Genomic DNA, 57,671 nt, shown 5'->3' on the forward strand with positions numbered 1-57,671 from the left:
ATGGTGACGCATGATCGTTACTTCCTGGAGCGTGTGGCTAGTGTCATGCTAGAGCTGGATGGTGGCCAGCTTTATCGTTATGAAGCTAACTATTCACGGTTTCTAGAGCTTAAAGCCGATCGAGAAGAACGAGAAGCCTCTGCTGAACAGAAGCGTAAGAATCTGTTGCGTACAGAGCTGGCTTGGATTCGTCGCGGTGCCAAAGCCCGTTCAACAAAACAGAAGGCAAGAATCGACCGCTTCGAGAAGCTGAAAGAGAGTACGGGAAGCAGCTCGAACGGTTCATTGGATATCTCTGTGGCTTCTACACGTTTAGGTCGCAAGATCATTGAAATTAATGACTTGTCGAAAGCGTTGGATGGTCGTCAGCTAATCAAAGATCTCAGCTATATCGCTGTACCCCAGGATAGAGTGGGCATCGTCGGCCCGAACGGCAGCGGCAAATCAACACTCTTAAATATGATTGCAGGTCAGCTGCAACCCGATAAAGGTGAAGTTCAGCTTGGCGCTACGGTTAAGCTTGGTTACTTTACACAAGAGCATCAGGATATGGATGACAGTATGCGTGCCATTGAATACGTGAAGGAAGAAGCAGAAGTGATACGGACAGCAGACGGCAGTGTGATTACGGCTGGTCAAATGCTGGAACGCTTCTTGTTCCCTCCTGCGATGCAATGGACACCGATCTCCAAGCTGTCCGGGGGCGAAAAAAGACGCTTGTATCTGCTTCGTGTATTGATGGGAGCTCCTAACGTATTGCTTTTGGATGAACCTACGAACGATTTGGATATCGGCACATTGGCTGTTTTGGAAGATTATCTGGATGAATTTCCGGGTGTCGTCTTTACCGTATCCCATGACCGTTATTTCTTGGACCGTACGATAGATAAGCTGATTGCTTTTGAAAATGGCGATATCCGGATTCACGTTGGCGATTATACGGAATATGAAGAATGGCTGGCCAAAAATGTACCGTCACGCATTGGAGAACCGAACAAAGAAGGAAGCTCAAAGCAAAAAGAGGCCGCGGACACTGCCAGCAACCCTGCAGCTTCAACGGCTCCCAAAACAAAACTCAAATTCAGCTTCAAGGAACAGCGTGAATATGAGGGCATTGATGAGCAAATTGAGCTTGCAGAGCAACGTTTGACGGATATTAGTGTACAGATGGAGGCGGCTTTTGCTGACTCTGGAAGGCTGCAGGAGCTAGTAGAGGAGCAACGCCTAGCCGAAGCAGAGCTGGAGCGTCTTATGGAACGCTGGACCTATCTGAACGAGCTTGCGGAGAAAATCGCTGGTAAGGCTTAAACCCGTTGGATGGCTTTGAATGAAAATAGGGGAGGGCTCTGTGTGGAAGATAAACTTAAAGCTGCTGTAGCCCTACGCAACGCTGATAAAGCGGAAGAAGCCAAAATGATGCTGTTTGAGCTATATGAGCAGAATGCTGGGGACGCTGAACTTTTATATCAATTGGCCTGGACGCATGATGTGCTGGGTTTGGAGCGGGTGGCAGTACCCTTTTATGAGAAAAGCTTGGCGTTAGGATTACCTTCTGAGCAGAGAGTTGGCGCTCTATTGGGACTGGGCAGCACCTACCGGACACTCGGAGAATACGAGAAGTCAAAAGGTCTTCTGATGCAGGCTGTTCAGGAGTACCCGGAGAATAAGGAATTTCCGGCGTTCCTAGCCATGACCTTGCACAATCTTGGAGAGCATAGTCAAGCGATGGAGCTGCTGCTTAAGCTGTTGGCAGAAACCTCTGCGGATGAAGGGATAAGAAGTTACAGTAAGGCCATTTCTTATTATTCAGATAAGCTGGAGCAAGTCTGGGATTGAGGCCGGCTTTTAATTCACAGTGATTCTTACAAATCACTACCCGGACACAGCTGACCTTAAACGCAGCATTATAACCCATTTGGAATGTTAACGGACACCACAGTCGCTATTGACACTAAAAGCACCCAATACGTTCCTTTTTTGCGTGAATAACGTCGCTTGGGTCCGAAAGAATGCTCCAAAGGCTAATAATTTGCGAATAACGCCATCTGGGTCCGTAAGCACCAGCCGAAAGTGATGACCACCGGAAATTCCGGCAGTGTCTGTTGAAGAACAAGTGAACCACCAATAAACAAAAAAAAGAGTAGGGTCCTCCACTAATTGGAGAATTCTACTCTTTTATTTTTCTACTTATTTATTTCGTTCCGTCCACAGCAATCATTTGTACTACAGACCGAGAATCGCCGGGTACAATGATTTCCTTCGCATTCATCTGGGAAGAGCCATCTCCGTCCAAGAAGATGCCCTCCGGACCCTTAGCAGGAACTGTCTGGAGGATCGCTGAGCGGAACTCTGCCGCTGTTGAGAGCGTTGGGGTAACAATCAGCCAGAGCTTTCCTGTGTTGTCATACACCATGCCTGAGCGCAGGCGTTTCTCATCAGCGTAAGGAAGATGCTCTTCAGCTACTGCCGCTTCCCATAAGTCTTCGTGCCCCAGATTCATACTAATGCCACCTTGCGCAAAATAATGCTGGCGATCAGTAATCTTCAATTCTTCTCCAGAAGAGACAACCTGTACGGAGAAGCTACTTGTGGCACCATCCCAGACAAGGGTTCCACGTGCATATTTAGCATTGAACCAGCCAGACCCATAACCTTTCTGAGCTCCGTTGACTGGAGTATCATTCATGATAGCCATGGATAAAAGCGCATCTTGATAGAAAAAACCACCGTTAATCCCATATGCATTAACTTGCCGTAAAGGGACACCCGCGGCCTTGAGCTTAATATCTTCAGGTGAAAGTGACATCATATAGAGCTGAACGTTATCTGTACTCACTGTTTCCAAAAAGCTATAGGCGTGAGGAAGACCTTTAAAGGGATCTTCCTTGTGATTTCTAAATACTAGAAACAACGATAGCGCTAACCCCACTATCAATAACATCAGAAGTGAGACGATAAGTCCCTGTCTGCGCCTCCAGAGCTGGTTCAGCTTGCCAGAGCTACCCTCAGTTTGTCCCCACATAAGCAGCGAGAAGCTTAGCAGTGTTCACTACAGCTTGCTTATGCGTACGTTCCATGGAGTGGGAGGCATGTACACCTGGGCCAATCAATGCTGCACGGATATTGTTTCCGCCTCTGAGCGCTGCGGAAGCATCGGAGCCGTACATAGGATAAATATCAACGGCATAAGGAATTGCGAGTGCTTCTGCCAGTTCAATCAAACGGCCTGTCATAACATAATCGTAAGGGCCGGAAGAGTCTTTTGCACAGATGGATACATCGGTTTCTTTACAGCTGAGATCATCACCCATGGCGCCCATATCGACGGCAATCATTTCATTGATTTCACCAGGAATCCAAGCTGTACCATGTCCCACTTCCTCGTAGTTAGAGATGAGGAAAGAAAGGTTGTGGAGAGGTTTCCAGCCTTCACGTTTAATACTTTCCAGCAATCCGAGAAGGGCAGCCACGCTTGCTTTGTCATCTAAATGACGGGATTTAATGTAGCCGCTAGGCGTAATCACTGCACGTGCATCGAAAGAAATGAAATCTCCGACGGAAATGCCAAGCTTGAGTACGTCTTCTTTAGAAGATACCAGCTCATCAATACGTACTTCCATGTTCTCCTCTGATCGTTTAAAGTCACGGGCGTCTGGATATACGTGAACAGATGGATGACTGGTTAAGATGGTTCCTGTATAAGTTTTGCCGCTACGGGTATGGATCGTGCAGTATTCATTCTCAATGCTGTGCATGGCGAAGCCACCTACAGAGGTCAGACGCAGTGTACCATTAGCTTTAATCGAGCGGACCATGGCACCAAGTGTATCCACGTGAGCGCTGATGCCAATAGTACGAGAGGGATCTAAGCCAGGGACGTTAAGAATTACGCCGCCTTTTTCATTCCAGCTTAAAGGTACGTTCAGCGCAGCTGCTTCTTCAGCAACTAGTGTCATTACCTGTGCGGTGAAACCGCTTGGGCTGGGGGTGTCGAGTAATTTTTTTAGGATGGAAAGTATGTAGTCTTCATTAGGTTGAATGGTAATCATTAGTTAAGCCCTCCTGTTAAGCCATCATTGTCTGTGTTAAAAGAATCCAGTGAAGTGTCGGCATCACGAAGCTTGGTAAGCTCAGCAGTTAAGCTTTTAATTTGCTTTTGTAGTTTGTATTGACGAAAAATGCCGTAAGAGCCCACGATGATTCCGCCAATTAACGCGCAGCCAAGAATAACGAGTATAAGTGGTATATTAACCACATCAAAACCGAAATTGACTTGAACGGGATCAACGTTAATGACTGCGAATATGGCGGTTAGCAGCGCGAAGATTAGACCCGCAATTAGTGACCATTGAATTCTCATTGAATTCTTCCTCCTCAGGGGGATATAACAATATAAAATCCCCTGCCCAGATAGGGCAAGGGATTAATGTAATACTAAGCTCTCTGCCTTATTTGGTCAACTGTTCCATTTGCTCGATAACACTTTCGAACACACTCATCGCTTCGCGAATCGGCTCAGGAGACGACATGTCAACGCCTGCTTTTGACAAAATATTGATGGAGTAATCACTGCCACCGCTCTTCAGGAAGCCGAGGTAACGATCTACCGCCGGTTTACCTTCTTCAAGGATTTGTTTGGCAAAGCTAGTCGCTGCCGAGAAGCCTGTTGCATATTTGTAAACATAGAAGCTGTTATAGAAATGCGGAATTCGTGCCCATTCCATCTCGATATCCTGATCCACAACCATTTCTTTGCCGTAGTATTTGACATTCAGGTCGTAGTAGATACTTGAAAGATCTTGAGGGGTAAGCGAATCGCCCTCTTCAACACGCTGATGAATGATCTTTTCGAATTCTGCGAACATCGTTTGCCGGAAAATCGTTGTCCGGAACTGATCGGCATAGTAAGTGAGCAGATACATTTTTTCCTTAGGATCTGTAGACTTTTTGAGTAGATAATCCATAAGCAAAGCTTCATTGGTAGTTGAAGCAACCTCTGCAAGGAAAATGGTATACTGTGCATCCCGATAGTTCAGAGCGTTGTCTGAAAAATAAGAGTGTAGAGCATGACCCATCTCATGTGCCAGAGTAAACATACTGTTCAGATTATCGTTATGGTTCAGCAGGACGTATGGGTGTGTGCCATAAGGGCCCCAGCTGTAAGCTCCAGAGCGTTTATTCTCGTTCTCATAGACATCAATCCAGCCATTGTCGTAGCCTTTTTGCAGCACATTCAGATAATCTTCACCCAGCGGTTTGAGGCCTTCTTTGGTAATTTTCTTCGCTTCTTCGTACGTGATATCCAGCTTATATTCATCTACTAGTGGTGCAAATAGGTCATACATATGTAACTCATCCACACCAAGCAGCTTTTGACGCAACTTCATGTAACGGTGCATTAAAGGAAGACTCTCATGAATCGTATCGATCAGGTTGGTGTATACCTCTTTTGGAATGTTATCACCGTAAAGAGACATTTCCATTACAGATGGATACTTGCGGACGTGTGAGAAAAAGACGTTTTTGTTCACATTGGCGCTAAGCGTTGCTGCGATGGTGTTTTTTTGCTTACGATAGGTGTCATAGACTGCTTTAAAAGCATTTCTGCGAACCTCGCGATCGGAGCTTTCCAAGAACTTGATATAGTTGCCATGAGTCAGCTCGACCTCTTTGCCATCTTCATCTTTAATCTTAGGGAATTTCAGATCTGCGTTGTTCAGCATACTAAAAATGTTCTGAGGCGCTTGTGCTAGGTTTCCAACTTGGGCAAGCAGAGCTTCCTCAGCCTTGGACAATACATGCGCTTTCTCACGTTTCATCTCTTTTAAAGTGAAGGTGTAAGCGGACAGTTCAGGATCAGCAATAAATTGATCCAGCTTCTCAATAGGCAGTGCCAAGATTTCTGGGGTTACAAAAGAAAAGGCTTCGCCTGCTTCGATCCCAAGCTTCTTCGCTTTGGAGGACAAAGCTTGATATTCAGGATTAGCAGTGTCTTCATCCTGACGCATATGAGCATAGACAAAGAGTCGCTCAGTGGAGACGGACAGCTTGTCATCCAGCTCAAAACATTGTTTCACAGCTTCTGCGGAATCAAGTTTACCTTGGAAATCAGCAGCTTTTTTGATCAGTGATTTAGCTTCAGCATATTCTGCATCCCAATCCTTCTGAGAGGCAAATATATCTTCAAGCTTCCAACGATTCTCAGCAGGTACTTCACTTCTCTTCAATAATTGTTCCATAGAAACCCTCCTAGAATGATGAGATGTAGTAGGCATAATCTCCCTCGGCAATACTGTGGATGATATTTCACCCGGTAGCAAGCTGAGCACAAGTAGAAGAGGGATGGACTTGAGTGTAATAGGCATGACGTCCTCCTCTTTGAAAAGTAGAGTCAGCTTATTATGTCCTGCTAAGTCCTGATTATTAATATTTAGTCTTCTTTATATGGTAGTTATGCCAACAAGCTATAAATAACAAAGATGAAAGCAAACAGAATCATTACGACCGCAGCCATGGCCATGCCCCGCTTTAGTTTCGGCGGGACACGATCCTTGGTCATAATTAATACTGCGCCTAGACAGAGGACTAGGACAACATAAATCGTGAGATTTTCGTTATTCATTTCCTGTTATACCTGTTTGAAAGCTGCAATGATGTTTTTGTACTCTTCTTCATTGTCTTTATAAGATTCTTTGTTGAAGCGGTTATTCACCCATTGCATCATCGCTGGACGACTCAGGAAGGTATGTGTTTCTTCTCCCCATTGATCGGAAATTTCGCGGAGTACAATGTAGCGGCCTTGAACTTCTACCGTCATCATATTCCATTTGTCTGTTTTGTATATTTCATGTTTTTTGATCATTATCATTACCACCCTGGCGATTTTTGGCTTTTGGCTCAATGATAACGCACTGGAGAAGGGAAAAGCAAATTAAATCATATATTAAGGGTTGGGTTTGATTGATTTGAACAGAAGATTGCAGTATACTATAGTTATACGCCATATATGGCGGTTATTTTTAGGAGGTTGTTCAATTGAAAGGTACAGTAAAATGGTTTAACGCAGAAAAAGGTTATGGTTTTCTTCAAGTAGAAGGCGGCGAAGATGTATTCGTACACTTCTCAGCAATTCAAGGTGAAGGATTCAAGACTTTGGACGAAGGTCAAGAAGTAGAATTCGACATCACTGATGGTAGTCGCGGACCGCAAGCTGAAAACGTAGTAAAATTATAAGAAACAGCAGGACAGCTAAGCTGTCTGCTACAAATATATAATTTACTTGGCAAGCCCTTGCAAGAGTGGTTACCAACTTACAGAACACAGTTCTTTCGGGAACTGTGTTTTTTTACGCCCGCTATAGAAGTTATCCAAAATGAAAAAGGTCGTTGCACTCCAGTGAAGGGGAGTGCAACGACCTTTTTGTATTATGGAATAACAGCAACCCTAATTACAGGGAGGCTTTTTTGTTCTTTTTTCTGAAATAATTGATCGGCTCCAGGTTGGATTTCAATAAATGCTGTCCCAGAAACCCTGCAAAAGCAAGTAAGCTGAAACCCGTAGCCACTATATAAAAAATATAACGCCCCGCCTCTTGATAAATAATGCCGCCAAAGGTACCGCTAAGCAGCCCAGAGGCACTTGACCAAACGACGGTGAAAATGGCAAGACCTGTTGCCCGCAGGCGATCCGGGATAATCCGGGTGATATAACGGACAGATGTTACATAAAAAACACCAAATGATATACTGTGCATGGCTTGAATGGCAATCATTGAGCCTGGATGATCCGCCAGGGACATCAAAAGAAAACGCAGAGCATACATCAGACTCCCCAAGGCCAGCAAGGGCAATTCTTTGAATTTGTCGCCGTATCTGCTGAGGATAAATAATACAGGGATCTCACTAAGAGCTGACGCGAGCAATGCCCAGCCAATGATTTCCTCACCTGCGCCTAGTTGTTTTAGACTGATCGTCAGAAAGGCTTCGTTCATTCTATGGCCCAACGCGAGTACAAACACACAGCCGAAGAACCACAACACCTCTTTTTGCAACAATATATCTTTAAGTCCATTTTTGCTATTATCAGCTTCAGCTGTGTCCTTATCTTGATTCGTTGTTTCTATAACAGCAGGTCTCTTAACATCCTTAAGACCTAGGGTAATTAAAAGTGCAGCAATAATGATGATGATACATAGGGTCAAGCTCCAAGTAGAGCCCAATGCTCTTAATGCATAGCCAACGGTTAGAGCAAAGAAAGAATAGCCTAAGGAGCCAAAAACGCGAATGGTAATGAAGTTCCGTCCGTGTCTTTCGGCAACTTTGATAGCCATTGTATCGGCAAGCGGAAAAACTGGGTAATAGAAGAAGTAGAAGAAGGACAAAATAAGCATGACAGATGAAAATTCGGCCGCTCTGGCTAATAGAAGACCAGTTACTAATTGACCCGCAAGTAGTATGAACATGATCTTTCGAACGGTGCCTAACTTATCGCTTATCATACTCCAGAATAGATTGGATAGGATGGAGATAAGGGGACCGAGGGAATACAAGTAGCCTATCTGAGAACTGCTAAACCCTAAATGTGTGTAGAATAAAGGAAAGTAGGATACTACAAGGACGCTGGTACCATATATGGTAAAGAGAAAGGAACGCAGCCAGTTTTGATCACTGTAAAGGCTGCCGGTCCGTTTTGAAAACATGGATTGCACTCCTCCGAAATTGAAATATGCCTAGTATAGCATAAAGCAATGGGGAGATGTTTTTAAAAACTGCTGTATTTCTGAATCTTTCATGATTTTACGAAAGTGATTTTGTTGTTTGTACAAATACGCCTGATCATATTATAATAAGTGGTGATTTGGATAAGGAGACAACAATGTGGAGGCACTGTCATTGAGTGAATTAGAGCAAGGCCGTTACCTTAGCCCGCGTGGTCCACTGGGACTTATGAACAGGGTCTATAAGTACGTGCTGCCGGAAGTGAGAGAATGTCTCCATTTCTGGCGCCAAGATGCGAACGGGATTCCCGATCCCGAGCTCCGGAAGCAAGCACTTGCCAGCATTGAAACTAAAGAGTTTCATTGCATAGGCGGTGGTATTTATGCCGCCGGCAATTTATCGATGAAACATATACTGATTCCGCTAATTGTTGCTTATCAAACTATCAGTGATTATCTGGACAACTTATGTGATCGCAGTACTTCGCTTGATCCTGCAGATTTCAGGCTGCTGCATCAATCTATGCTGGATGCTATTGATCCAAATGCTGAGCCAGGTAATTATTATGCGCTTCGAAGTGAACAGAATGACGGCGGATATTTGTACAGGCTGGTTCGTAAATGCCAAGAAATGATTTCTTTGTTGCCAGGTTATTCCGCTGCTGCAGCGGAGATTCGAGAACTGGCTGTGCTCTATACAGATTTACAAGTGTATAAGCACATCCGCCCGGAACTCAGGGAAACAGCCCTGAAGGAGTGGTGGGAGGAACAGGGCAGTCGAGCGCCGCATCTGCAATGGAATGAGTTTTCGGCTGCAACGGGATCAACGCTAGGTGTATTTATGTTATTTCTATCCGCATGTGATCCGAAGCTGAACCAAGCTTCTGCGGCTTCGATTCGAGCCGCGTATTTTCCGCATGTATGTGGTCTGCACATTATGCTGGATTATCTGATTGATCAGGAAGAGGACCGAGCAGGCGGTGATCTTAATTTCTGCAATTATTATGATGACACGGATACCATGCTGAGTCGGATCGCTGCAATGGTTGAGTGGGCCCGTAAGGATGTTCGTAATCTTCCAGAGTCTTCGATGCATCGTATGGTGATTGAGGGATTGCTGGCACTTTATTTATCTGATCCGAAAGTTAGCGAACAGCGGGAAGTTCGCTCTGTATCTAAAAGCCTGATGAAAGGCAGTCCGCTTACAAGACTGTTCTTCTTCGCTAACAGCCGTTGGATACGCAAACGCTTTTTGTAACCATGTCGCGAAGTTATTTTTATAAGAAGTATCAGACTTCGCACAATTTTAAGGAGGAACAACAGAATGTCTAAAATTCAAAAAATCGCAGTATTGACTAGTGGTGGAGATTCACAGGGAATGAACGCCGCTGTTCGTGCGGTTGTAAGAAGCGCACTTTATTTCGGTATTGAGGTATTTGGGGTGCAACGTGGTTATCAAGGTCTGCTGAATCGCGATATTTTCCCAATGGATCTTCGCAGTGTAGGGGATATTATTCAACGTGGCGGTACTGTTCTGCAGTCTGCAAGATGTCTGGAGTTCACGAAACCGGAAGGCCAACAAAAAGGCGCGGATATCCTTAATGAACTGGGTATCGATGGTCTAGTAGTTATCGGTGGAGATGGTTCTTATAAAGGAGCTAACAAATTAAGTAAACTCGGTATCAAGACTATGGCTTTGCCAGGTACGATTGATAACGATATCTCCTTCACAGACTACACTATCGGTTTTGATACAGCGGTTGGCGTTGTTGTAGACGCTATTAACAAGTTGCGTGACACTATGTCCTCCCATGAACGTTCTTCCATTGTAGAGGTTATGGGACGCCACTGTGGCGATATCGCGCTGCATGCTGGACTGGCTTCCGGAGCAGAAACAATTCTTGTGCCGGAAATGCCGTATGATTTGAATGAAGTTGCTGACCGGATGCGCGATAACTTTATCAGAGGTAAACGTCACAGTATCGTAATTGTTGCCGAAGGCGTTGGCAAAGGTGAAGATGTGGCTCAAGCTCTGAAAGACCGTCATGCTTCTCTGGACGCACGTGTTACTGTACTCGGACATATCCAACGTGGTGGAACACCAACTCCTGGAGACCGGAATTTGGCTAGCCGTCTTGGCGATTTTGCCGTACGTAAGCTAATCGAAGGTGAATCCGACAAGGCTTGTGGTATCATCAAAGGTGAATTAACCCTTACGGATATTGATCTCGTTGTGAATACGAAAAAGGGCTTTGACCTGGAGCTGTACGAGCTGGCTTCCCGTCTTTCCCAATAATTAGCGACCCTATATATAAAAAGGAACAGCTGCGAGATGCGCACTGTTCCTTTTTTGTGTAATATGGATCGTTAACTCTGTGGTTGTTCCTGTGTGTATTGTGCGGCATAACGCCGTTGAACTTTGATAAGCCGAGACAATAGCAGGGTCGCACCGATGGCAAGACCGGTAATAAGACCAATCCAGTAGCCGAATGCTCCTAGATCTGTATAAGTTGCAAGTACATAACCTGTAGGTAAGCCAATTACCCAATAGGCAATAAAACAAATGATAAAGGCTGGGTTAACATCCTTATATCCGCGAAGCGCCCCTTGAGTAGGTGTAGCAATTGCATCTGAGATTTGAAAAAAGATTGCATAGATCAGGAAATGCTGAATCAACGAGATGACATCGGGTTCATCTGAATATAGACCAGCTACATGATTTCCGGCAAACAAGAGTAATAAAGCTGTGGCCAGCGAAAGGATTGCCGCCAGCCCGATACCCATTATGGCATATTGGCGTGCATCCTTTTGTCTGCCAGACCCGGTCTCGAAGCCGACGAGGATGGTAAGGCTGATGCAAATACTGAGCGGAATCATATAGAGTGTTGTTGCAAAATTGATTGCTGCCTGATGCGCGGCAATTGTTACGGTGTCAAATCGGCTCATTAACAAGGTTACAGCGGAAAAGACAGCCGTTTCGAAAAAAATCGAGAAACCGATGGGTACTCCGATTTTGAGCAAATCTTTAATGCTGTTTAACGATATGAAGTAGAAATTACGGAATAATCTGAGATTTACAAAGGCCTGAGAACGATATATGAACAGTAGAGCAACGGCAAATATAACCCAATAGGTAATGGCTGAAGCTACGCCTGCACCAACACCCCCGAGACGAGGAAATCCGAAGTTCCCGAAGATGAGCAAATAGTTCAAACCTACATTTACAGGCAAAGCTATTAGTGTAATACACATGGATACGCGTGTTTGTCCTAAAGCGTCTATACAGCTACGAAGTACCGTATATCCAAACAGGGGGATAATTCCGAACGAAATAGCACTGAGGAAGCGGAAAGCAACATCTCTTACACCAGGCTCCAAGTTCATAAAATTAAGAATAGGTGACAAGGCAAAGCTGCCAATCAGCAAGACGATGATCGAAACAATCAGTGACAGCCAAATACCTTGTGTGACTTGAAAGGCAACATCCTTATCCTTTTTGCTCCCGATGAGCTGTGAAACAATAGGTGTGATCCCCATAAGAATACCGCTGAGACCGGTTTGGATTGGAATCCAAAGACTAGTTCCTATCGCAACTCCTGCCAGATCGACGGTTCCGAATTTACCGGACATATTAGTATCAAAGAAGGTGATCGCGGATAAAGCAATTTGTGTAACAAGGATTGGGAATAAAATATGAAAAAATTGTCCTGCCTTTTGTTTTAAAGAGGTGGTCTGTATCATAATTCTGTGCCTCATTCTTTATGATTTTTCATGGAATAGGTTACATAGTTCAATAAGTTTCCGTTAAAAGACCCGGCAGACGCCGGGTCTTTAGCATACGTATATCAGATCAGCTATAAATAATAAGGGCTGTATTCATTGTTTTTCGTAATCAACATCGGCTGTATAGCGATTATTGGCGTTCCAGAGAAGGAACTCATCCACATTCTCATCTTTTAAAGCGCGGATTTGATCTTCCACCTGTTTTTTACCATATTTCACATAATGACCACTTCCGAGCCAGCTTGCTGTAAAGTCTTGAATCCAAGGCCGAATAACGGGTTTGTAGCTGCCCAGTGGATCAAGCTTCTTATGTGTATCAACCATGGAACCTTTGATTGTAGCGTAAGGATCTAAGTCGGGCTCTTTCACGCCAAACCATCCCGTTGAATAGTGACTTGGATAAACCATTGGACTGATAACATCCACATTCTTGGATATTTTAACAAAGTCTTGGCCGATACCCTCAGCAGGGGCAGATGCGGCATATCCAAAAATATCTACGGACACACGGACACCAAGTGGAGCTAGCTCTGCTTTGGCATATTTAACAAAATTAGATACAATTTCTACGCGTGAATCACTGGTTTTAGTGTATTTAAGGGTTTCAGCACGTTTTTCGAATCCTTCCGGAAAACGAACATAGTCGAACTGAATTTCTTTGAAGCCGAGCTTGACAGCTTCCTTGGCGATATCCACATTGTATTTCCAAACATCTTCATTATAAGGATTAACAAAGCTGTCGCCGCCTTTATTCTTCCATACAGTGCCATCAGAATTAACAAAAGACATCTGCGGGTTCTTCTTGGCAAGAATGGAATCTTTAAAAACAACAATCCGGGCGATAGGATAAACATCATGTTTCTTCAAACGTTCCATTAACTTGCTGATATCTCCAATAAAAGGCTGAGGGTTACCAAGCTTCTGAAGGTCGGCATTATCGGTCTTATACGTGATATAACCCGCATCGTCCTTAATGTCTATAACCATTGAGTTAAGTTCGGTTTGGTCAAGCAGTGTAAGCAGCTTTTCCATTCGTTCCCCACCAGCACTGTAGGCGGTAACATAAATGCCTTTTACTTTGGGTGCATCTGGCTGTGGATCGGTGTGTAACATACTTTCTGAGTTTGTTGCTTCAGGTGAAGCGCTTGGAGCCGGAGTTGCTACATTCGAATTGTTGTTTTGTTGTGCAATGATGGGGGGATTCATGGCGGACTTCAAAGCGATCGCCACTTCAGCGTCATGTTGGTTCTGTTGTACGCCTACGCTTCCCAAGGCCATCATCAGTAGAGCCCAGGTGATGTTCATTCGTTTTTCTCTCCCTTTATGTACTTTCCCCTAAATTATATAGGAACGGTTGCTCCCAAAAAGAACAGTGTTGTAACAATATTAGCTCAGGTTGGGAATAAAAAACCGCCTTTGTTGTTTATAAACGAGATGTATGGATTCGAAACGGTATGAAAAAAGTAAATGCCGCCTTAAATCGGCAACAGGGCCGAACCCAAGGCGGCAACTATCAAGACTTCTCTTGCGGCTTGCTCATTGAAGATACGCAGAATTCTGATGTTCACAGATGCTGTAATGGATAATATCCATGGCATCTGCAGGTTCCAGAATACTTAGCCCGTCTCGCAGAACGATTACTGAATTTAATTCGTCCTGTTTGAGAAACGGCATCATATCAGGATACCACCTCATGACGATTGCTGACAGTTTTACCGTTTCCATTTCCACAAAAATCACCCTTTCCTTTTTCGATAGTTCTGAATAGATTCAGTGTTCATCGGAAAACGAAGTGCTTTGGAAAAAAGAGGGGTAAATCTCAATCTTTATGAAATTGTTAGGGTTCTGCGTGTGTATAATATATCATAATTCTGAGTTTGGTGCATTTTCCAATACTAGGAATTTTTATTTCCTCATTTTGTCTTTCCGGAAGGAACCCATAACACCCACTGTTTCAACAATATTTACAAAAGCTTGCGGATCTGTCGTGCGGATGATACGTTGCAGCTCTGCAAGTTCGTAGCGGGTTGTTACCGTCATTAGCATGTCCTTTTCAACGTGAGAATAAGCGCCTTCTGTTTTAATCTTTGTGACACCTCGTTGAAGGCCTATTAGATGTTGCAGTAATTCATCTGTACGGTTTGTTACAATATATACGGTTACCTTTAAGTGGCTGATATGAATCATATCCAACACTTTACCTGTTACATATATAGATACCATTGATGAAAGTGCTAAATTCCAGTTCTGGTCAAGATAAGCGGCCGCCAGGATAACTAGTCCATTTAAACTTACCACTACATTGCCGACCGGGAAATCACGGTATTTAGTGATAATTGAACCCAAGATGTCAAAACCTCCGGAAGAACCTCCTGCACGGAAGGAGATACCGCAGCCAATCCCAACGAGAACTCCGCCAAATACAGAGGACAGCAGCATATCTGTAGCCACCAGATGCTCAGGAATTACCGTTAAGAACCAGGTTGTAAACACAACGGATAACATGCTCATAATAATAAATCTCCGGCCTAACTGGAACCAGCCTGCAGCCAGCAGAGGAATATTAAAGAGCAAGTATAGGAGGCTTATGTTTAATGGAGTGAAATAACCCACTAACATGGAAAGCCCAGATACGCCACCACTTAGTAAACGGTGTGGAATTAAAAATAGATTAAATCCACTGGCGATCAGTGCTGCTCCTAAAAAAACAACCAAACAATTCAAAATCTGTCTTAACAAGTAAATCCACCCTTATATATATATTTAAAAAAATAAAACATGAAAGCAATGAAAAGAAAGGAACCCACTGGTATTCTCACATGTGTTTGTGATATAATGTATAGGATATTCTTGAGTAGAACGTTACAATGGTATTTTTGCATTGCATCGGATGTAAAGCTACAGTTGCTCAGGTACAACAAGGTACCTGATGATTAGGGAGGCTTTTCGTCCCAAAAGCGCTATATCATGCAGAAAATAGAGCATGATTGGACAGCCTATAAATGTGTTTACCGCTACTTAAGAATACAGACAAGCATGTGGAATGTCCACTGTATAGAAGGAGCATGAATAATTTGAAAACATTCGCAGAATTTGGCTTGGAGCCAAAAGTGCTACAAGCAATCACAGAGTTAGGATTTGAGGAGGCAACACCGATACAGGAACAGTCGATCCCATTAGCATTGACTGGGTCGGATCTGATCGGTCAAGCTCAGACTGGTACAGGTAAGACTGCTGCTTTTGGTATCCCCCTCATTTCGAAGATTAACCGTGAAGACGAAAAAATCTTGGCCCTTATTATGGCACCAACTCGTGAGTTGGCCATCCAAGTGTCAGAAGAAATTGGCAAGCTAAGCCGTTTCAAAGGTCTTCGCTCGTTGGCGATTTATGGCGGACAGGATATTGGACGTCAAATCCGTGGATTGAAAAAGAAACCACAAATCATTATTGGTACACCTGGTCGTTTGCTCGATCACATCAACCGTAAAACGATCCGTTTGGATGATGTTCAAACCGTTGTATTGGATGAAGCAGATGAAATGCTGGATATGGGCTTTATGGAAGATATTCAGACTATCTTGAAGCTCGTTCCTGTAGAACGTCAAACCATGTTGTTCTCTGCTACAATGCCACCAAACATTCAACGCCTAGCTCAACAATTTCTTAACAACCCGCAACATGTCTCCGTTATTCCGAAACAAATCAGTGCCCCACTGATTGATCAGGCTTATGTGGAAGTGCCTGAGCGTCAAAAGTTTGAAGCTCTTAGTCGTTTGATTGATATGGAATCACCTGAATTAGCTATCGTATTCGGACGTACTAAGCGCCGGGTTGATGAGCTTGCTGAAGCTTTGCAAAAACGCGGATATTCTGCTGATGGATTGCATGGTGACTTGTCACAGAACCAACGTGATGCTGTAATGCGTAAATTCCGTGATGGCAGCATTGACGTGCTGGTAGCTACTGACGTAGCGGCACGTGGTCTGGACGTATCCGGCGTAACTCACGTAATTAACTTTGACTTGCCACAAGATCCTGAAAGCTATGTACACCGTATTGGTCGTACAGGACGCGCAGGTAAAGAAGGTACGGCTTGGTCATTTGTTACTCCACGCGAAATTGATCACCTGCATTTGATCGAACGTGTTACTCGTCACCGGATTACTCGTAAACCTTTGCCAACAATGGCTGAAGCTATTGAAGGTAAACAACGCGTTACTGCTGAGCGTTTGCTTGAAGTGGTAGAAAGCGGAGAGTTGAACGAGTACAAAGGAATTTCTATTCAATTGCTTGAGCAATATGATTCCGTACAATTGTTGTCCGCAGCTATGAAGCTTCTCACTGGCGACAAGAAGGATTCTGCAATTGAATTGACTCCTGAAGATCCAATTCGTGCTAAACGTCGTGGTGGCAAAAACGATATCCGCAGTGGCCGTAAACCTAATGGTGGTTATGGCGGAAACCGTGGTACTTCCGGTGGCAGCGGTAGCGGTGGCGGATACCGTGGTAACCGTGATAATAACGGTGGCGGTAGTCGTGGTGGCTATAGCAGCGGTGGCAGTAACTACGGTAGCGGCAGTGGCGGCTATGGCGGTGGCTATAAAGGCAACCGTGATGGCGCACCAGCTCGTGACGGTGGTGCAAACCGCAGCGCAGAGCGTAAACCATACACTCGTCCAAGCAGCACGAGCACTCGTCCTGCAAAAGATTTCGATAATTAATACTTCGTCAAGATACCAAAGAAGACGAGATGCCGCATTGCGGTTCTCGTCTTCTTTTTGCTGAAATATAAGGATGTTTGGTGAATAGTTGTGTCCTTAGTAGGGCGCGAATTTGTTTTGTGAGATATTAGTATCCGAATGTACGAGTGATGATAACGAGCAAGATAAACAATACGAGGATCGTGCCTGTAGAAGTCCAACCGCCGAAGCCAACAGGTGTAGACATGAGATAACCTCCTTTAGAATGTGGGGATTTTGGTATTTCTTATGGTTACAATCCTAATATATGGACTATAAAGGCTTTACGTATAGACGATAGTCTATAATTCAGAAAGTTGGGCTATGGAAATGAGGAGGTCAAATGAGGTATAGTTAAGATATGTAGTATGTAAGAGACAGAGGAGGAAGGGAATTGGAGTTTAAAGGAGCAATGGGCGGCTTATACCGCGTCACAGAATGGATTTCACGTATCGCAGGAAGTAATATCTTATGGGCACTATGTTCCGCCCCGTTTTTGTTTTTTGGTGTTTTAAAGATGATTATGTTAGGGACAGGCGCAGGTGGAGCGAACGAGCAAATTACATTGAACTGGGCAATGGGGATTCTAGCGCCCTTTACGGTGTTTCCGGCTTCAGCCGCTTTATTTACTGTAGTACGTAAGTGGGTAATGGGGAATACGGATGTGGGAACTTTTCGTACATTTTTTCAGGGGTATAAAGAGAACTATGTAAAAAGTATGCTCGGAGGAGTTATCTATACATTGATGTTCGTTGTTATGTACGTTGATGTAACAGTTTACATGACACAAATGCCTAACTTCAGAATTGTTGGTATTTTGATGTTGGTGCTGATGATACTTTTGTCGGTATCCATGTTTAACTTCTTTTCCATTGTGGTTCACTACCAAATGGGCTTCAAGCAAGTGATGACCAATTCTATATTGCTGACTATAGCACGCCCAATCCGTGTGTTCTCTACATTGATTGCAGCCGCGGTTCTTGTTTATATCGGTCTTAGATATCCGGCTCTGTATTTCATTTGTATTCCAACGTTGATTGCAATGGCGGCCTTCTTTAACTTCTACGCTACTTATAATAAGCTACAGCTGCAAGTAGAAAAGAAGAAACTGAAAGAGCAGGAAGAAGCAGAAGCAGCAGCATTGAACAATCGGGCGGATGAATATGACGACGATGACGATGATGATGACTACGAGGATGAAATTGATGAAAAGGACACCAAACGCATTTAACAAAATGCTGGATTAAGCGTTGGATATTTCCAGGTAATTAATTCCTGTGTAAAAATAAAGCGCATACAGGTTTACTTTTTCGTTAAAACGCAATATAATAATAACAAATCCTGCGATGTACGTTACGGTTACTCGTTGTTTTGAACCAATGATAATGTCTTGGGAGATCTACACGAAGCGCAGCTGAACCGCCCTGTCTATATGACTTGGGGAATTCAAAAACGTTTTCTGCGATCACCCACCTGCTCTAGCAGGTTCAGAAGACACTGTAGCCGGACGGCATAAGCGGGTTTTCTCTTGTTTAAGCCAAGGCGCCCTGTTTCCCGTGAATAATGGGAGCGGGCGCTTTTTTGTATGTCTGGAATAAAGGGAAAGTGAGTTATACCCTTTTGTTCCTGAGACAAGAGTGTTACACTTATAATAATGAACTTGGGATTTGTAGAGGGGGAAGAATTTTGTCGTTAAAAAGAACCTTGGTTGGCTTATTCCGCAGTCATGATGGAACAAGCGACCGCGCCAAAGATCCGACATTAAAAACGCGTTATTACAATCTAACTAAAGACAAAGCATGGGAAGAAGTTTCATCAACTTTAAAGAAAGTTCCTGGATTTAAGGTGCTTCACGAAGTGGAGTCTGTAGGTGAGATTACTCTTGAGAAAAGAACGGCATTTGGCCGTACGCTGGACATTACGGTATCGGTGCTAAATACGACGCCTGTTCGTTGTGGTGTAGACATGTATTCTGCATCTAGAGGTTCACTTGGTGATCTCGGGGCGAATTACCGTGTGATTCAACGCTTGTATGCATCTTTGGACAAAAAATTAGGAAAATACAAAGCAGACTGATTTTTAGAGGCCCGTCAAACCCTTCTTGCTTAGGGATAGTATGAATGCGTTTACGTAAACGGTGAGCTGCTCAGTGTGTTATCGATAAATCTTTCTATTACAAAAAAAAGCGGGAGAAGGATGGACCTTCTGCCGCTTTTTTAACAGAGATAATTAAGTATTGTTGGAATAACCGCTACTGATTAAAGAATTAGAGCAGCTTCTTCACAGCAGCAATAGCATCTTCATAGTTAGGGTGCTCGGTCATTTCACTCAAATATTCAACATATACGATCTTGTCGTTCTTATCCAGAACAAAGATGGAGCGCATATCTAAGCGGAATTCTTTAATCAGCACACCATAGGCTTGTCCAAATGAGGTTGCTTTGTGGTCGGATAGAGTAATTACTCGATCGATACCGGCAGCACCGCACCAGCGAGCTTGGGCAAACGGCAGGTCCGTGCTTACAGTTAGAATTACCACATCGTCACCAAGCTCTGCGGCTTCACTGTTGAACCGGCGGGTCTGTGCGTCACATACCCCGGTATCAAGAGAAGGGACAACACTGATTAGCTTGATTTTACCGGCATAATCACTTAGAGACACGTCTTCCAGAAGATTCTTGCTCAGAACAAAATCGGGTGCAGGATCACCAGCTGTTAGCTTAGGTCCTACGAGAGTGATGGGGTTGCCTTTAAAAGTAGCTACGCCTGTTTTTTCTTGCGTCATATCCTTGTTTTCCTCCTCGAATTATAATATTGGATTCTTACTGCCACAATAAATTATAATCTTAATAGCAGGAAGATGTCCAACCGGACAAGATATATATGTAAAGGGATGGGTGTTATGATATTTATTCGGTACGAAAATTGGAAAAGTTATGTCCGGTATTATCCGGTAACCTGTCTGCTCATATTGGCCAATGTGATCATGTTTATCCTGACGGTAATTAACGGAGGATCAACAAATATTCAAACACTTATTGATTTTGGTGCTATAGTTGATGTGAGTCCGTACAAAGAGGAACTGTGGCGCTATCTGGCCGCTATTTTTTTACATAATGGGTTTTCCCATCTGTTCTTTAATTGCTTCGCTCTCCTGGTGTTTGCACCGCCTCTGGAGCGATTGCTGGGCTGGTGGCGTTATGCGCTGCTCTATGTGGCGGGAGGCTTTCTGGCAAATCTGCTTACAATTGCGATTAGTGCCCGCTCAGTAGTAGAGGTTGGTACGGTTTCGGTTGGTGCTTCTGGAGCAATCTACGCCATTTATGGTGCATTTTTATACATTGCCGTTATTCAACGGGCGATGATGGATGAGGGCTCGCGTAAGACTTTATACGGATTGCTAATGATCGGGATCATTATGTCGTTTGCTACACCGAATGTAAATTGGGTTGCACATCTCGGAGGTTTGGTTTCTGGCTTTTTCGTATATGGGCTAATTATTCGTATATTCAAAAAAAGCCTAAGACAGGGGCGATGATGGAGTGGAGCTAAGACAGCTGCAATATTTTTTAAAGGTAGCTCAAAAAGAACACGTAACAAGAGCGGCAGAAGAGCTTCATGTAGCGCAGTCTGCGGTAAGCCGTCAGATTCATCAGCTGGAGCAAGAGCTTGGGGTTGATCTATTCATGCAAAAAGGGCGCAATCTGCAGCTTACCCCTGTTGGGCAGCTCTTTTGCAAGAAGGTTGAGAGTATCCTTAAGGAGTTGGAGCATTCGGTAAATGAGGTGCATGAATTTCTGGATCCCGAGCGTGGTGAGATTCGGATTGGATTCCCGCATAGCCTTGGCACACATCTAATCCCGACTATCGTTGCAGATTTTCGTAAGTATTATCCTCATGTCAAATTTCGTTTTAAACAAGGATCTTACCCTTCTTTGATAAAAGACGTATTGTCTGGAGAAGTGGATTTAACCTTCATTTCACCTTTTCCTGAGAATGATGAGCATGTCTCGGGGGATATTGTAATGACTGAAGAGTTGTTTGCGATTCTTCCTCAGAATCACCGGTTGGCAGGAGAATCTGAAATTCGGTTGGAACAGCTGCAAAAAGAGAAGTTTGTTCTATTCAGCCAAGGCTATTCGTTAAGACCTATCGTTTGGCAAGCTTGCTTGCAGGCGGGATTCCAACCGCAGATTGCTTTTGAAGGCGGAGAGACCGATACCATTCGTGGTTTGGTGGCCGCAGGGATGGGTGTGAGCCTGCTTCCGGAGATGGCGTTCTATCAGACGAATCCGCTTCAACCAGCCCAGGTGAAGGTTGTGGAGCCTGCGGTGACGAGAACGGTTGGCTTGATCTACCGTACAGATAGTAAATTACCGCTGGTGGCACGTTCCTTTCGGACTTTTTTAATCTCCTACTTTAAAGCTAGGCAAAATAATACCCCGGTCGGCTCTTAGCCTTCCGGGGTTTTTGTTGTTTAGAGGTATGCGATATTAGTCGCGGTTGCCTAAAAAGACGGTGATCAAGCGAAGCAATTCAAGCAAGGATACTAGAGCGGCAGCGACATAAGTTAATGCAGCGGCGTTGAGAACCTTTGCTACTCCGCGTTCTTCTTCGTTGCGGATGAAACCTTGTTCTACCATGACCTGACGAGCCCGGTTACTGGCGTTGAATTCTACAGGCAGCGTTACGAGCTGGAATGCAACAGCTGCTGAGAAGAAAATGATACCCAAGCCTATAAGATTAAAGTAACCGAAGATGAAACCTGCCATCAGCATGAAAGGCGCGATGCCTGATGCGAAATTAACTACCGGGAACATCCGGTGACGAAGTGTCAACATAGGATAACTTACTTTATGCTGAATCGCGTGGCCTACTTCGTGACAAGCGACAGAAATTGCAGAGATGGAACTTTCATAATATACAGGCTCTGATAAGCGTACAACTCTGTGGATGGGGTCATAATGGTCTGAGAGTGTGCCTCTTACAGGTTCAATCGGAACATCGTGTAAGCCATTAGCATCGAGCATACGTCTCGCGGCTTCATATCCAGTCAGGCCGTTCGAATTAGCTACCTTTGACCACTTGCTAAAGGTTCCTTTGACTCTAAACTGTGCCCACAATGAGAAAAGAAAAGCAATAATTACTAATAGGTACATAAACATAGATGCATTCCTCCACTGTATTGTAAATATGGTATTTACATTGGCGGTCCTTGCGTAAGCAATAGCCGGATCGCTTCCATGCAGGCTAATCCCTGAGGGAGCAGATTTGAAAGTACGCGACTGGCCTGTCCTGGCTTCAAACCACTAATAAGAGGTTCAAGGGCTTTTACTTCCCGTTCTAGCCGCTGCATTTGCTGCTCTAACTCAACTAATTTATCAGAGACGTCAGTTTCTGGTGTTGCCTCGTTCCATTTGCCTAGCATAGATTTGATTTCTTCCAATGAATACTTGTCATGCTTTAATTGAGTAATACGTTCTAAAGCAGCCAAGGTTTCATGGCTGTATAGCCGATAATTTTTGGTGCTTCTAGATTCCGGGGAGATTAATCCCAGTTTCGTGTAATAATCAATAGTTCGTTCACTAATGTGAGCAGCCTTAGCTAATTCTCCAATTCGATACAAAATCATATCCCCATTTAATCTCGCCTCACTAATTGAATACGACTGCCGATAAGTGGCGGTCATCTCCTAAATTGATGGTTTCTTATGCTATCTGTAATGATAACAAACTGGAAACCATACAGTCAAACGTCATACTTTCATAAAGTATATGCAGTAAAGAAGGGTTAATTCATGAACGGTGATCTGTAGTTTCTATACAATACACTCAAACTCATAGGGATATCAAATTTGAAGAATGATTGGGTTGAAAACTATAAGTTACCCCGATACATAACATTAAATGTTATGTATTTTGTGATTTTGATAAAAGAAGCGTTCAATTATCAGGTAATATAAATGAGGTTGTGCGCGTAGTTATTTTAATGAAAATGCAGCTAGAATCAGGTCTTTAGGACCTCTAGTCCATTAGTACTGTGAAAATTTCGTGTGCTCAAATAAAATAAAATAAAAACATTCCCAAAATAGTCTTGTCAATTTACCTGACTTCTGATTATAATGACATTAAGAGTTTCACGCTTTGTTAGAAAATATAACATTGGGGAGTGGGGTAAAAATGAAAAAGAAATGGTTGATGATGTTACTGGCCATGATTACACTGATGATTTATCCGGTAAGTGCTTTTGCAGCGGACGGTCCGACGAACGTAGACTTACAAGTCGGATTGGACACAGCGTTTACCTTCCTGGCATTCATTTTAGTATTCTTTATGCAAGCAGGGTTTGCAATGCTCGAAGCGGGTTCGGTTCGGATGAAGAATGCAGGGCACGTAGCAGGTAAGACAGTACTTACCCTGGCTATCGCAAGTCTTTGCTTCTGGGCTATCGGCTTTGGACTTGGTTTCGGTAACGGCAATGGCTTCTTCGGTACTACAGGCTTCTTGTACGGAGGAGATTCAACCGCAGCTTCTTTTGAATCACTTGCATTTTCTGATGTTACTTTAAATGTTAAATTCTTATTCCAAATGGCCTTTGCAGCAGTTTCCTTGGCTATCGTATCTGGTGGTATGGCAGAACGTGCGAAGCTAAGTGTGTATATCATTTTCGGAATTTTGTTCTCCGTCGTAATTTATCCAGTTGTAGCACACTGGGTATGGGGCGGTGGCTGGTTGGCTGAGCTGGGTATGCAAGATTATGCAGGTTCCACGGTTGTCCATCTTACAGGTGCAACGGCAGCAGTGGTAGCAACCATATTGCTTAAGCCTCGGCTTGGTAAGTTTAATAAAGAAGGTAAACCCGTGATCATTCCAGGTCATAACCAAGTATTTACTGTACTCGGTGTTATTATCCTCTGGTTTGGTTGGTTCGGATTCAATCCAGGTAGTGCTTTGTCCCCAATGGGCGGTTTCTTCGGTCACGTAGCCCTAACAACGAACATCGCAGCAGCAGCAGGTGGTTTGGCAGCATTGATTGCTTCTTGGTTGTACTTTGGTAAATCTGATATTCCAGCAATGCTGAATGGTGTTCTGGCTGCATTAGTTGCAATCACAGGAGCGTGTGCTTTCGTTGATCCATGGGCAGCAATCATTATTGGTTTTGTAGCTGGCGCTTTTACATTCATGACTTCCCAATGGCTGGAACGTGCAGGGCTTGATGATCCAATCTATGCTTTCTCGGTGCATGGTATTGCGGGGATGTGGGGTGCAGTTTCAACGGGACTGTTCGCTGTACCTGAGCTTATCACTAAAGGCGGCTTGGTAGGTGAAGCTGGGTTGTTCTACGGTGGTGGTTTCCATCAACTAGGGGTTCAAGTGCTTGGTGTGGTTGGAACATTTGTTTTCGTAGCCGTTCTTTCTTTCATCATCTTGTATGTAATGAAGGTAACTATCGGACTTCGTGTTACAGAAGAAGAAGAATTGATGGGCCTGGATATCAGTGAACATGGTACTTACGGATACCCTGAGCAAATGAAATTGATCGCAGATTCGGAATCCAAAACCCTTAAACAATAACATTTCAACTCGGACAGGGAGGCGGACCGTGTGGCATCGATGGAGTTAACAGATGAGTATAATGAAGAAAGCTTTAGGACCATCGTATTGGCCGGTTCGTCAGAGGAGCTTAGGGAGAGGCGTGTTGCCTGTCAAAAAGTACTTCTCGAACAGTTGAATGTTATTCCTATAGAGGAATGGATGTTCCGTGTGAATACTATGCATGATCTTATTGCCCAAACCGCAGTACTCATATGTGAGGCGCAGATGAAAGAGGCGGGCTATGGCCCGCCTCCCTGTGCTTATTCCTTTATTGTGTTTGGCAGCAGTGGGAGGCAGGAGGCAACGCTTTGGAGCGATCAGGATAATGGCCTGATAGTCGAAGGAGAGCCTGATGGGGAAAAAAATCGCTATTTCGAATTTTTCGGAACTTTGTTATCCGATATGCTTGAAGAAGTAGGATATGAGAAATGTGCGGGGAAGGTAATGTGCTCCCAAGTCATGTGGCGTAAGACATTATCTGAATGGATAGAGCAGCTTGATAGCTGGAGAAATCAGTTGGAATGGGAGCCGATCCGGTATCTTATTATCTCTTCGGATATGCGTCATGTGGCAGGAAGCGTGGAGTTATCAGCGAAGTGGCAAGAAGCTTTCTATGAAGGCTTTGCGGAAAATGAGTTGCTGTCTAATGCTATTCTTCGCAATACAGTACGCCATAAAGCGACTTTGAATTTACTGGGACAGGTGTTAACAGAACGGTTTGGTGATTATGCAGGCGGATTTGATGTTAAGTATGGGGTCTATATTCCGTTAGTGAACATTGTTAGACGGTTGTCATTACTACACGGCATTAGAGCTGGCTCGACATTAGAGCGGATTGAAGCGCTTGATAGGCTTGGGAAATATCAACATTTAGAGGATATTCGCAGAGCTTTCTTATTAGCAATGCGATTGCGAGTGAACACGCCATATAGTGTTCAGGATGGAATGTTAATCAGCAGTGATTATGTAGCTGAGAGTGAATTGAAGAATAAGCAGCTGCTGTCTGAACTGCGTGAAAGCCTGCTGCTTGTCAGACGCCTTCATCGGGCGCTGCAGCGTCAGCTCCGCTCAGCGGAAAGGTGGCGGTCATGAGGGAGCCGAACAAAAACGGAGGATTCTGGAGTAATCTAAGACAAGGTGGAATGCCCTCGGCAATTGCTTCGATGAGAGGTGGGGAAACTGCGCAACAGACTGCGCAGCAAATGGCCTTTATTCGATCTTTGATGCGAGAGAAGCGACGGCCTGAGGTGCTGCATACCCCATTGTCTGAATTAGAGACAGTGATCTTTGATCTAGAGACTACAGGCTTTTCCCATCAGCATGGGGATGAGATTATGTCTTTCGGAGCCGTCAAGGTTGTTGGAGAGCAGATCAAAGAAGAGGAATGCTTTTATACACTGGTGAATTGTCAGACGGCTATTCCGGAGGATATTACAAGGCTGACTGGGATTACGGAAGAAATGACACAATCCGCTCCCTCCTTAATGGATGGCCTTCATAATTTTATGTCCTTTGTAGGTCAAAATGTGCTGGTGGCACATGCAAGCTCACATGATAAGGCTTTTCTTAATGCTGCTTTATGGAAAACCTCTAAAGTTCAGCTAACACACCGTGTGCTGGACACGATGATGTTAGCGCGATGGCTTGAGCCACAGCGAAGTAATTATTCGCTGGATGAGCTGCTATATGTGCATGAAATTCCGATTCATGGCCGTCATCATGCCTTGGAAGACGCAAAGATGACAGCACAGCTGTGGGTGATCTACCTGCGGGAAATTTCGGAGCGCGGCCAAGTGGATACCTTGGGTGATCTTTATGCTTATTTAAGTAGAACGTGAAGCGGGGCTTGAGATAAACCGCGGAACAAATTACCGCCGCGGTCATCAGGCAAACGCTCAATATAAAATCCGTTCAGAATGGGATTGCCGCTATCTTTGGTGTTGGGAGAACCTATAAGATAAAGCGCAAACTCAGGTCCTAGTGCTGTTAGTCCTTTATAATCGGCAACTGAAGGGATAGGTGCTGAATGTGGGTGGGTATGAAATAGACCGATGATAGTTGGTTCATTGTACAGTACATTAATCCACTCTTCAGGGTGGGGAGTAAAGGTGTGCAGCGGGTCTGGCGCTACGTTGCGCAAGGGTACGTAAGTATCTATGAGCATGCCACCCGCTGCGGCAGCACCCAGCAGGACTCCGCATGCTTCATGCGGATAACAGGACAGCAGGTGCTTCCCCAGTGCTTGCTGTACGGAATATTTCAGTCTAATAGGCTGGACATTTCCCTGGAATGCTGCCATTTGTTCACCCCTCTCTCTTCATTAGGGTTTCGTCGCAGACGAAACCCTCTTTTTTTATTATAAAAGTATATATTATTGTGTAAAAAATGGATGGTTTGAAATTTAACCTATTGAGGGTACAATAATAGAAAACTATTCCAATCGTAAAGGAACAGATGACTATGAAAGCAAGTAATAAATTAAATATAACAGTATTACTCATAGTTGTATGTGTTGCTGTGTTTGCGGTGTGGCATAATCGTGAGCCAAAAGCAGAAGCTGTGCTTGCGCAGCAAAATGAGCTGCCGATGAAGAGCGGACCTAAGGCTGGACTGCGTGCACCTTCGTTTTCACTTCAGGGAACAGATGGGACTACCTATGTTGTTGATGGCCCCAGAGATAAAGCGGTAATCCTTAATTTCTGGGCTTCATGGTGTGATCCCTGCCAGCAGGAAGCTCCTGAACTTAATACCATGGCCACTAAGTATAAGGATGTTCTAGATATTTACGGTATTAATGTGAGCAGTCAGGATTATAAACCCAATGCTGAACGTTTTATCAAGAAATACGGTCTTGTGTTTCCGGTTATGTTTGATGTAAAAGATGAGGTGTACAGCAAATATAATGGAGCTGTTTTTCCCACCAATGTGCTTATTGATAAGAATGGAGTGATCTCTGAGATTATTCTAGGTATTCTTAGCCCTGAAGAGTTGGAGGAGAAAATAATCAAGCTTACCGAATCATGAAGCAGGCTGTCCCATGTGGAGCCAGATCTGTTTTTTCTCCAAACAGCAAAAGACTACAGATCAGCGATTCTTCTTTTTGGAGGATCGCTGATCTGCGTTTTTGGTCAGCCGCGATTTGCTTTAGTTGACCCCAAGCATTAATTTCACTATACAGTGGAGCAGAAATGGCTGGAACCCCGAAGGAAGCCTCGTTAGAACAATTGGGGAATTTCTCCCTATTATTTTGAGATCTCGGGTCATTGATTTGATAATTAGGGAGGAATCCCCTGTTTCTGATCATTTATAGCGAATATTGGCTATTTTCAGGGAGTTTTTCCCTAATTACTCTACCGCACCCGCACCCCGCGCATCCCGCACCGCACACTGCCCATTGCTCACCGCCCACCACCCAAAGTCTATGGGCTAAAGCAATAGTCCGTTACACAGCCTATTTAATAAAAAAGAAGCTGCCCTATAAGTAGAATTCTACTTTTGGGAAGCTTCTTTTTTGTCTTACAAAATTCTATAAGTGATCAATTAATGATTGACCAGGCCTCTAGGTTCATTGCTGGTCGTCTTCTCATTCTCCAAAGAGAGCTCATTTAGAAGCGCGTAGCGCATACTGTCAACAAGTGCCTCCCAGCTGGCTTCAATTACGTTACTGGAGACACCAACCGTACTCCAAGTGTCTGTGAAGTTCTTGGATTCAATCAATACCCTTACCTTCGCTGCAGTCTGATCCTGTTCATCTATTACACGGACTTTATAGTCGGATAGATGCATTTCCTTTAATTGTGGGAAATAGGTCTGTAATGCTTTACGAAGCGCGTTATCGAGTGCGTTGACTGGACCGTTACCTTCAGCAGCGGTATAAAGATTCTCACTGCCAACTTTCAGCTTCACGAACGCTTCAGATACTACTGGATGTTCTGCGGTTTTCTCAACTAACATCTTGAAGGATTCAAAGGTAAAGGTTTCATTCATCTCGCCAGTAGCTTCCCGAAGGAGTAGCTCCAGTGAGGCATCGGCACCTTCAAACTGATAACCTTGATGTTCCATCGTTTTGATCTTCTCGATCACCCGGCGAGCCTGCTCGCTGCTTGGATCCAGATTTAAACCCATATCCTGCGCTTTGGAGAGTACATTGCTCTGTCCAGCCAGTTCGGAGACCAGCACACGCTGCTTGTTCCCGACAAGCTCAGGAGCAATATGCTCATAGGTCCGTGAATCACGCATGATGGCGGAGACATGGATTCCACCTTTGTGTGCGAAAGCTGCATTTCCGACATAAGGCTGATTTACCGGCAGATTAACATTGGCAACTTCACTAATGTAGCGGGCAGTGTTGGTAAGCTGTGACAATGAATCACCTGGAATACAGTGATAACCCATTTTGATCTGTAGTGTAGGAATAATAGAACATAGGTTGGCGTTGCCACACCGTTCACCGTAACCATTAATGGTACCTTGTACTTGCCGTGCTCCAGCTCCGATGGCGCTAAGTGCATTGGCAACCGCTAGCTCACAGTCATTGTGAGTGTGAATTCCGAGATTGGCTCCGGGCAATTGTTGATTTAGAGCGGTAACAATCTCATGAATTTCGTAAGGTAAGGTCCCACCGTTGGTATCGCACATTACAAGCCAATCTGCTCCGGCTTCCCGGGCTTTGGACAGAACAGCTGCTGCATATTCAGGATTATTCTTGTATCCGTCGAAGAAATGCTCGGCATCAAAAATTACTTCAAGGCCTTGGCGTTTCAAGTAGGATATGGAGTCGCCGATCATGGCGAGATTCTCCTCAAGCGTAGTCTGTAATGCAGTGTGTACATGGAAATCCCAAGATTTTCCGACGAGTGTAGCAGCAGGAACCCCTGCGTCAATCATACGTTTTAAATTGTCATCGTTTTCGGCCAAGGAATTCTTCCGCCGAGTGCTGCCGAACGCTGTAATTTTGGCGTTCAGATGAAGCTCCTTGACTCTTTTGAAAAATTCAATGTCTTTATTGTTGCTTCCCGGGATGCCACCTTCAATATAGTGCACACCCAGATCATCGAGTTTCTTGGCAATCTTCAGCTTGTCGTCAGCCGACAGACTGATGCCTTCACCTTGGGTGCCGTCGCGTAATGTAGTATCGAAGATGGAGATGGACTTAGACATGAGAGTCCTCCTTATAGGGAAATGAATTTATATATTATAGCATTTTTACGCGGGAATGTAACAAAGAACTTTACAGCCTCTTAAGTTGACCTAACCGCAGCGGAGAGTTATTCTAAATTGGACAATAGAAAACCTGAGGATAAGAAGGTAGATATTGTGCAGAATGTTGATCAGTATTATCCAACGAGTGGCAGGGTTATCCTGCATGTTGATATGAATGCTTTTTACTGCTCTGTGCATGAGGCAGAGGACCCTGACCAATATAGAGGCAAAGCTACTGCGGTTGCGGGTAGTGTTGAATTGCGGAAAGGGATCATAGTAACTTGTTCCTACGTCGCCCGCAGAATGGGGATTTCGACGGGAATGCAGGTTCAGAAGGCGCTTCGTATTTGTCCATCGCTTATCGTTATTAAACCGGACTTCCATTTATACCGCAAATATTCTAATGCTTTTATGCAGATTGCATATAGCTATACTCCGTTACTGGAAGCAGTGTCCATCGATGAATGTTACCTTGATATAACTGGCTCCAGACAATTCGGTACACCCATGGAAATAGCGGAGACGATTCAGCGCCGTATAATGGAAGAATTGGGCTTGCCATGCTCAGTGGGGATCGCTCCCAATAAGCTGCTTGCGAAGATGGCTTCCGATTTAAAAAAGCCAAACGGCATTTCAGTGCTGCGGCTGCGGGATGTGCCTAAGATTTTATGGGACAAGCCTTGTAACGAAATGTTCGGCATTGGTGGAAAAACAGCAGAAAAGCTCCGCAAACTGGGCATTTACAGTATTGGTCAATTAGCAGCGGCTGATGAAAATATGCTGGTTGAGAATTTCGGAGTTATGGGCTCATGGCTAAAGCGTGCTGGCAACGGTATTGATCATGGGATCGTTAATCCTGAGCGGGAGCAGAGTAAGTCGATTGGACACACCACAACATTGCCGCGGGATGTCATAGGTCTAGCTGAGGTACGACCGATTTTGTTGAATTTAAGTGATCAGGTAGCCCGGCGCTTGCGTAAGCAAGGTCTTGTTGCCTCAGGGGTGCAGCTGACCATTCGGACACCCGATATGAAGACCATAACCCGTTCGCGTCAGCTAGAGGCTCCTTCGGAGAGTGGGGAGGATATCTACAAGTCCGTCTGCGATCTATATGTTCGTCATTGGAATGGGGAGAAGCCTGTGCGGCTGCTGGGTGTGACTCTGCAGGGCTTGATTACTAAAGAGGATTCCGCCATTCAGCTTGATTTGTTCGATTACGAACGTCAGCCTAAGAAAGAATCTCTTAACAAGACTATGGACATGCTACGTAATAAATTCGGTGAAAATGCAGTGTTGACCGCCGGGATGTTAAGCGATTCTCACTCTGCAAGGCTCCGCAATCATAAAGAACGTGGCACTTCGTTGCAAAAGGATAATCTTCTATCTGTCGAGTCTGATAAAGAGTAACAAGAACATTCTACGACATGTCAAAATAGATGCCGTAGAATGCGTCAGAAATGCAAACGTATTGAAAATCAATTGAAATTGTATTCTTTTTATATTAATATGAGAAAATATAAGACGCTGGTACAACAGCGCTGTATTGTTCAACGGGAGGCAGAGATAAAATGGCTAAGTACACTTGGGTCGAAAAAGACACTTGTATCGCTTGCGGTGCATGTGGCGCAACGGCTCCTGATATTTTTGATTACGATGACGAAGGTTTGGCAGAAGTTATTTATGAAAATGACGGAAACCACGGCATCACAGCGATTCCGGATGATTTGTTTGATGATCTCCAGGATTCTTGTGATGGATGCCCAACCGACTCTATTAAAATTGCGGATGAGCCTTTTAACAAAGAGGGCTAATTAGCCGGGATTTTGTAACTTCTAGCACAACATAAAGACATCTCCTGTGAACTTTTGTTCAGCTAGGGATGTCTTTTTTGCGATGTCTGACCGATATTAATGTAGGAAGGAATTATAAAATTTCGGAGGTTCCGATGAAAAATTCTCAGCACCTCAAAGCATATGTACAGATGCATCCAGACAATAAGATGGCATGGTACTTGCTGGGTAAGGAATACTATAAGAACGGTCAACAGGGGAAAGCTAACTATTGCTTCAATCAGGCTGGAGAAGTATATGAAGCTTTCGAGCATAGTAAGGTGCCTGCGGAAACGCTACGGGAATATGAGGAAGGGCTGCTTCAGGCAAGCCGCCAGCGGGACCGAAGGCAGCAAAGATTCCGCTACATTATGCTTGGGCTGATGCTTCTATTACTGGTTATGGTGCCATCGGCTGTGGCTCCGGGTCTAGATATTGCGGAAGATCAGGAAATGGTCCAAGACACGGTTGCTTCTGAAGTTAAAGATCCGCTTGATCAAGAAGATGTTGAGAAGGCACCCGTTCTAGAGGCACAAAAAATGATGTATACAGCGCAAGAGAGTGGAGCTTCGGCTTCGTCAGGGAAACTGATGGCAACTATGCTAATGCGCGAGGAACCGTTTCAAGCTGCTATTTTGGGCATGGAGCGGGAAGGGAAGTGGCTGCTGTGGAAAGAGAAGCTTCCGCTTAATTCCACACTGCAGAAGAATGGGAACGGACGGTTGGTATACCAATCCTATGATCCAGCGGCATGTGCATGCGAACCGCCAGAGCAAGGGGAACTTACGGTGGATGCAGCTAAGTGGCAGGGGGCTCAAGAGGAGCTAGCTACATTATGGAGTGCAATGAGGTCTTATCAGAATCATAAAGGCAAGCTTCCGGCTTCTTTGGCGGAATTGACCAGATCTTTTCCGGAAAATTGGATTGGCGGGATGACACCAGTTATGAAGCGTGAGTTCAAATCTCTTAAGGAAATAGCAACTGCTAAGGCACTGGGTACACCAGAAGTTGCGAGTGAACCTTCAAGCTCAATTGCTGAGGCGGGAATGGGCATACCGACGGCGTTAAGCGAGAGTGGAAGTAGTGGAAAGGGCGTTCCTTTTTTTGACCAGCCGCTTAGAGTGATTGTGGATAAACAAAAACACCGCCTGGCAGTAGTCAGCGGCTCTGTTATTCTACGAAATTATGAGGTAGGGCTTGGGGGAGACAAGACTCCGGAAGGCAACTTCATCATTACAGATAAAGTGGTCAATCCAAACGGTCATGATAATGGGGAGTTCGGAAGCCGCGGACTACAACTTTCAGATAGTAATTATGCTATTCATGGCACCAATGAGCCAGAAAGTGTCGGCAAGGATGAATCCCTTGGCTGTATTCGGATGAGTCGAGAAGATGTGGAAGAACTATTCGCTATGATTCCAAAAGGAACAAAAGTGGTGATTAGTAAAGGGGTTCTGCCTGACAAGCAGCTGCTGCCGGCGAAACGCTTCAACCCTGCTGCTCCGTATGATCAGACCAACCCCCACAAAGTATACCACTGGCTGAATTAGTTCCCGGCAACTATAAACAGAACGATGATGAGAAGAATTAGTAAAGTTAAACTTACGCCGATCCACATTAGCGCTTTACGATTAACTTCTTCTTTCTTTTGCTGCAAAGTTGGTGGTTTACGTTTAGTTGACATCCAGCATACCTTCTTTCTCTCTTAATCGCTGATTACCCCTATATTGTAATGCGTTTACAAGAAAATTACTATACTTTGGGTTAAGCTCTCTGCACACTTACAGGGTAAAATGCTTTTCTTTTGTTCAAGAAAAGGCTAAAATTAAGAAGAAACCTACAGAATCGGGTAGACACGTGGATTAGTGAAGTACCCCTTAAGGAGCGAGAACGGTGTTGTATCGTAATTTTGGTAAACCAATTTTCTTTAAGCTGGACCCTGAGAAGGCTCACCATCTCGTCATAGGTGGATTGGATAAATCATCATCAGTTCCAGGGGGAAGCGCGGCATTGCGTTTAATGTATGGCGTTCCTGAAACGGCAGATTTAGCAGTTGATCTGTTTGGCATACATTTTCCGACTCCAGTTGGACTGGCAGCAGGCTTGGATAAGAATGCCGAGGCCGTTTCTGGATTCTCTTCGATCGGATTCGGATTTATGGAAGTGGGGACGGTTACCCCTAAGGGTCAACCGGGAAATGATAGCCCGCGTTTGTTCCGTCTTCCCTCTGATGAAGCTCTGATCAATCGTATGGGCTTCAATAACGAAGGGGCTGACGCTATGGCAGAGCGTCTAAAAAAAATAAAAAATCGCAGAGTTCCAATAGCAGTAAATATTGGACGGAATAAAATAACTAGTAATGAAGCGGCTCATGAAGATTATCGTCAGTGTATCCGTACGCTTTATCCGTACGGTGATTTTTTTGTGGTCAATATCAGCTCACCAAATACACCGGGGCTGCGCAGTCTCCAGCATGGCAGTGAATTAGCGTTCCTGCTGGCTCAAGTAAAGGAAGAAATGGAGATTCAGCGTAAAGCCACAGGCCTGAATAAGAGCTTGTTGGTTAAGATTGCTCCAGATGTAAGTGACTCTGAGTTGGAGTATATGGTTCAATCACTGACAGAAGCTGGTATGGATGGTATTATTGCTACGAATACTACATTGAACCGGGATGGACTTAGTCATGAAAAGGCTAATGAGACAGGTGGATTAAGCGGTAAGCCACTTCGTGACCGGTCAACGGAAATCATTCGTAGGATTTATCGCCAGACTGAAGGGAAGATGCCGATCATAGGTTCAGGGGGCATATTCACCAGTCAGGATGCGTATGACAAGATAAGAGCAGGCGCAAGTCTGGTCGAAATTTATACAGCACTCATCTACGAAGGACCGGAGGTTAACCGCAGGCTGCATGCCGGATTACGGCAGCTCTTACGGCGGGACGGATTCAGTCATATCTCTGAAGCAGTGGGTGCTGATCATCACTGATTGAAGGAGTCGAAAGGACAGGAGGACGAAGGCGATGGACGGCAGGGACTGGGGAACTTTTTTGCTTCCATATGAACAGACTGTGGAAGAATTGAAAGTTAAATTCAAAACAATGCGTTCGGAGTTGAAGAAAAGAGAGGAATACACGCCGATTGAATTCGTAACTGGTCGTGTAAAGCGGCTGTCAAGCATTTTGGAGAAGGCTAAGCGCCTGAATGTGAAGATGGAGGATCTGGAGACAGGCATTGAAGATATAGCCGGGATCCGGATTATGTGCCAGTTCGTGGAGGATATCCGCAGAGTGGCCGAATATATCCGGGCTCGTAAGGATCTTGAAGTCCTGTATGAGAAGGATTACATCACCAATTATAAAGAGAGCGGGTATCGCAGCTTTCATATGATTATTAAATATCCTGTGCAGACAGCTCTGGGACAAAAAATAGTGCTCGCAGAGATCCAAATTCGTACACTAGCTATGAATTTCTGGGCAACCATAGAGCACTCTCTGAATTATAAATATCGGGAAAGCTTGCCGGATGAAATGCGAGTGCGCCTGAAAACCGCAGCTGAAGCAGCCTCCATCTTGGACAGCGAAATGTCCAGTATTCGTGATGAAATCCTGGAAGCGCAAAAGACCTTCGAGGAAAACTCGAATATGACGACTCAAATTCTCAAATCTATTCATCAATTGTATTTCTATCATTTGGTGAATGAGGCTATAGATACTCAGGCTCGATTTAACGAAATATGGCAGGCTCAGGACATGGAAGCGATGAAGGAGCTTCTGGATCATGTACGGGGACTTCTCTCCGCAGCTAAAAAGGATAGTTTGCCGGATGGCTTATGATCCGTTGTACTTGGCGTATCTAGTGTACTTTAATCGTGACCGGGATTATTTCGAATGTCACGAGGTGCTCGAAGAGCTATGGCTTGCCAAGCAACGCGACCCATTGTACAAAGCACTTCTCCAAGTAGCTGTTGGGTTGTACCATTGCCGCAATAATAATATGCGTGGTGCAACGATTATGCTAAGCGGGGCTGCTGCCAAGCTGGAAGAATATTCAGCAGTGACACTCGGCATTAATTTGGCTAAGCTAGTGGTGGAAGTGAAGGATTATGTTCGCCGCATGGAGTCGTGTGAGCAGCAGCCATTTTCTTATTATGATCTGACTATAGAAATCATTGATCAAGGTCTAGCGGATGAAGTGAACTCTGCGGCTGAGGTGATCACACCGAATAATCCTCAACGACGAGGTCCTCAAAGACCGACCTCTTCTCATCGTAAATAATGATCCTCTATAAATGAGTATTGCCAAAGGAACACCCGTAAGGGTGTTCCTTGAATCTTTAAACACCTAAATTCTAGCAGTACTATCAGGAGGACGGCATCATGGCGGCACAACTGCCCAGTTCTTTCAGCGAGCGTATGATGGACTTGCTGGGAACGGATTATAATCAATTTGCGGATTCGTACAAGGAGACCCCTAACGGAGGCGTTCGTGTTAATACCTTGAAAATTTCAGTGGAGAAATTGCAAGCTCTTTCCATTTTAGAGCTGGAACCCATTCCGTGGTGTCCAACCGGATTCTATACAGAGGATGGGGCCAGACCAGGTAAACATCCACATTATCACGCGGGATTGTATTACATTCAAGAGCCAAGCGCTATGGCACCTGTGGAACTGCTTGATGTACAGCCAGGAGATCGTGTCCTTGATTTATGCGCTGCACCTGGGGGCAAATCCACACAGATTTCTGCCAAGCTCTCAGGAGAAGGCTTGTTGGTTACCAATGATCTTCATCCAGAACGCACGAAAGCCTTAGCCAAAAATCTAGAGCTATATGGGGTGCGCAACGGTATCGTACTAAACGAAAGTCCAGATCATATTGCAGCGGCATTCCCGCTTTATTTTGACAAAATCTTGATTGATGCTCCTTGCTCAGGTGAAGGGATGTTCCGTAAAGATGAAGACATGGTGAAGCAGTGGGATTCAGGTACACCTGCCAAATATGCTGCCATGCAGCGGGATATTTTACGTTCTGCTGCAACAGCGTTGGCACCGGGAGGTACACTTGTCTATTCCACCTGTACATTTGCTACAGAAGAAAATGAAGAAATTATAGCGGAGTTTATTTCTGAACATCCACAGTTTTCGGTGATTACAGTTGGAGGCACTGGCTCATTTGCTCCTGGTTTTGGAGAACTATCAGGGACAGCAAGACTATGGCCGCATAAAGTAAAAGGTGAAGGACATTTCATGGCTGTGCTGCAACATGTGGGGCCAAAGGTATCTGCAGAGGAACGTGATCAAGCCGAAGTTAAGTTGAGTGCAGTTACACGGAATACGAATAAAAAAGGCACTGCTCATATTAAATCCGCAAACAAACCAGAAGCCAGACGAGGGAAAGAAGGTAAGTTCTCTAATAAATCTGCTGCTGGCGCTGAACGTGGCCGTCAAGGTTCAGGAGAAGAGCAAGCCTTGGCTGCATATGGAGATTTTATAAAAGACCAGCTTGGCTGGGAGCCAAAAGGGTATCCGATTTTCTTCGGTGATCATCTGTACATCTCCCCACTACCTAAGGAAAGATTAAATGGATTAAAGGCGATTCGTCCAGGATGGTATGTAGGACATGTCCGTAACGGCAGATTTATCCCAGGACATCCAATGGCTACCGCGTTACACTCTGAAGAGAGCTGCCGAAGTGTCTCACTTTCCAGTACGAGTAATGAAGCTATTTCCTATCTTAAAGGAGAGACATTGTTGATTAGTCAAGAACGTCTCTCTATTAAAATAGGAACTACCCAAAAAGGATACGTACTGGTCTGCATAGATGGTTATAGTGCAGGCTGGGGGAAGTGGCAGGACGGTGTGCTCAAGAATGAATATCCCGCAGGCTGGAGGTGGATGTAAGAATGAGCCTATCAGGGAAAACTGCAAAAAAGCAGCGTTTAGATAAAGTATTGTCCCATATGGGGGTAGGATCACGCAGCGATATTCGTAAACAAGCCAAGCAAGGTTTAATTACCGTGAATGGTGCAGTCGTCAAGGATAGTGGATTTCATGTAGACCCTTATCACGATAAAATTGTGGTTGGCGGCGAGCTTGTTACCTATCGTGAATTTATTTATCTTATGATGAATAAGCCACCGGGAGTTCTGTCGGCAACAGAGGACAAGCGGGATCGGACCGTTCTGGATCTTTTAAAGCAGGAATATGTACAGTTTGAACCTTTTCCTGTAGGAAGGTTAGATAAGGACACAGTAGGGCTGCTTCTGCTCACCAATGATGGAAAGCTTGCTCACGAGCTACTATCGCCACGCAAGCATGTCCCTAAGACGTATGAAGCAACAGTTGAGGGAGACGTAGATGCAGACGATGTAGCGGCTTTTGCGGCAGGTGTCGAGCTGGAAGATGGATATGTTACTTTACCTGCACAGCTAACTATATTGGGAAGAGAACGCGGCAGTAAAGTAATCTCACATATTTCGCTGATCATCACAGAAGGAAAGTTTCACCAGGTGAAGCGAATGTTCCAAGCTGTCGGCAAAAAAGTCACTTTTCTGAAACGAGTATCTATGGGAGAATTGAAGCTGGACGAAAGCCTGCCACTGGGAGCTAGTCGTGAACTTACGCTAGAGGAACTGGCACTCTTAAGTACAGAAGCATTAGAACAATAATATAGAGAAAAAATGGTATGTAAATTGAATTTGGAAACTTGGGATTAGGGAATGGAGTGGCGGAGGGGAAATTTGGAACTGTAAAAGCGATAGCGACCGCCTTTGTTTCCGGATTTCAACCACTAGTAAACGGTATAAATCAAGAAATCTGGAAACAACAGCGGCTGGAAGTCCAAATATTAACCGCAGTTGCGACTGAAACTTAACTCAAATAGCCAGGTTCAATATATATAGAAAAAGAAAGACAAGGATGGTGGGAGTATGAGATACAAACTGATTGCACTAGATGTAGATGGTACACTGTTGAATGATGATCACCACTTGAGCACTGAGAATAAAGAAGCCATTGCTGAAGTTACGCGTCTTGGCGGGCAGATCGTGTTATGTACCGGCCGCAGTCCGCAGAACTCGATTCCTTTTATGGAGGAAATGGGGCTGTCTGGTTATGTGCTGGGTCATAATGGAGCTGCTACGGTTCGTGTGAAAGATCGGGAAGTGCTGCATCAATACGGTATGGATGCTCGTGGTCTTGACCCTTATATTGATTATTGTAGAAAGCATGATATTCATTATGATGTGAATACGGCTTTTGATATGTATGTAGATAATGTAGAAAACCTGACCAAAGAAGCCAATTATATGTATGAACACTTCCGTATCGTGCCGGCTACACTGCCAGCATGGGAAGATTTCCGTGAACCGGTTGTTAAGTTTACTGTATTTACACAATCAGAAATCCTTGACGAAGCTGAACGTGAATGGCGTACTTGGACCCATGAGTACAATATTTTGCGCAGTGGTGAATTTTTCGTTGATTTGATGCATCCGGAAGCCTCCAAGGGCAACGCCTTAAAGAATCTGGCTGTGAAGCTGGGAATTCCGCAAGAGGAAGTTCTTTCGATCGGTAATTATTTTAATGATATTTCTATGCTTACATACGCGGGTATGGGCGTTGCGATGGATAATTCTCCGGTTGAGGTCAAAGCGGCAGCGAATGCTGTCACGGGGTCTAACAACGAGCATGGTGTGCGAGATGCGCTGGTTAAATATTGTTTATCTTAATAATGGAAAGCATAAAGCGGACTTGAGTCCGTTCTATGCTTTTTTTGTTGTGAAGGAAATAAAAGAGATACATAAACAGAAATGATTTTATCCATAAATAACCCGCCCTTAGGATTAACTAGAAAGGGCGGGACATAGATTAACTTCCTTTATTAAAGTTTAATTTCCTCGTTCCGGCTAGGATCGCTATATTTATAGATACCAGGGTTCAGTTCGATTTTTTCGTCGAAAGGGATATCTTTGTAGCTATCAATATTAGTTCCTGTAGATATCATGCCCTTAGGTGTAATTTCAGGCACCACTTCTTTGCCATTAATCCGTAACGTAGTTTGGTTAACGCTTTTGAAGCCAGAAGATTTGGATGTTGATTCGACAATCAAATTTTCGCCCTCAGTATAGTAAGTGAATTCAATTTTTAACCCATCGACATCAAGTGAAGTGAACTGCTTTTCTTCTTTAGGTTTGTTTATAGTGATCCAATTCTTAGTAGTATCACGTTTCTCAATGACAGCATCCTTTAATATAAGTTTCATTGGAACATCGGACCAGTCGTTATACCATTCCGGAGATTCGAATTGAAATAAATGCTGGTAGCCTTCGGAATGATCTCCCTTCAAATTCCAACCCCCAGTGATTGTTTGATCACCTATAACCAACTGAGCGGTATTATAGTGGACAATTCCTTTTTTAAGCGAATCATTTTCATCTATTAGAATTTGGATATCTAAAGGGGTAACCACTAGCTGATCTAAGGTTATGCCGGTCTTTTCTTGAAATTCAGGACTGTTATACAGTTTCTTAGTGTAAATCGCCTCACTTGCTTTTTGTCCATCTGCTTTAAAATCGAACTTCCACGTACCTGAAAATCGTTTCGCTTCTTCAATGTAACTAAAATGAAGACTAGCTTCCTTCCAATCTGATTCAGTTATATTGAAAACCTGTTCAATAAATAAATCCGATCCTTCGTTAGGCATGATGGTTGGAATTGCTTCATTCTTTTGACCACCAGTACTAACTACCAAATGTGGATTACCCCGTCCTAAGTCAGATGGTGATGCAGCGACTTTGTAACGGATAATGGTTTGATTGGAAACATGTCGAACGGATTCGATTTGAATGCTTGGATATTGCTTAACTCCAGTATCGATAGTATCCCCTGCTTGATGATTAGATTGTAAGGGAATATTCTGATCACGGTAAAAAATGAGATTCCGTGCTTCAAACCTGTAGTCCTTTTTATCATCCTTTAATGTATCAGGTGTCTCATATACTCCAATGAGTTTCTGGCTTTCAGGATCGTATTCTAAATAACCGTATACCTTTGCCTTGGCACCGGATTCATTAGTCATGATGTTTTCCTCTGTAGCAAATCCAGTATATTGGGATAGATCAGATTTAGTATCAAGTGATAACAGCATTTTCATTTTTTCTCCATCAGTTACAACACCGTTCAAATTCATTGTTACTCCTGAACTGGAAGTTTGAAGATTATACTGTTGACCGATGCCGTTATTTAATGCATTGCTCACACTTCGACCACCAATTTTATCCCAATTAATCGTCATACTAGCGAATACAGGAATGGCTACAAGTAAGAGGCAAGAGAAGACAATACTGATAGGAATAACCTTTTTATTAGACCTAGGAGTATTCTGGGAGGCATGCAGATTTCTTTGACGTTTATAAGCTTCTTGTTCTATGGCAGTCCACATCAAATCATAATCCGGTCGGGGAATATGTTTATCTTTTTCAATATACAGACTCATTACTATTCAGCTCCTTTAGTTGGGTTCCACCCATTCTATTTAGTATTTCAAGTCCCTTGTTCAGTCTGGATTTTACAGTTCCTTCGGGTATGCTCATAACTTTAGAGATCTCGGGTACAGTCAATTCGTTTATAAAACGAAGGACTACTACCATTCTGATTTTGTCAGGAAGCTGACGGTATAACCCTTGTAATTCTTTTTTAGTTTCCTGTCGATCCAAACGTTTTTCTACAGGGTTTGATTCCTCAGACCTGGATAGTAAATAATTACGTACTTCTTTCATCCACCCCGTCTTACGCCTTTTGATCACACTGTTGCACTCATTCGAAGCAATTCGTAAAATCCAAGCTTTCAAGTTTCTTACCTTCGACTTATCCGCTAAGATAACTTTTACAAATACCTCTTGGGAAATATCCTCCGCATCTGCCTGATTTTTCATTAAGTAGTAACAAAAATAATATACTTGTTCTTTATAGAGCTCGAAAATTTCCCGGTCACTCATTTTGCTGCACCCCCTGTCTTTGCTGTTCTCATTAATAAGACTTATAAGCGTATGTAATCGTTCATTTTTCATTTTGATTGTAGTATTTCTTCTGAGTATCATAGCGAATTCGAATAGAAGATAAGTCGTTTACAGGTAATTATAACCATGATAAAATTAGCGGTGGGACATGCGTCCGTAATCTATTAAAACTAATTGAATGTCCGCGTTAAAGGTAAAATCATCGAAAGATGATGACACAAAGCCATGGGTCTAAAGCCTTTCGACAGAAGGAAATGATCGCCAGGCCGCCATAGGGATGTCTTATGAAGCATAAAGGATAGCTCTAAGAATATGTAGTCTATTTTGAGCTCTTTTATTATTTCGACCTATACGGCGTTACATTATCGCAAGGGGCCGAAAGGGGAAGTACATGAACAGTTTTTTCAAAACAATAGGTACTAGTTTGGCAGTAGGTGCTTTATTGCTGTCCGGAACGATCGGATGGATGTCTAATCCAGGAGTAGTGTCAGCAGCTACCTCAACAGTAGTAACCGCGGATCAGATGATCAGCAAAGTAACGGCAGCCTCCAAAGCAATAAAGAATTTCCATCTGGATGTGACCAAAAAACAGGATATTCAAAGCGGCGGGGTGCGTATCAGCAACACCAACACTCTGAAGCTGGATATCAACCGTCTGCCGAATTTTGCCGCAGCAGGCACTGTCGCTAGTAGTCTTTTAGAAACATCGTACAGTCTATATGCCAATGACAAGGAGTTTTACTATCTTGTAGACGGAAGTGAACTGATCGATGAATCTGAAGATGAAGGTTACGACGATGACGGGGAGCCAATCGATCCTGATGCACAATATTGGCTTGGACTGGAGAAAACGGAATGGGATGCCTTTTACTCTAAAGGCCAATACGATCCTGTTTCCATGCTTGATTCGGTCAAAAGTTATAAAAAATCCATGAAAGTCAGCACTGCTGGCGCACAAACAGTCTTACAATTCACGGTAACCGATCCGACAGCAGCTAAGGGGATAATCAAACTCTATGACCAGGAGAACCTCTGGGATGGAGAGATAGTTCAACCCAAAAGCGTAACGTGGAAATTATTCGTCAATACTAAGACCTGGCAAACGGAAAAGCTGACAGTCGATCTGAGTTATGTGCTGGTAAGTGATGGAGCCAAAGATACATACACCACGAAAATCGAAGCTAAATATTCCAAAAATAATAAAGGTGCAGCCATTGTAAAACCGGCCGAACTAGAATAATAAGGACGATTCATAACGAGCAAAAAGCGCTGTTCAGCGGAACAGCGCTTTTTGTTGTATCCAACAGCAGTTCTTTATTAGTTGACAAGAATAAATCATTGCTGTAATTTATATGTATGCGCATGTATATAATAATTTATCTAAATATAATTTAATGAAAGTTGGGAAAAAGATGATAGCACTAGACACAGCATTAACTTTTCGCAGAGGGCTGACATTAAAAAACCGAGTGGTTATGGCTCCAATGACCACACGAATGAGCTTTTATGACGGTGTAGTAACACAAGATGAATTGAAATACTATTCGCTAAGAACGGGCGAAGTAGGTGCGGTCATCACTGCGGCAGCAAATGTACAAGAGGGTGGAAAAGGATGGGAAGGTGAACTTAGTGTTTCCTCCGATGAATTTATTCCTAGCCTTAGCCGATTAGCATCTACTATTAAACGAAATGGAACAAAAGCTATTTTACAGCTATTCCATGCAGGAAGAATGACAGATTCAAAAATATTGCGTGGCGTACAACCCGTTTCCTCCAGCGCCATTGCTGCCGAACGTCCGAATGCAGAAATTCCAAGAGCATTAACAGAAAATGAAATTTTCGGTGTAATTGAGGATTTTAAAAAAGCGACTCAACGTGCTATTCAAGCTGGATTTGACGGGGTAGAAATTCATGGAGCAAACACATATTTAATCCAACAATTCTTCTCTCCACACTCCAACCGTCGTGAAGATCAATGGGGCGGAAGCTTAGAGAAAAGATTTAATTTCATTAACCAATTAGTGGATGCAGTTATTACTGTCGTTGACAATTCAAAGGTTAAGGATTTTATTGTCGGGTATCGTTTTTCTCCAGAAGAATATGAAGAGCCTGGAATTAAAATCACCGATACCTTTTATCTTATTGATAAATTAGCTGATAAAAAGCTGGATTATCTGCATATTTCATTAGGGGATTTTAAGAAAGTATCTGCATCAGAAGATTTTAAAGAAAAATCAATCCTGCAATATGTACATGAGAAAATCAATGGCCGTGTACCTTTAATTGGGGTAGGAGATATCCGTACCAAACAGGACGCAGAGGACACGTTGACAAATGCTGAATTAGTAGCAGTAGGACGGTCTCTTATCATTGATCCTCATTGGACAAGTAAAGTGCTGGAGGGTAAAGAAGATATCATCAGAAGAGTACTTGCTGATCAAGATAGAGAAGAACTCGTAGTAGAGAATGGTATTCTAGAATTCCTTAAATTAATGATGCCTGATCGTTTACGCTAAACCCAAACACAGTTTTGAGGTCTAAATCTATAACGTTCCGCGGTAAATTCCGCGGAACGTTATTTTTCTGTAACGACTCTATTCCCTCTTTAAGATTGTTGTCGTATGTTTCAACATTCGATTCATGAGATTTCGCCGCTCTGTTTTTATGTCGGTGTCGCTTCTCTTTAATGCGTCGCGGATGGGGATGATCTCTGTAATTTTCCTGCCGCTTTTTATTCTTCGATCTACACAAGTCGGGATGTAACCTACGTTAGTTATACTCGTGTGTCCTTTTTCATCCTTCTTTATTTTAAGCGTAAGAATGATACCGCTTTGTGTATAAGGAATATTCATTAGTTTAGTCGAAACAAAATTCCCCAATGAGTAAATAACGAATTGTTTTTTTCCACGAAGCGCTAACGGTTGAAGAACATGTGGGTGAGACCCCAGTATGATGTCGGCGCCATTTTTAAAGAAGAGATTGACCAGCTCTTTTTGCCTCTTGTTTGGAGTGTAACGATATTCGCTTCCGAAATGCAGATAAAGCAAGACTAGATCGACTTTCTTTTTTAAATCTCGAATCTCCCGAATAATCTTGGGCGTAGATATCCGGTTAACCAGCCATGGCTTACTCACTGGTACAGGAATTCGGTTGGTTCCTGCTGTGTAGGAGAGGATGCCAATCGTAATTCCTTTGACGTTTTTAATAAGCGTTCTCTTGGATTCTTCTAATGATTTAGCTGTTCCCGTGTGGTCGATTCCATTACGGTCCAGAACTCGTAACGTCCGAACCAGACCCGGGGCACCATAATCCATGCAATGATTGTTGGCCGTTATTAATACGTCGAATCCGGCTTTCTTAAGTGCAGGGGCCAGTTCGTCTGGACATTTGAATATCGGACCGCCTGATCGGGGACTTTTCCGGCATTCGGGGCCGCTTCCAGCAAAGGTGGTTTCGAGATTGCCAATCGTCAAATCAGCCTGTTTCAGATAAGGAGCTACTTTTGCAAACAGGGGGCTGAACAAATAGGTTCCGTCAGGCTGTTTAGCATCCGAAATAATATAACGTTTGACCATTAGATCTCCCACAGCAGCTATTTGTATTTCAGTCATGGATATCCACCTTTTTATTATTTTCATTAGGATATGGCATAAAGTTGTTAGGGGTTATTCTTTCTTTAAGGCGAAGTGCAAACATTTGTGTGGCTTTTTATTTAAAATGTGACTCAACGCATAATCACTTTATTTAGATCGTCTAAATTTAAGGTATTCATTTTTTTCAAACTTTTATAATTTGATTCAAATCCTCTTTTTTGTTTGGCAGCCATAATAAAATAAGGTTGTTGATAAACATTGTCAATCAAACATTGGAGGTTAAAGAAATGAGTACACCATTCAAAAAAATCGCCGAGGATACTTACTGGATAGGCAAAATCGATAACCGCCAGGTTCCATTTCACCGCCTGATTCTGGCAAAAGGAACTACCTATAATTCTTATTTATTAAAAACAGGTAAACCAACTGTCATTGATACCGTAGATATGGAATTCGGACGTGAATATGCCGAGTGTCTGGGTGAAATGATTGATCTTCTAGATATCCATTACATTGTAATTAATCATACAGAGCCTGATCACTCTGGTGGACTGGCAGCTCTCGCTGCCAAGGCTGCAAATGCCACGATCGTATGCACCGAGATTGCTGTTCCCGAATTGCAGGAAATGTACAAGCTTCATAGCCGGAACTTCCTGGTGGTTAAAGACGGAGATAAGCTGGATATTGGCGGGAAAACGCTGCTGTTTAAAGAAACACCGTATCTCCATACCGCAGAAACGATGATCACCTATTGTATCGAAGATCAAATCTTATTTCCTTGTGATATTTTCAGCACGCATGTTGCGGTGGAGAATCTATTCAGCGATGAAGCCGGGTTTGATATTACGGAAGATTTCGAGGGCTATTACGCAGCAATTATTCATCCTCACAGAAGATATGTAAGAACCCTGTTAGAGGCTGTTAAGGATCTTGAGATCCGGATGATCGCTCCTTCCCATGGGTTTGTGATCCGGAAGGACATACGTAAATATATCGGGATGTACGCCACATTGAGCCGTGAAACGACGCAAGGAAAAAAGGCAACCATCGTATATACCACCATCAAAAACAGTACCAAGAAGATGGCCAAAATCATACAGGAATGCTTGCAGGAAAATAATATAGAGACAGAGGTCTGGGATGCAGATAAAAGTAGTGCCGCTGATATTCTGAACAGCATAACGTCAGCGGACGCGGTCTTTATTGGCAGCTCCACTAAATACGCGGACATGATTGGGAACCTGGAGAACATTCTGAAAGAATTGCACAATATGAATCTGGAAGGTAAACTTGCTGCAGCCTTTGGCTCCTACGGCTGGAGTGGTGAAGCCATTGAAGTCATTCAGGATTATCTGAATGGAACAAACATGACGGTGCAAAGCACATCTGAGGTTATTAAAACCACGGGGATGACACATGTAGAGTTCCCTGTACGAATCAGATTTTCCCCGAAAGAGCCAGAGAAAGTTCAAAAAATTAAAAATGCGGCTGAATTTGTTTCGGATTTGCTGCTGAGTTCATTTTAGGGAAGAGGAACATAGGATGACAAAACATTACGTTATTGTTGGCGGAGGAGTAGCCGCCGTCCATGCCGCCAAAGCCATCCGTGATCAAGACGCAGAATCGGAAATTTCGATCCTCGGGGAAGAAAGTCAACTGCCCTATAACCGGATTAAGCTGACCAAAGGGCTGTTTACCGACCTGCACAGTGAGAAGGTGCTGATTAAAAAGGAAAAATGGTACCACGATAACCGTATCTCCGTAAAAACCTCGACCCGAATCCGTTCTGTCCACCCGGACCGGCAAATAGTTGTGACAGAAGATGGGCAGAGTGTTTCTTATCATAAGCTTTTATTGTGTATGGGAGCGAAGAATCGTGCACTCTCCCTTGAGGGCTTCGCCCTGAACAATGTTCATACCCTCCGGGATATGAACGACGCGGACAGATTGAAAGAAAACCTGCAGGATGGCAGCCATGTAGCCGTAATCGGTGGGGGAGTGCAGGGAATCGAAACCGCTTGGGCGCTGCATGAAGCTGGATATCAGGTAACGGTGATCGAAGCTTTTCACCGGTTGATGGGCAGACAGCTTGATGAGAAATCCTCACAGCTCCTTAAAGAGAACCTTGAACAAGCAGGTGTGAAGGTTATTCTTCGAGCTGATGTAGCGTCTATAACAGGAACTGAGTATGTTACCGGAATTACGCTGCACGACCAATCTCATTTTTCCTGTGACCATGTAGTCTACTCTATTGGTATTGTACCGAATACGGAACTGGTAAGTGGCTCGAATATTCAAGTCCGGCAGGGCATTATCGTAAATGAACAAATGCAAACAAATGATCCGCATGTGTATGCAGCCGGAGATGTGGCTGAAATTAACGGGCATGTGGAAGGACTGTGGGGCGGAGCGATTGAGCAGGGCCGGATTGCCGGCAGTAATATGGTTGCCAATCTGACTGCGTATCGTAGAGCTGTTCCGGTTACCTTGTTTACCGCCTTTGGTATCTCTTTATTTTCGATAGGCAACGTGGATGAACAGTATTGCGATACGGCGGTAAGCGGAGATGACAATGGGGCGTATACGCGTATCTATGTGAAAGATAACACAATGATCGGTGCGATATCCTGGCAAGGTGCAGCTGCTTCTCTTGGGTATAAAACCGCTGTAGAGTTTGGCATCTCCCTTGAGGGGATCGATGTTAACGGGAGTAGCATCGAGGAGATTATGGCTGAAGTACAAACCAGGTTGAACTAAACTATTAACTTTTTAGGAGATGATAAAGATGAAAAAATACATTTGTCTACCCTGTGGTTATATCTATGATCCGGCATTAGGCGATCCCGATGAGGATGTTGTTGCAGGCACTGCATTTGAAGATTTGCCTGAAGATTGGGTCTGTCCGGTATGCGGTGAAGATACCAGTCATTTTGCGCCGGTTGAAGATAAAAAAACTTCTGTATCCTAAAGGAAAGTAGGAGTTGTACAAAAAAATGAACAACAGGGGGGACAGTTATGAAGGAGTATTCTTGCCAATACGCTGCTGAACCTTGTACCCGCAAGGTGCCTATTTTTGCTGCGTTAAGCGATGACGATCTCTCCCGGATCAGCGCTATGATCAAGCATCGTAAGTTTACTAAAGGTCAACCTTTAATTCTGGAAGGGGCGCCGTCAGATACGCTGTACATTATTCAGCGAGGGCATGTTAAATTATCCAAAACAACTCCTGAGGGCAAGGAACAAATTTTGCACATCTTGACGAATGGAGACTTTTTCGGAGAACTGAGCATTTTTAACAGCGATGAGCTGAGTAACTTCAGTGCTTATGCTCTGAAAGACACTAACATTTGCATGCTGACCCGAACGGATATGGAGCAGCTGATGAGGGATAATCCGGATATTTCGCTCAGACTACTGAAGAGTGTGACCAAAAGACTAGCCCATACGGAAAATCTGGCGCAAAGCCTGGCGACCAAAGATCCCGAAATACGAATTGCTTATATGATCATGGAACTCAGCGACAAATATGGTAAGCAGCGTGGCACTCATATTCATATTGACCTTCCGTTGTCTCGTGAAGAGCTGGCCAGTTATGTTGGGGTCACCCGCGAAACTATTAGCAGAAAATTCTCAAGGTTTGAAGATTCAGGTCTTATTGAGCTAATCGGAAACAAGCAAATGCTCATTATAGATCCAGCCGGTTTGGAGAGTTATATGGGGTATTAAGAGGATTACGGTGTATTGACCGATCTGTATGACACCGTGGGTGCAGAACATACGCTATATGGGGCCAGACTCCGATACTTGTCGTTCCCAAAGGATTTCAGTATGATGAATACTATATAAACTTGTCCCTATGGGCTCGATTAATCGGAAGATGGCGAGGAAACCCAATGCAGAAAAGGAATAGCAGAAAATTTTTCCGTATCAGGCTAGAGGAAATGATTCAAACCTTGCGACATGAAATTCATTCGGGAAGTATAGCGATCGGCAGTTATCTTCCTTCAGAAAGCGACTTAGAGGTGCGCTTCGGACTTAGCAACGCTTCTGTGCGCAACGGGCTTAAGGTGCTGGTGGATGAAGGCTTAATTGAGAAAATTCCGCGTGTTGGCAATCGGGTAATTCCTCCGGTAGAGGAAGGCAGAACGACGATCAAGTTCGGATATGTGAACACCATCCCCAAGCTTGTAGAGATGCAAGAGCTACTGAATGAGTTCGGCAAACGCTATCCGCATATCGACGTTCAGCCGCTCGAGTTGTCTTCAGGAAACTACTCGACATCTTTGAAGGAATATTTGCAGTCGGAAATCATGGATGTCGTACTGATGAATAATAACAATTATCAGGATTTTTTGGAGCAAGGCTGTACGGAGCTGCTGGAGCCGATGGAGGAACAGCCGGACACGTATCGTTTTCTTACCGACCCGTTCCGGTATGGTGACCGTAATCGCGTTCGCCCCTTCATTTATTCTCCAGTCGTGCTTTGTTATAATAAACAGCACTTTAAGGAAGCCGGCGTATCACCACCAGACAGTAGCTGGACCTGGGACGATTTGTTCGCTAATGGTCGAAAGGTAGCTGAAGGTCATGACTGGTATGGTTTTTATTTTTATTTGCCTTCTCGTAACCGGTGGCCGTTGTTCCTGCTTCAGAGCGGTACGACGTTTGCGGCAGAGCAGGATGACGAAGGCAAATTCCGGTTCAGTGGCTCAAAGCTACTCGACAGTTTAGGAACCATTCGTAAGCTGATAGGCATGAAAGATGTATTTCCAGCCGTATTGTCCGAGAGCGATGCGGATGCGGAAGCCTTGTTCTTGCAAGGTAAAGTGTCCATGATTATGACGACCTATTACTTCTTGAATCAATTGCGTCAATCCGATTTGGCATTCGATATTGCTCCATTGCCGCGGCTGCAAAATGCTGATACGCTGCTGATTATAAATGGACTGGCGGTTAACAGCAAATCACAGAACAAGGATGCATCCATGCTGCTCGTTGATTTTCTCACCTCACACGAGGCGCAACTGATCATTAGGCGCAAGACGCTGAATATTGCAGCCAACCGTTTGGTGATGGATTGGGAAGGTGAGGAAGTGGGTTATCGTCCGGCCCGTTTTCAGCTTTATCGTGAGATCTTCCCTACCTATCGTCTGGTTACAGAGCTGGGTTTAAGCAACCTCCAGTTGAAAGAGATTCAACGTGATATCATGATGTTTGTTTCAGGTCTACTGGACAACGACGAGTTATGCCGCAGACTTGAGGAAATATTGAATGCGGTAAATCAGGAGACTCAGCACTCTTGAGGACTGAAAGTTTATGTGAAAATCCCGGCACAGGTTCAATTCTGAATCTGTGCTTTTTGTTATGTTGAAGTATTTGTTTGTTGCACAAGAATTGACTCATATATGACTCATAATAAACATAAAAACTTGTTGACTATGCTTTTGTTGTTATTATATGATGCAATAGAAGTCAGATATGAGTTAACACAAACTCGATTTTATTAAGGTGGTGTAGCTGCAAAGATGGAAAAGGAAGGCGTTTATTTTCACAATGTTTCGGAGCTGGTTCATAAACCCTATCAATCTGGATTGCATCTCCAGCGTTTTCCGCAGCATGTGCGCAATGGCTTGTCAGAGAAAGGAAGAACCAAAGCTATACAATCGAACGGCTGTGAATTGCGGTTTGTCACCGAATCCAAGCATGTTAGGGTCACTGTCGGATCGAATGATAGTAACGGCCGCGTTGTGGTATGCAGAGGGGATTTTTTTCATTCTCAGCATTTTCTGCAGGCGGGTACGGTAACCACTCTGCACTTGGAGGAGCCGGAACGTTTTACAGAGGTATCAAGTAAGCGGCTGAATCAGTCTGGATTTTCCTCTAACGTATGGCGTTTGCACTTTGATCGTTTCGGAGCTGTTTTCTACGATGTGGATGCTTTTGGTTGTGAAGTACGTGCGCCTAGACCGGAAGAGGTACCGAAGCTTACGATGCTCGCCTATGGATCTTCCATCAGCCAGAGCGCGGGATCCACGCATCATTTCAATGGTTACTTACAGCAGACAGGGCGCAGACTTGGTGTGGATGTGCTAAATCTTGCGCTTAGCGGATCTTGTTATTGCGAGGACGTAGTTGCCGATCATCTGGCTGAACGTGAGGATTGGGATTTTCTGTTTCTGGAACTTGGTGTCAATATGCGTGCTGTAGTGTCTCCCGAGGAATTCAAGCGTAGAGTGTCTTACATGCTGGACCGGGTTATCAAAAATCATCCTGACAAACCTGTGTTCGTTACTACGATTTATCCGAATCGTGCAACGTATTTTCTTGATACAGGCCATCTTCTTTATGTCCAAGAGACGGTTTTTAACGAAGTGCTGCTTCGTTACTGTGAGAGCAATAAACATCCACAACTACATCTGCTGGATGGCGCATCAGTCATGCGCGATCTAACCTCGCTGACCTCCGATCTTATTCATCCTTCCGATTATGGACACACGCTAATGAGCGAGCATTTAGCCAAGCTGTTGCGGCCCATGATCGAACCCCTCCGAACTTCTAGTCATTCTACCGAAGTGTCCCCAATTTTATAATAGGGAGTTGATGGAAATGAAGCGTTGGATGCTTACCATGTTGGGAGTTTCATTATTAGCCGTCTCTATGAATGGATGTTCCTCTTCTAATAAGGGGGGAGAAGAGCAAGCGGGGGAGAGTCCAGAAAAAACCACTGCTTTCTCCATATCGTTCCGGAGCGGAAACATTTCGTATGCAGACAATCATCCGAATATCAATGATGACAAATGGGTCAAAAAGCTGGAGGAACTTACAAATACAGATCTTAACATCCGTTTGATGCAGCAGAAAAATTTTGATTCGCAAATGATTCAAATGTTCGCGATCAACGACATTCCGGATGTCGTGCAAGCAAGCTCTGGGCTGACGAACCCTCAGTTGGCAGGTTCCGTGGAGGCCGGAGTATTCATGCCCCTAAATGAATTGCTTGAGCAGTATGGGCAGGATCTTCTCAAGAAAGTCCCGAAGGAGGCATGGGAGAAGGAGACCGATGCGAAAGGTAATATCTATGCGATTCCGGAATGGCTGTCCAATCCGTCACGCCGGGCAACTTGGATTCGTGCGGATCTTTTGGAACAAACAGGGCTGCCAGAGCCTAAAACAGTAGATGACTTCCTGAATGTCATGCGTGCTTTTAAGAAGCTGGGTGTGGAGAATCCTTATATGGGCCGGGAGGACTTTGTATATTCGGATATGTTCTTCGGATCTTACGATACCTTTGCTAATTTCTTTATGAAACAAGGGGATCAAATTGTCCCGAAATTTATGAATATCGAAAATATGCAAAAGACGATCCAAACGTACAAGACAATGTTCGACGAAGGACTGATCAACAAGGAATTCGTCACAATTAATCCCACGAAATTTAAGAACGATATTCTTGCAGGCAAGGCGGGCATCTGGAACATGAATGCGAACCTGTTGATCCAATGGGATCAGCAGCTAAGAGAACAGGTGCCTACTGGTAAAATGAAGCTGATCGCCTCGCCCACAGGGCCAGACGGTAAGGGGGGACTTCGTCTTGTCGGTACGGTGCCGCGAGCGTATTTAATTAACAAGAATGCGAAAGACCCTGCCGGGATCGTCAAGTTTTTCAACTGGATGGTTAGTGACGAAGCGGAGAAGTTTTTTACCTTCGGAATTGAAGGGGAAAACTACACTGTAGAGAACGGAAATATTAACTATAACAGACCGAAAACAGCTGATGAAGTTGATGAAGAAACGTTCCGTCAAATCCTGCTGTGGTTCGTACAGGATACTACCTACAATAAAGGTGCGCTTAGTCTCACACCCGAAGGAAAAGATTTGATGAAGCTCTACGACACAGTACTTGCGAATGAGGGACGCGACGGGATTCAATTTGAACCGCAAGTAAAAGGCTATCAGAAAAACCCGGACATCACCCCAGGTGGAGATAAATTGCCACCAGTTATATTGACGCATGTGATCAATATGGTATACGGAAAAAAGCCGATTTCCGACTATCCGAAGGTGGTGGAGGAATGGCTGCAGAAAGGGGGAAGTGACGTCGTCAAGGAAGCAACAGAACGTTATAACAATAACGACGGTGTGATTTTGTCCCGACATTAATAAGCTGCATCTCACAAGAGGTTTGAACTCCATAATGCTTGTGATTACCTATACCATGTCAGGGAGGAATTTATTTGAGAAACGGACTAAATAGGAAAGCTTTTCGAGTGGGCATTAGAGTACTGTTGTCTTTGGCTTTGTTATATTCGCCTTTGAAAATGCAAGCGCTTACCGAAGTTTATGCAGACGGAATAACGGATGACTATGTTACGCTCTACGAGGAAAACTTCGATGACCCTGACAATTTTGGATCTACCGGTGGTATTGCCATTCCGGGGCCTTGGCTGCAGGAAGGCGAAGGAAACAGTATGGCTAAAACTTCGGTTTCGTCCACGGCCCCGTCCGTACCGAATCTGGTGAAAATCGATGGCAAGGATGCATTGGCGCTGCCAGTGAATTCGACGGGGTACCGCAATCTTCAATTGAGTTATTATACACGGGCATCCTCCTACATCGGAGGAAGCGTCATCGTAGAATGGTCAAGTGACGGAGGGATAAATTGGACAACGTTGGAGGAATTTAAGCTGCCCCCAGGAACGCTGGAACAAAAGAACAGTGAGCCGAACCAACTCAAAGTCCAAAACTTGGGCAGCGGAGCTGACAACAACCCGAACGTCAAAATCCGGGTTCGTGTGGGGGAGCTTATGAGCGCGAATATGTATATCGATAGTGTCGCCCTCAAAGCTCAAACGATTCCCGGAATACCACCCGCAGAGACACCGGTGCCAATCCCTACACCGGCTGAACCTAAGCCGTTTGTGGTTCCTGAAGGCGTTAAGCTGTATGAAGATGTGCTGATTGGGAATGCTGGAACGCGGCCGATTTATACTTCGATTGCCGTACCCAAGATCCTGCCTCAAGCACCCGTGCCAGTGATGGTATACATTCATGGCGGAGGTTGGAATCACGGAGACCGGAAGCAAGCCCTTGCCAGTATCTGCAACTATGTAACCAAGCGAGGATATATCGGAGTATCGCTGGATTACCGCTTAACCCCGGAAGCGCCATTCCCGGCGCAAATTCAGGATGTGAAGCTTGCTATTCGTTACTTGCGCGCGCATGCGGCAGAATACCATCTGGACCCGAGCCGGATCGGTGTATGGGGTTCGTCGTCAGGGGGGCATCTGGCCTCACTGCTTGGTACGACTGGGAACATTAAGTCAGGCGAGACAATCACATTGGATACAGGACATACCGTAAATGTTCCGGATTTGGCTGGGAATGGCGGTTGGCAGCAATATTCTGATCAAGTGCAAGCCGTTGTCGATCTCTACGGTCCAGCGGATTTTACAACAAACTTCGCTAATAGCTATAAATCAGTGAAAGCGCTTTTAGGCGGGAACGACGCGTTCTCTGTGCCAGACCAGGCAAGGTTGGCCATGCCTGGCACTTATGCGTCACCGGACGATCCGCCTTTTTTCATCCGCCATGGGGATGTGGATGCAACGATCCCATACACGGACAGCATTACGTTCTCCAATCAATTGAAGGATGCAGGCGTGAAAGTGGTCGATGTAAAAATTGTACCTAAACAAGGTCACGGTTTTATAGGTGAAGCGGCTGAGCAAGCAAGCGCCGAGGCTTGGGCTTTTATGGATCAATATGTAAAGAATCGAATGGCAACAACACCTGATGATGAGGTTGTATACCGCGATCTAGCCAGTCTGGCACCGAGCGACGATGCAGTTATCGACAGCAGCAAGCCCACTGTAAACTTCAATAGCGCGACGGGCAGCAGCAATGGATTGTTCAGTATTTCTTCTGGCGCCGAGAACAAGAAATATGTGTATTTTAAATTTGATGTCTCTTTATATAGCAATCCTGCAAACAGGTACATTTTTAATGTTGCTGCCAAAAAGGGTTCATCCAATGCGGACCTCGAACTTTCGTTATTCGGCCTAAAGGATACAAATTGGACTGAATCGGAGCTGACTTGGAGCAATGCGCCTGTCACGGATCTGACCATTGCTTCGTTAAGTGGGAAATTTACCGTAACGGCAGACAAATCAGGAGCTCCACAGGTTTACAGCATCGATGTGTCCGAGTTTGTCAGAGAAAGATTGTCCGCATCGGGCGGTAATATCGCTTTTCTGCTTGGTGATGCGGCAAGCACTGGAATTTCCCTCAATGTCTATTCGAAAGAAGCTAATGGCAACAGCAACCCCCGTCCACAGCTTGTTGTTCAAGAAGCGGTTACACCTTCAAGCGACCATGAGAAACCTTCCTGGCCGGATGGAAGTTTTCTGAAAGCAGTCAATATAGGTACAGAGTTCATTCAACTTTCATGGCCGGCCGCCAGCGATAATCAAGGTATCGGCTCCTATCGCGTATACCGGGATAACACCCTGTTATCCAATGTTACCGGTGCAACGTACACAGCCGTTGGGCTTAGCCCTAGCACGGCGTACAGCTTTAAGGTTGAAGCGGTGGATCAGTCGGGCAATACATCCGTACCGCTTTCTTTTACGCGGTCAACGCTTACAGAACCCATCATTCCTTACGCGATTGCAAACGTGACAGCCAGCGACAGCGATGGCAATATCGCAACGAATACCATCGATAATAACTTGTTCACCCGTTGGTCCGCCGCAGGTAACAGCCCGTGGGTCCAATACGATTTAGGCGAACGGAAGCAGATCAGTTATTTAGGTATTGCCGTTTATAAAGGTGACACGCGTACGGCTCAATTGAGTATCGAAACTTCAAATGACGGTTTGGCTTGGACTACCATATGGACTGGTGCAAGCATGTACAGAACCATAGAGATGCAACCTTTTGATCTTCCTGACACAGAAGCCAGATATGTGCGGATCGTGGGTCTTGGAAATTCTGATGGCAGCGCGTTTACAAGTTTATCGGAGGTAAACATCTATGCGCCGTTCGCAAATGGCGATACACCTGTAGCCAGCATCCCGAACTACACGCCTAATCCCCCCCGGGAACCGATCCCATTCACAGCTCCCGGATTAACCGAACCTGAGGGTACGGTGCATCCGGTTCATTCCTCACCTACTACCACTGGGCGCATCTTGAACGTGCTGGACTATAATGCTGATCTCGCCGATAACGACACAGATGACGGTATTGCTATTCAAGCTGCCATAAACAGTGCTGAGCCCGGCGATGAGGTCTATTTGCCGTCTGGGGTTTATAATTTGAACTCAACATTGGATACTCTTATCAATTTGAAGCTCAAGTCAGGAGTAAACCTTCGCGGTGAGGATCAATCAACAACCATCCTCATGACATCTCTCAATAAGGTAAAAAACAGCGCCCTGATGAAAGTATCCGGACAGCATGATCTGTCCATATCTAATCTCACATTGACTTCTACCTGGAACGGTGTCTACACGACGGACCATAAAGTGAACAACCCGGACGCCGGTGGTCCCGACAGCATGATTATCATCGCAAATTTTGGTGAGGTTCCGTCATACAACATCACGGTTGATGGGGTTACTGTAGAGAAGTATTCACGTATGGGTGTGCGTATCGAAAACAGCCGTGATATTGTCGTACGCCGCAGCACGTTCCGAAATGCGACAGATGTAGGTCCGGGCGGTGCTGGCTATGGTGTGTCGATTCAAGGCATGGCCAAACAGGATCGCAACGGGTATGAGAACGACACGGTTTGGAATGTTGTGGAGGACTCCCATTTCGAAGGCCCTTATTTGCGGCATGGGGCGCTGATCCAATTTGTTGCCCATAACAATGTCCTGCGAAACAATCAGTTTATGAATACAAAGCTGGATGCCATCGATCTGCACGGAGAACTCGAATATTTGAACGAGATATACGGCAATGTGATTATTGACATTCCCTACGGCGCGGCGATCGGACTGGGAAACACCGGGGGTACAGCACCCAGCAATCACAGTAAGTCAGGACCGCGTAACTATATCCATGACAATACGATTCGTAATACAAGAGAAGGAATCAATGTAACTATGGGCACCCCGGATACAGTCATTGAGCGAAATGTGATTGAGAATACAACGCATATAGAGAACGCCAAGGGCATTCAGATTTTGAACGGG

The 57,671-nt window shown here is 44.4% G+C and carries 56 protein-coding genes, 1 other RNA gene and 1 riboswitch (2 of these 58 cut by a window edge); of the genes, 35 read left to right on the forward strand and 22 right to left on the reverse strand.

Going from position 1 to position 57,671, the window contains the following annotated elements:
• Both NYE58_RS12425 and NYE58_RS12430 read left to right on the forward strand, forming a co-directional pair.
• Window positions 1-1,308, forward strand: partial view of an ABC-F family ATP-binding cassette domain-containing protein gene (locus tag NYE58_RS12425; RefSeq protein WP_036689259.1) — the 3' portion only. It extends 627 nt beyond the left edge of the window; 1,308 of the gene's 1,935 nt are visible here — the last part of the coding sequence; the start codon falls outside the window, past its left edge; its stop codon occupies window positions 1,306-1,308.
• Between the two features lie 42 nt (window positions 1,309-1,350).
• Complete coding sequence (locus NYE58_RS12430; protein WP_341001987.1) at window positions 1,351-1,836, forward strand: tetratricopeptide repeat protein; 486 nt, start codon at window positions 1,351-1,353, stop codon at window positions 1,834-1,836.
• 355 nt (window positions 1,837-2,191) lie between these two features.
• Here the strand turns inward: NYE58_RS12430 and NYE58_RS12435 are convergent, their stop codons facing one another.
• The 6 genes from NYE58_RS12435 to NYE58_RS12460 form a co-directional block, all read right to left on the reverse strand.
• Window positions 2,192-3,022: a hypothetical protein gene (locus NYE58_RS12435; protein WP_076276350.1), complete on the reverse strand. Its 831-nt coding sequence runs from the start codon at window positions 3,020-3,022 to the stop codon at window positions 2,192-2,194.
• Window positions 3,006-4,046 (reverse strand): M42 family metallopeptidase, encoded by a 1,041-nt coding sequence (locus tag NYE58_RS12440; RefSeq protein ID WP_076184364.1) that lies wholly within the window; start codon window positions 4,044-4,046, stop codon window positions 3,006-3,008. Before NYE58_RS12440 ends, NYE58_RS12435 begins: the two co-directional genes overlap by 17 nt.
• A gap of 2 nt (window positions 4,047-4,048) precedes the next feature.
• Complete coding sequence (locus NYE58_RS12445; protein WP_042126298.1) at window positions 4,049-4,360, reverse strand: LapA family protein; 312 nt, start codon at window positions 4,358-4,360, stop codon at window positions 4,049-4,051.
• Between the two features lie 88 nt (window positions 4,361-4,448).
• Window positions 4,449-6,239 carry an oligoendopeptidase F gene (pepF, locus tag NYE58_RS12450; protein ID WP_076125113.1) on the reverse strand — a complete coding sequence of 597 codons (1,791 nt, stop codon included), beginning with the start codon at window positions 6,237-6,239 and terminating at the stop codon, window positions 4,449-4,451.
• A 212-nt stretch (window positions 6,240-6,451) separates the two neighbouring features.
• Window positions 6,452-6,622 carry a hypothetical protein gene (locus NYE58_RS12455; protein ID WP_036689267.1) on the reverse strand — a complete coding sequence of 57 codons (171 nt, stop codon included), beginning with the start codon at window positions 6,620-6,622 and terminating at the stop codon, window positions 6,452-6,454.
• A gap of 6 nt (window positions 6,623-6,628) precedes the next feature.
• Window positions 6,629-6,862 (reverse strand): hypothetical protein, encoded by a 234-nt coding sequence (locus NYE58_RS12460; protein ID WP_036689271.1) that lies wholly within the window; start codon window positions 6,860-6,862, stop codon window positions 6,629-6,631.
• A gap of 173 nt (window positions 6,863-7,035) precedes the next feature.
• On the opposite strand from NYE58_RS12460, the gene NYE58_RS12465 reads away from it, so the two are divergent.
• Window positions 7,036-7,233 (forward strand): cold shock domain-containing protein, encoded by a 198-nt coding sequence (locus NYE58_RS12465; RefSeq protein WP_036689272.1) that lies wholly within the window; start codon window positions 7,036-7,038, stop codon window positions 7,231-7,233.
• Between the two features lie 214 nt (window positions 7,234-7,447).
• Here NYE58_RS12465 and NYE58_RS12470 read toward each other — a convergent pair whose 3' ends face one another.
• Window positions 7,448-8,698, reverse strand: a complete 1,251-nt coding sequence (locus NYE58_RS12470; RefSeq protein WP_076125115.1) for an MFS transporter — start codon at window positions 8,696-8,698, stop codon at window positions 7,448-7,450.
• A 193-nt stretch (window positions 8,699-8,891) separates the two neighbouring features.
• On the opposite strand from NYE58_RS12470, the gene NYE58_RS12475 reads away from it, so the two are divergent.
• Both NYE58_RS12475 and pfkA read left to right on the forward strand, forming a co-directional pair.
• Window positions 8,892-9,974 carry a tetraprenyl-beta-curcumene synthase family protein gene (locus tag NYE58_RS12475; protein WP_036689648.1) on the forward strand — a complete coding sequence of 361 codons (1,083 nt, stop codon included), beginning with the start codon at window positions 8,892-8,894 and terminating at the stop codon, window positions 9,972-9,974.
• Window positions 9,975-10,040: 66 nt separating this feature from the next.
• Entirely contained in the window at window positions 10,041-11,012 is a 972-nt protein-coding gene (gene pfkA / locus NYE58_RS12480) for a 6-phosphofructokinase (protein WP_036689277.1), read from the forward strand.
• A 71-nt stretch (window positions 11,013-11,083) separates the two neighbouring features.
• On the opposite strand, the gene NYE58_RS12485 is transcribed toward pfkA, so the two are convergent.
• The 4 genes from NYE58_RS12485 to NYE58_RS12500 all read right to left on the reverse strand — a co-directional run bounded on the left by NYE58_RS12485 (window position 11,084) and on the right by NYE58_RS12500 (window position 15,238).
• Window positions 11,084-12,457 carry an MATE family efflux transporter gene (locus NYE58_RS12485; RefSeq protein WP_076125117.1) on the reverse strand — a complete coding sequence of 458 codons (1,374 nt, stop codon included), beginning with the start codon at window positions 12,455-12,457 and terminating at the stop codon, window positions 11,084-11,086.
• Window positions 12,458-12,592: 135 nt separating this feature from the next.
• Window positions 12,593-13,804, reverse strand: a complete 1,212-nt coding sequence (locus NYE58_RS12490; protein ID WP_076125118.1) for a putative glycoside hydrolase — start codon at window positions 13,802-13,804, stop codon at window positions 12,593-12,595.
• A 231-nt stretch (window positions 13,805-14,035) separates the two neighbouring features.
• A complete protein-coding gene (locus NYE58_RS12495; protein ID WP_036689649.1) occupies window positions 14,036-14,224 on the reverse strand; it encodes a hypothetical protein in 189 nt (62 codons plus the stop codon).
• Between the two features lie 180 nt (window positions 14,225-14,404).
• Complete coding sequence (locus tag NYE58_RS12500; protein WP_036689285.1) at window positions 14,405-15,238, reverse strand: YitT family protein; 834 nt, start codon at window positions 15,236-15,238, stop codon at window positions 14,405-14,407.
• Window positions 15,239-15,573: 335 nt separating this feature from the next.
• Here NYE58_RS12500 and NYE58_RS12505 point away from each other — a divergent pair, with 335 nt between their 5' ends.
• A complete protein-coding gene (locus tag NYE58_RS12505; protein ID WP_341001988.1) occupies window positions 15,574-17,220 on the forward strand; it encodes a DEAD/DEAH box helicase in 1,647 nt (548 codons plus the stop codon).
• Window positions 17,221-17,347: 127 nt separating this feature from the next.
• Here the strand turns inward: NYE58_RS12505 and NYE58_RS12510 are convergent, their stop codons facing one another.
• Window positions 17,348-17,446 (reverse strand): hypothetical protein, encoded by a 99-nt coding sequence (locus NYE58_RS12510; RefSeq protein ID WP_036689290.1) that lies wholly within the window; start codon window positions 17,444-17,446, stop codon window positions 17,348-17,350.
• Between the two features lie 186 nt (window positions 17,447-17,632).
• Here NYE58_RS12510 and NYE58_RS12515 point away from each other — a divergent pair, with 186 nt between their 5' ends.
• From NYE58_RS12515 to NYE58_RS12525, 3 genes are all read left to right on the forward strand, one after another.
• Window positions 17,633-18,469, forward strand: a complete 837-nt coding sequence (locus tag NYE58_RS12515) for a YesL family protein (RefSeq protein ID WP_076125120.1) — start codon at window positions 17,633-17,635, stop codon at window positions 18,467-18,469.
• A 104-nt stretch (window positions 18,470-18,573) separates the two neighbouring features.
• A non-coding RNA gene (gene ssrS / locus NYE58_RS12520) (6S RNA) lies at window positions 18,574-18,765 on the forward strand.
• Window positions 18,766-18,924: 159 nt separating this feature from the next.
• The gene (locus tag NYE58_RS12525; protein WP_036689295.1) at window positions 18,925-19,314 is read left to right on the forward strand and encodes a DUF1499 domain-containing protein; all 390 of its coding nucleotides are present in this window, start codon (window positions 18,925-18,927) and stop codon (window positions 19,312-19,314) included.
• A gap of 190 nt (window positions 19,315-19,504) precedes the next feature.
• Here NYE58_RS12525 and tpx read toward each other — a convergent pair whose 3' ends face one another.
• Window positions 19,505-20,023 (reverse strand): thiol peroxidase, encoded by a 519-nt coding sequence (gene tpx, locus NYE58_RS12530; protein WP_076125122.1) that lies wholly within the window; start codon window positions 20,021-20,023, stop codon window positions 19,505-19,507.
• Between the two features lie 117 nt (window positions 20,024-20,140).
• Between tpx and NYE58_RS12535 the strand changes: the two genes are divergently transcribed.
• Window positions 20,141-20,776, forward strand: coding sequence for a rhomboid family intramembrane serine protease (locus tag NYE58_RS12535; protein WP_076125160.1), 636 nt, complete (start codon window positions 20,141-20,143; stop codon window positions 20,774-20,776).
• A 4-nt stretch (window positions 20,777-20,780) separates the two neighbouring features.
• Window positions 20,781-21,695: a LysR family transcriptional regulator gene (locus tag NYE58_RS12540; RefSeq protein ID WP_076125124.1), complete on the forward strand. Its 915-nt coding sequence runs from the start codon at window positions 20,781-20,783 to the stop codon at window positions 21,693-21,695.
• A gap of 36 nt (window positions 21,696-21,731) precedes the next feature.
• On the opposite strand, the gene NYE58_RS12545 is transcribed toward NYE58_RS12540, so the two are convergent.
• Together NYE58_RS12545 and NYE58_RS12550 are read right to left on the reverse strand one after the other, a co-directional pair.
• The gene (locus NYE58_RS12545; protein WP_076125126.1) at window positions 21,732-22,403 is read right to left on the reverse strand and encodes a zinc metallopeptidase; all 672 of its coding nucleotides are present in this window, start codon (window positions 22,401-22,403) and stop codon (window positions 21,732-21,734) included.
• Between the two features lie 35 nt (window positions 22,404-22,438).
• Window positions 22,439-22,870 carry a MerR family transcriptional regulator gene (locus NYE58_RS12550; RefSeq protein WP_036689305.1) on the reverse strand — a complete coding sequence of 144 codons (432 nt, stop codon included), beginning with the start codon at window positions 22,868-22,870 and terminating at the stop codon, window positions 22,439-22,441.
• Between the two features lie 547 nt (window positions 22,871-23,417).
• Between NYE58_RS12550 and NYE58_RS12555 the strand changes: the two genes are divergently transcribed.
• From NYE58_RS12555 to NYE58_RS12565, 3 genes are read left to right on the forward strand one after another with little or no spacing between them, the layout of a single operon-like run.
• On the forward strand, window positions 23,418-24,812 hold the full coding sequence (locus NYE58_RS12555) for an ammonium transporter (RefSeq protein ID WP_036689307.1): 1,395 nt from the start codon (window positions 23,418-23,420) through the stop codon (window positions 24,810-24,812).
• 39 nt (window positions 24,813-24,851) lie between these two features.
• Entirely contained in the window at window positions 24,852-25,925 is a 1,074-nt protein-coding gene (locus NYE58_RS12560; RefSeq protein WP_076276437.1) for a DUF294 nucleotidyltransferase-like domain-containing protein, read from the forward strand.
• On the forward strand, window positions 25,922-26,671 hold the full coding sequence (locus tag NYE58_RS12565) for an exonuclease domain-containing protein (protein ID WP_076276347.1): 750 nt from the start codon (window positions 25,922-25,924) through the stop codon (window positions 26,669-26,671). Before NYE58_RS12560 ends, NYE58_RS12565 begins: the two co-directional genes overlap by 4 nt.
• Here the strand turns inward: NYE58_RS12565 and NYE58_RS12570 are convergent.
• Entirely contained in the window at window positions 26,653-27,132 is a 480-nt protein-coding gene (locus NYE58_RS12570) for a M67 family metallopeptidase (RefSeq protein WP_076276346.1), read from the reverse strand. The genes NYE58_RS12565 and NYE58_RS12570 overlap by 19 nt on opposite strands.
• 155 nt (window positions 27,133-27,287) lie before the next feature.
• Between NYE58_RS12570 and NYE58_RS12575 the strand changes: the two genes are divergently transcribed.
• Window positions 27,288-27,857: a TlpA family protein disulfide reductase gene (locus NYE58_RS12575; RefSeq protein WP_341001989.1), complete on the forward strand. Its 570-nt coding sequence runs from the start codon at window positions 27,288-27,290 to the stop codon at window positions 27,855-27,857.
• On the opposite strand, the gene NYE58_RS12580 is transcribed toward NYE58_RS12575, so the two are convergent.
• Window positions 27,844-28,137, reverse strand: a complete 294-nt coding sequence (locus tag NYE58_RS12580; RefSeq protein WP_341001990.1) for a hypothetical protein — start codon at window positions 28,135-28,137, stop codon at window positions 27,844-27,846. The two genes, NYE58_RS12575 and NYE58_RS12580, sit on opposite strands and share 14 nt — an antisense overlap.
• Window positions 28,138-28,373: 236 nt before the next feature.
• Entirely contained in the window at window positions 28,374-29,993 is a 1,620-nt protein-coding gene (gene cimA, locus NYE58_RS12585; protein WP_036689313.1) for a citramalate synthase, read from the reverse strand.
• Between the two features lie 117 nt (window positions 29,994-30,110).
• On the opposite strand from cimA, the gene NYE58_RS12590 reads away from it, so the two are divergent.
• From NYE58_RS12590 to NYE58_RS12600, 3 genes are all read left to right on the forward strand, one after another.
• Entirely contained in the window at window positions 30,111-31,442 is a 1,332-nt protein-coding gene (locus NYE58_RS12590) for a DNA polymerase IV (RefSeq protein WP_445671758.1), read from the forward strand.
• 161 nt (window positions 31,443-31,603) lie between these two features.
• On the forward strand, window positions 31,604-31,846 hold the full coding sequence (locus NYE58_RS12595) for a ferredoxin (RefSeq protein WP_036689316.1): 243 nt from the start codon (window positions 31,604-31,606) through the stop codon (window positions 31,844-31,846).
• A 134-nt stretch (window positions 31,847-31,980) separates the two neighbouring features.
• Complete coding sequence (locus tag NYE58_RS12600) at window positions 31,981-33,414, forward strand: L,D-transpeptidase (protein WP_341001991.1); 1,434 nt, start codon at window positions 31,981-31,983, stop codon at window positions 33,412-33,414.
• Here NYE58_RS12600 and NYE58_RS12605 read toward each other — a convergent pair.
• Window positions 33,411-33,548 carry a hypothetical protein gene (locus tag NYE58_RS12605; RefSeq protein WP_167348489.1) on the reverse strand — a complete coding sequence of 46 codons (138 nt, stop codon included), beginning with the start codon at window positions 33,546-33,548 and terminating at the stop codon, window positions 33,411-33,413. The two genes, NYE58_RS12600 and NYE58_RS12605, sit on opposite strands and share 4 nt — an antisense overlap.
• A gap of 209 nt (window positions 33,549-33,757) precedes the next feature.
• On the opposite strand from NYE58_RS12605, the gene NYE58_RS12610 reads away from it, so the two are divergent.
• The 7 genes from NYE58_RS12610 (at window position 33,758) to NYE58_RS12640 (ending at window position 39,592) form a co-directional block, all read left to right on the forward strand.
• Window positions 33,758-34,852: a quinone-dependent dihydroorotate dehydrogenase gene (locus NYE58_RS12610; protein WP_076218067.1), complete on the forward strand. Its 1,095-nt coding sequence runs from the start codon at window positions 33,758-33,760 to the stop codon at window positions 34,850-34,852.
• A 34-nt stretch (window positions 34,853-34,886) separates the two neighbouring features.
• On the forward strand, window positions 34,887-35,699 hold the full coding sequence (locus NYE58_RS12615) for a GTP pyrophosphokinase (protein WP_036689325.1): 813 nt from the start codon (window positions 34,887-34,889) through the stop codon (window positions 35,697-35,699).
• Window positions 35,689-36,141, forward strand: a complete 453-nt coding sequence (locus tag NYE58_RS12620) for a DUF309 domain-containing protein (protein ID WP_076130116.1) — start codon at window positions 35,689-35,691, stop codon at window positions 36,139-36,141. Before NYE58_RS12615 ends, NYE58_RS12620 begins: the two co-directional genes overlap by 11 nt.
• A gap of 101 nt (window positions 36,142-36,242) precedes the next feature.
• On the forward strand, window positions 36,243-37,763 hold the full coding sequence (locus NYE58_RS12625) for an RsmB/NOP family class I SAM-dependent RNA methyltransferase (protein ID WP_076277948.1): 1,521 nt from the start codon (window positions 36,243-36,245) through the stop codon (window positions 37,761-37,763).
• Between the two features lie 2 nt (window positions 37,764-37,765).
• Window positions 37,766-38,530: a pseudouridine synthase gene (locus NYE58_RS12630; RefSeq protein WP_076186699.1), complete on the forward strand. Its 765-nt coding sequence runs from the start codon at window positions 37,766-37,768 to the stop codon at window positions 38,528-38,530.
• 38 nt (window positions 38,531-38,568) lie between these two features.
• The gene (locus NYE58_RS12635) at window positions 38,569-38,736 is read left to right on the forward strand and encodes a hypothetical protein (RefSeq protein WP_341001993.1); all 168 of its coding nucleotides are present in this window, start codon (window positions 38,569-38,571) and stop codon (window positions 38,734-38,736) included.
• 55 nt (window positions 38,737-38,791) lie between these two features.
• Complete coding sequence (locus NYE58_RS12640) at window positions 38,792-39,592, forward strand: Cof-type HAD-IIB family hydrolase (protein ID WP_076186697.1); 801 nt, start codon at window positions 38,792-38,794, stop codon at window positions 39,590-39,592.
• Window positions 39,593-39,744: 152 nt separating this feature from the next.
• On the opposite strand, the gene NYE58_RS12645 is transcribed toward NYE58_RS12640, so the two are convergent.
• On the reverse strand, window positions 39,745-41,358 hold the full coding sequence (locus NYE58_RS12645) for a DUF4179 domain-containing protein (protein WP_076218069.1): 1,614 nt from the start codon (window positions 41,356-41,358) through the stop codon (window positions 39,745-39,747).
• A complete protein-coding gene (locus NYE58_RS12650; RefSeq protein WP_076218070.1) occupies window positions 41,342-41,860 on the reverse strand; it encodes an RNA polymerase sigma factor in 519 nt (172 codons plus the stop codon). Before NYE58_RS12650 ends, NYE58_RS12645 begins: the two co-directional genes overlap by 17 nt.
• 203 nt (window positions 41,861-42,063) lie before the next feature.
• Window positions 42,064-42,155, forward strand: a riboswitch (cyclic di-GMP riboswitch).
• Between the two features lie 117 nt (window positions 42,156-42,272).
• Here NYE58_RS12650 and NYE58_RS12655 point away from each other — a divergent pair.
• Both NYE58_RS12655 and NYE58_RS12660 read left to right on the forward strand, forming a co-directional pair.
• Entirely contained in the window at window positions 42,273-43,121 is an 849-nt protein-coding gene (locus tag NYE58_RS12655; protein WP_341001994.1) for a DUF6612 family protein, read from the forward strand.
• 112 nt (window positions 43,122-43,233) lie between these two features.
• Window positions 43,234-44,397, forward strand: coding sequence for an NADH-dependent flavin oxidoreductase (locus NYE58_RS12660; protein WP_341001996.1), 1,164 nt, complete (start codon window positions 43,234-43,236; stop codon window positions 44,395-44,397).
• Window positions 44,398-44,475: 78 nt separating this feature from the next.
• On the opposite strand, the gene NYE58_RS12665 is transcribed toward NYE58_RS12660, so the two are convergent.
• Window positions 44,476-45,492, reverse strand: coding sequence for a CapA family protein (locus tag NYE58_RS12665; RefSeq protein WP_341001997.1), 1,017 nt, complete (start codon window positions 45,490-45,492; stop codon window positions 44,476-44,478).
• Window positions 45,493-45,761: 269 nt separating this feature from the next.
• Here NYE58_RS12665 and NYE58_RS12670 point away from each other — a divergent pair, with 269 nt between their 5' ends.
• The 8 genes from NYE58_RS12670 to NYE58_RS12705 form a co-directional block, all read left to right on the forward strand.
• Window positions 45,762-47,000 carry an FprA family A-type flavoprotein gene (locus tag NYE58_RS12670; protein WP_076277946.1) on the forward strand — a complete coding sequence of 413 codons (1,239 nt, stop codon included), beginning with the start codon at window positions 45,762-45,764 and terminating at the stop codon, window positions 46,998-47,000.
• Window positions 47,001-47,016: 16 nt separating this feature from the next.
• A complete protein-coding gene (locus tag NYE58_RS12675) occupies window positions 47,017-48,231 on the forward strand; it encodes an NAD(P)/FAD-dependent oxidoreductase (RefSeq protein ID WP_076218074.1) in 1,215 nt (404 codons plus the stop codon).
• A 28-nt stretch (window positions 48,232-48,259) separates the two neighbouring features.
• Window positions 48,260-48,442 carry a rubredoxin gene (rd, locus tag NYE58_RS12680; protein WP_076130123.1) on the forward strand — a complete coding sequence of 61 codons (183 nt, stop codon included), beginning with the start codon at window positions 48,260-48,262 and terminating at the stop codon, window positions 48,440-48,442.
• Between the two features lie 47 nt (window positions 48,443-48,489).
• On the forward strand, window positions 48,490-49,200 hold the full coding sequence (locus NYE58_RS12685; RefSeq protein WP_051491610.1) for a Crp/Fnr family transcriptional regulator: 711 nt from the start codon (window positions 48,490-48,492) through the stop codon (window positions 49,198-49,200).
• Window positions 49,201-49,367: 167 nt separating this feature from the next.
• Complete coding sequence (locus NYE58_RS12690; protein WP_076277945.1) at window positions 49,368-50,777, forward strand: extracellular solute-binding protein; 1,410 nt, start codon at window positions 49,368-49,370, stop codon at window positions 50,775-50,777.
• 222 nt (window positions 50,778-50,999) lie between these two features.
• Window positions 51,000-52,064, forward strand: coding sequence for an SGNH/GDSL hydrolase family protein (locus NYE58_RS12695; protein ID WP_341001999.1), 1,065 nt, complete (start codon window positions 51,000-51,002; stop codon window positions 52,062-52,064).
• Window positions 52,065-52,080: 16 nt separating this feature from the next.
• Entirely contained in the window at window positions 52,081-53,634 is a 1,554-nt protein-coding gene (locus NYE58_RS12700) for an extracellular solute-binding protein (RefSeq protein WP_076277943.1), read from the forward strand.
• Between the two features lie 74 nt (window positions 53,635-53,708).
• On the forward strand, window positions 53,709-57,671 hold the 5' portion of the coding sequence (locus NYE58_RS12705; protein WP_341002001.1) for an alpha/beta hydrolase fold domain-containing protein. Its footprint extends 291 nt past the window's final position; only the first 3,963 of its 4,254 coding nucleotides appear in the window; it begins with the start codon at window positions 53,709-53,711; its stop codon lies beyond the right edge, outside the window.

Origin of the sequence: Paenibacillus sp. FSL L8-0708 (assembly GCF_038009325.1) — a bacterium.
GTDB classification, from domain to species: Bacteria; Bacillota; Bacilli; order Paenibacillales; family Paenibacillaceae; genus Paenibacillus_AQ; species Paenibacillus_AQ odorifer.

Excerpts from the sequence above, each read along its gene's own strand:
- NYE58_RS12435 (WP_076276350.1), bottom strand. The coding sequence starts at position 3,022 with ATGTGGGGACAAACTGAGGGTAGCTCTGGCAAGCTGAACCAGCTCTGG.
- NYE58_RS12445 (WP_042126298.1), bottom strand. The coding sequence starts at position 4,360 with ATGAGAATTCAATGGTCACTAATTGCGGGTCTAATCTTCGCGCTGCTA.
- pepF (WP_076125113.1), bottom strand. The coding sequence starts at position 6,239 with ATGGAACAATTATTGAAGAGAAGTGAAGTACCTGCTGAGAATCGTTGG.
- NYE58_RS12455 (WP_036689267.1), bottom strand. The coding sequence starts at position 6,622 with ATGAATAACGAAAATCTCACGATTTATGTTGTCCTAGTCCTCTGTCTA.
- NYE58_RS12460 (WP_036689271.1), bottom strand. The coding sequence starts at position 6,862 with ATGATCAAAAAACATGAAATATACAAAACAGACAAATGGAATATGATG.
- NYE58_RS12470 (WP_076125115.1), bottom strand. The coding sequence starts at position 8,698 with ATGTTTTCAAAACGGACCGGCAGCCTTTACAGTGATCAAAACTGGCTG.
- pfkA (WP_036689277.1), top strand. The coding sequence starts at position 10,041 with ATGTCTAAAATTCAAAAAATCGCAGTATTGACTAGTGGTGGAGATTCA.
- NYE58_RS12485 (WP_076125117.1), bottom strand. The coding sequence starts at position 12,457 with ATGATACAGACCACCTCTTTAAAACAAAAGGCAGGACAATTTTTTCAT.
- NYE58_RS12490 (WP_076125118.1), bottom strand. The coding sequence starts at position 13,804 with ATGAACATCACCTGGGCTCTACTGATGATGGCCTTGGGAAGCGTAGGC.
- NYE58_RS12495 (WP_036689649.1), bottom strand. The coding sequence starts at position 14,224 with ATGGAAACGGTAAAACTGTCAGCAATCGTCATGAGGTGGTATCCTGAT.
- NYE58_RS12510 (WP_036689290.1), bottom strand. The coding sequence starts at position 17,446 with ATGTCTACACCTGTTGGCTTCGGCGGTTGGACTTCTACAGGCACGATC.
- tpx (WP_076125122.1), bottom strand. The coding sequence starts at position 20,023 with ATGACGCAAGAAAAAACAGGCGTAGCTACTTTTAAAGGCAACCCCATC.
- NYE58_RS12535 (WP_076125160.1), top strand. The coding sequence starts at position 20,141 with ATGATATTTATTCGGTACGAAAATTGGAAAAGTTATGTCCGGTATTAT.
- NYE58_RS12545 (WP_076125126.1), bottom strand. The coding sequence starts at position 22,403 with ATGTTTATGTACCTATTAGTAATTATTGCTTTTCTTTTCTCATTGTGG.
- NYE58_RS12550 (WP_036689305.1), bottom strand. The coding sequence starts at position 22,870 with ATGATTTTGTATCGAATTGGAGAATTAGCTAAGGCTGCTCACATTAGT.
- NYE58_RS12555 (WP_036689307.1), top strand. The coding sequence starts at position 23,418 with ATGAAAAAGAAATGGTTGATGATGTTACTGGCCATGATTACACTGATG.
- NYE58_RS12560 (WP_076276437.1), top strand. The coding sequence starts at position 24,852 with ATGGAGTTAACAGATGAGTATAATGAAGAAAGCTTTAGGACCATCGTA.
- NYE58_RS12565 (WP_076276347.1), top strand. The coding sequence starts at position 25,922 with ATGAGGGAGCCGAACAAAAACGGAGGATTCTGGAGTAATCTAAGACAA.
- NYE58_RS12570 (WP_076276346.1), bottom strand. The coding sequence starts at position 27,132 with ATGGCAGCATTCCAGGGAAATGTCCAGCCTATTAGACTGAAATATTCC.
- NYE58_RS12575 (WP_341001989.1), top strand. The coding sequence starts at position 27,288 with ATGACTATGAAAGCAAGTAATAAATTAAATATAACAGTATTACTCATA.
- NYE58_RS12580 (WP_341001990.1), bottom strand. The coding sequence starts at position 28,137 with ATGATCAGAAACAGGGGATTCCTCCCTAATTATCAAATCAATGACCCG.
- cimA (WP_036689313.1), bottom strand. The coding sequence starts at position 29,993 with ATGTCTAAGTCCATCTCCATCTTCGATACTACATTACGCGACGGCACC.
- NYE58_RS12595 (WP_036689316.1), top strand. The coding sequence starts at position 31,604 with ATGGCTAAGTACACTTGGGTCGAAAAAGACACTTGTATCGCTTGCGGT.
- NYE58_RS12600 (WP_341001991.1), top strand. The coding sequence starts at position 31,981 with ATGAAAAATTCTCAGCACCTCAAAGCATATGTACAGATGCATCCAGAC.
- NYE58_RS12605 (WP_167348489.1), bottom strand. The coding sequence starts at position 33,548 with ATGTCAACTAAACGTAAACCACCAACTTTGCAGCAAAAGAAAGAAGAA.
- NYE58_RS12615 (WP_036689325.1), top strand. The coding sequence starts at position 34,887 with ATGGACGGCAGGGACTGGGGAACTTTTTTGCTTCCATATGAACAGACT.
- NYE58_RS12620 (WP_076130116.1), top strand. The coding sequence starts at position 35,689 with ATGGCTTATGATCCGTTGTACTTGGCGTATCTAGTGTACTTTAATCGT.
- NYE58_RS12625 (WP_076277948.1), top strand. The coding sequence starts at position 36,243 with ATGGCGGCACAACTGCCCAGTTCTTTCAGCGAGCGTATGATGGACTTG.
- NYE58_RS12630 (WP_076186699.1), top strand. The coding sequence starts at position 37,766 with ATGAGCCTATCAGGGAAAACTGCAAAAAAGCAGCGTTTAGATAAAGTA.
- NYE58_RS12640 (WP_076186697.1), top strand. The coding sequence starts at position 38,792 with ATGAGATACAAACTGATTGCACTAGATGTAGATGGTACACTGTTGAAT.
- NYE58_RS12645 (WP_076218069.1), bottom strand. The coding sequence starts at position 41,358 with ATGAGTCTGTATATTGAAAAAGATAAACATATTCCCCGACCGGATTAT.
- NYE58_RS12650 (WP_076218070.1), bottom strand. The coding sequence starts at position 41,860 with ATGAGTGACCGGGAAATTTTCGAGCTCTATAAAGAACAAGTATATTAT.
- NYE58_RS12655 (WP_341001994.1), top strand. The coding sequence starts at position 42,273 with ATGAACAGTTTTTTCAAAACAATAGGTACTAGTTTGGCAGTAGGTGCT.
- NYE58_RS12660 (WP_341001996.1), top strand. The coding sequence starts at position 43,234 with ATGTATGCGCATGTATATAATAATTTATCTAAATATAATTTAATGAAA.
- NYE58_RS12665 (WP_341001997.1), bottom strand. The coding sequence starts at position 45,492 with ATGACTGAAATACAAATAGCTGCTGTGGGAGATCTAATGGTCAAACGT.
- NYE58_RS12670 (WP_076277946.1), top strand. The coding sequence starts at position 45,762 with ATGAGTACACCATTCAAAAAAATCGCCGAGGATACTTACTGGATAGGC.
- NYE58_RS12675 (WP_076218074.1), top strand. The coding sequence starts at position 47,017 with ATGACAAAACATTACGTTATTGTTGGCGGAGGAGTAGCCGCCGTCCAT.
- rd (WP_076130123.1), top strand. The coding sequence starts at position 48,260 with ATGAAAAAATACATTTGTCTACCCTGTGGTTATATCTATGATCCGGCA.
- NYE58_RS12685 (WP_051491610.1), top strand. The coding sequence starts at position 48,490 with ATGAAGGAGTATTCTTGCCAATACGCTGCTGAACCTTGTACCCGCAAG.
- NYE58_RS12690 (WP_076277945.1), top strand. The coding sequence starts at position 49,368 with ATGCAGAAAAGGAATAGCAGAAAATTTTTCCGTATCAGGCTAGAGGAA.
- NYE58_RS12695 (WP_341001999.1), top strand. The coding sequence starts at position 51,000 with ATGGAAAAGGAAGGCGTTTATTTTCACAATGTTTCGGAGCTGGTTCAT.
- NYE58_RS12700 (WP_076277943.1), top strand. The coding sequence starts at position 52,081 with ATGAAGCGTTGGATGCTTACCATGTTGGGAGTTTCATTATTAGCCGTC.